The organism is Ilumatobacter coccineus YM16-304, from assembly GCF_000348785.1.
Lineage (GTDB): Bacteria > Actinomycetota > Acidimicrobiia > Acidimicrobiales > Ilumatobacteraceae > Ilumatobacter_A > Ilumatobacter_A coccineus.
This window is the reverse complement of sequence record NC_020520.1, coordinates 3105165-3162835: the sequence shown is the minus strand read 5'-3', so window position 1 is coordinate 3162835 and position 57671 is coordinate 3105165. Positions and strand designations below refer to the sequence as shown.

Below are 57671 nucleotides of genomic sequence, written 5' to 3'. Positions count from 1 at the left end.
TTCGAACCGGCAGCCACCGACGAACCGACCACGCTGCTCAACTTCAAGCAGGGTCAAGTGGTGCCGAACTTCGCCATCGTGGGCGTCGGCTCCGAAGGCAAGCTCACCATCGAACTCGTCGCCCCGGGCGGCGGCAACGCTCACGTCGCGGTCGACGTGTTCGGCTGGGTCGCCACCTCCAACTACGACGGCGACGGCGTCACCACGCCCGACGAGGCCGACGGCGCACGCGTCGTCACCCAGACGCCCGAACGTCTCCTCGACACCCGTGCCGGTCAGCCGCCCGCAGGCGACGCCACCGACTCGGCGCTCGGCGAGCAGGAATCGGTCGAGATCCAGGTCCGCGGCGAAGCCGGCGTTCCCGACACCGATGCCGTCACCGGCGTCATCCTCAACATGGCCGGCATCCGTCCGAGCGCTCGCACGTACCTCGCCGCCAGCCCCGACAAGGTCGCTGACGGCGCCGACGATGCCGACACGGCGAACGGCAACTTCGTCGCCGGTGACATCAAGTCGAACCACGTGATGGTGCCGCTCAACGACGACGGCAGCTTCTGGCTCTACAACCGCTTCGGCGAGATCGACGTCACGCTCGACGTGGTCGGCTACCTCGAGAAGAACGACGACGACACCACGCTCGAGGGTCGCATCGTCCCGCTCGAAGCGCCGTTCCGCTCGTTCGACACCCGTGCCGACGAGTTCAACAACCAGAAGCTCCCGTACTCGTCGTGGGAGGACTGGAGCTTCCAGGACTTCGCTGGTTCGGTCACGCTCGACGGCGCTCCCGTCGGTGCACAGTCGGGTCTGCTCGGCAACCTCGCGGCGTTCGCACTCGAGCGCAACTACCCGACGCAGCCGGTGCAGAGCTTCATGACGCTCAACCCGACCGACCCTCGTGACCGTGAGAACACTCCCGATCACGGGCAGGCCGGCGCACCGGGCAACGCCAACCTCAACGTCGGCGAGAACCAGGTCGTCACCAACATGTCGCTGGTCACCTACGGCAGCAACGGCGACGGCGACGACAACATGGTCTCGGCGTACAACTCCGACGGCAAGATCCACTACACGCTCGACGTGTACGCCGTGATTCTCGCCGACTGATCCCGTCGGGCGTCGGCCCACACGATTCGACTCGAACTCCCGTCGACCCCGGTCGGCGGGAGTTCGTCGTTTTCGACGTCGTCGGTGGGATCGCGAGCAGGCGAGCGACGCTGCCTGGCCATGCCCGAGGCTCACGGTGTGTGGTGTCGTGTGCCGCGGTGTGTGGCATGGTGTCGTGATGAGCGTCTCCGACACGATCGATCTCGCCGAGCGGCTGCTCGAGGCATCGCCCGACGGATTGCTGCTGGTCGACGACGCCGGGGTGATCCGTCTCGCCAACTCGTCGGCGTCCGAGCTCTTCGGACTCGGCGATCTCGTCGGCAACAACGTCGACCAGCTCGTTCCGGTCGAACAGCGCGCCGGCCACGCCGGACTCCGCAACGCCTACACGGCTCAGCCGACCAGCCGGCCGATGGGCACCGGGCTCCAACTCTTCGCGCAGCACGCCGACGGCACGGTGATCCCGGTCGAGATCTCGTTGAACTCCGTCGAGATCGACGGCGAGTCGTACACGATCGCCACCGTGCGCGACGTGACCGAGCGCCAGAACTCAGCAGAGCGGATCACGTTGCTCCGCGAGCGAGAACGCATCGCCCGCGACATCCACGACATGGTGATCCAACGGATCTTCGCCGCGGGCATGACCCTGCAGGCGCTCGACTCGATCATCGAGAACCGCACGGCCAAGGAGCGCATCGCCGGGGTGATCGACGACCTCGACGAGACGATCCGTCAGCTCCGACAGTCGATCTTCGAACTCGGCCAGACCGACGATGTACGGACCCTGTCCAGCCAGATCGCGGCGGTGATCGACCGGCGGGCCGTCCACCTCGGCTTCCGCCCGCACCTCACGGTGAACGGTTCGCTCACCGGCCTGCCCGACTTCCTCGCCGATCAGCTCGTGGCGACGCTCACCGAGAGCCTGTCGAACGTCGCCCGCCACGCTGGAGCGACCGAGGCATCGGTGGTGATCGAACGGCGAGCCGACGAGGTCTGCCTCACCGTGAGAGACAACGGGCGCGGCATCGTCGGGCAACCCAAGACCAACGGCGGGCTGTCGAACATGATGTGGCGCGCCGCCGAGCTCGGCGGCGAGTGTGCCATCGGGGCGGCACAGCCATCGGGGACTCTGCTGACCTGGAACGTCCCGATCATCGCCGGCTGACCGGCCACGGCTCGCTCAGACGTCGCGCAGGCGCTCGTCGAGCCGTGCCGACAACGCCGCCGCTTCGGTCCGGCGCGACATGCCGAGTTTGGCGAGCAGGTTCGAGACGTAGTTCTTGACGGTCTTCTCGGCGAGGTACATCTCGAGCGCGATCTGGCGATTGCTCAACCCGGCGCCGATCAGATCGAAGATCTTGCGTTCCTGCGGCGTGAGCTGATCGAGCTGTCCCTCTTCGCTCTCGCTCAGGCGTCGCTGAGCCATCCGCACCGCAGCGTCGTCGAGGAGCTGGCGACCATCGGCGACCTGGCGGATCGCATCGACCAGCTCGGTGCTGCGAATCTGCTTGAGGACGAAGCCGTTCGCGCCGGCCGCAGCGGCCTCGGAGATCGCCCGGTCGTTCTCGAACGACGTGAGGATCAACGTCTTGACGTCGGGAAGCTCGTCGGTGACGGCGCGACACACGTCGATGCCACTGACCTCCCCGAGTCGCACGTCGATGACCGCCACGTCGGGTGCACACTCGCGTATGGCCGCCAAGGCGGTTTCGCCGTCTCCCGATTCGCCGACCACGGTCATGTCCGATTCGAGGTCGAGGGCCGCTCGTACGCCGTGGCGCACGACCTCGTGATCATCGAGCAGGAAGATCCGGATCATGCGCCGACTGTGGCACTCCGAGCAACGGAATGCAACGTCAGCCGGGGGGATCGTCGGCCGGCACGACCACCATCGGACAGCTGAGATGGTGCAGCAACCACGTCGAGATCGAACCGAGCAGCGCGGCGCCGACGGCTCCGTGCCCGCGCGCTCCCATCACGAAGAGGTCGGCTCGCTCGGCGGCGATCTCGAGGTCGGTGCGCGGGTTGCCCCGGGTGAAGGTCGAACGGATGTCGACGCCGTCGCCGACGATCGCACGCAACTCGGCGACCTGCTGGCCGAACTGTTCTTCGGCCAGATCGATCGCCTCGGGGAAGAAGAACTGGTCGGCGCCGACCGCGATCGGTGCGACGTCCCAGACGTTGACCAACTCGACGACGGCATCGCGAGGAGCGAACTGCAACGCCCACGACGCGGCAGCGAGCGAGTTGTCCGATCCGTCGACCGCGACGACGATCCGACCGATCTCGCCGATCGTCGCGCTGCAGGGGATGACCGCGGTGGGCACGACGGCGTGCGTCGCACACTGCGTGCTGGTCGATCCGAGCAGCAGCCGCTTGAACCCGCCGTTGCCGCGGCTGCCGATGACGAGCAGTTCGGCGTCGTCCGCCTGGCTCGTCAGCACCGACGCTCCCTGGCCTTGCACGGCGGCCGACTCGATGCGCACATCGGTGCGCTGGCCGGCAGCGGTCGCCGAGGCGGCGGCCTGGTCGGTGGCGCTCTGGGCGAACGCATCGAGGTCCCAGTACTTCGCCATCGGCCCGATCGGCGGGAGGGCGGGAGCGTTCGGCACCGTCCACGCGGTGACGAACTTCAGCAGCTCGACTCGACCGGTCGCGTGCTGCGTCGCCCACTCGGCGGCGTGCTCGGCGCACTCCGAGCCGTCGACGCCGACGACCCAGAACGGCGTCGACGCGTCGGAGCCCTGAGCCTCGACGGTGGAGGTCTGCGATGATGTCATGCGCCCATCAAACACCATGCCGATGGGGTACTGCCAGGGAAGAAGGTCCCGGGCGGTGCCGTCGGCGGTCGAGGGAGCGCAGTCGTCGGGTGCACGACCCGCTCCGGGCCCGGCTGTGACCCTCCCTCGGTGCCGCTAGGATCGTCGCCACTGGGCTGTTGCTGACCCGGACCAGTTGGTCCCGGCCTGGTTCGCATTCCGTTTCCACGCGAACCATGGAGGTTCCACATGTCTGATTCCACATTCGCAGCGCGCAAGGACTGGCGCGTCGCCGATCTCTCGATGGCGCCGTTCGGTCGCAAGGAGATGCTGCTCGCCGAGCACGAGATGCCCGGCCTGATGGCACTGCGCGAGGAGTACGGCGACTCCAAGCCGCTCGCCGGCGCTCGCATCTCGGGTTCGCTCCACATGACGATCCAGACGGCGGTACTCATCGAGACCCTCACCGCGCTGGGCGCCGAGGTGCGCTGGGCCAGCTGCAACATCTTCTCGACGCAGGATCACGCGGCGGCCGCCGTCGTGGTGGGCCCCAACGGCACGGTCGACGAGCCGGCCGGTGTGCCGGTCTACGCCTGGAAGGGCGAGACGCTCGAGGAGTACTGGTGGTGCACCGACCAGATGATGACGTGGCCCGACGCTGCCGACGGCACCACGTACGACGGCCCCAACATGATCCTCGACGACGGCGGCGACGCCACGATGCTGCTGCACAAGGGTGTCGAGTTCGAGAAGGCGGGCGAAGTGCCCGACCCGACCGAAGCCTCGAGCGCCGAATTCGCCATCGTGCTCGGCCTGCTCCAGCGCACCCTCAAGTCCGACCCGGGCAAGTGGACGCGCATGGCGTCCCACATCAAGGGCGTCACCGAAGAGACGACCACCGGCGTGCACCGCCTCTACAAGATGATGGAAGAGGGTGAACTGATCTTCCCCGCCATCAACGTCAACGACTCGGTGACCAAGTCGAAGTTCGACAACCTCTACGGCTGCCGTCACTCGCTCGTCGACTCGATCTCGCGTGCCACCGACGTCATGATCGGCGGCAAGACCGCTCTCGTGCTCGGCTACGGCGACGTCGGCAAGGGCTGCGTCCAGTCGCTCCAGGGCCAGGGTGCCCGCGTCATCGTGACCGAGATCGACCCGATCAACGCGCTGCAGGCAGCGATGGAGGGCCTCCAGGTCCTGCCGCTCGAAGACTGCATCGACGAGGTCGACATCTTCGTCACCGCCACCGGCAACTTCAACCTCATCACGATCGATCACATGAAGCAGATGAAGCACAACGCCATCGTCTGCAACATCGGCCACTTCGACAACGAGATCGACATGGCCGGTCTCGCCCGCTCGGGCGCGACTCGTGACGAACTGAAGCCCGGCACCGACGTGTGGAAGTTCGACGACGGCAAGCAGATCATCGTGCTCGCCGAAGGCCGCCTCGTGAACCTCGGTTGCGCCACCGGCCACCCGAGCTTCGTCATGTCGTGCTCGTTCACCAACCAGGTGCTCGCGCAGATCGAGCTGTTCCAGAACACGGCGAGCTACCCGCTCGGTGTGTACGTGCTTCCGAAGCACCTCGACGAGAAGGTCGCCCGGCTCCACCTCGACTCGCTCGGCGTGAAGCTGACGCAGCTCACCGACGAGCAGGCCGCCTACCTCGACATCAACCCGTCGGGTCCGTTCAAGCCGGAGAACTACCGCTACTGATCGAGGCTCGCGGGTGGTCGCCACCCGCCTCGACACGACGATGCCGTCGCCACCCCGTTCTGCGGGGAGCGGCGGCATCGCCCGTTTTCCGCCCCTCCACCCTGAAGTGAGTTTCGCGACGATTTTTGGCCTGGGCAGTTATCACCCTCACGCGACGATGTTTGGCCTGGGCAGATATCGCCCTCACGCGACGATGTTTGGCCTGGGCAGATATCGCCCTCACGCGACGATGTTTGGCCTGGGCAGATATCACCCTCAGGCGACGATTTTTGGCCTGGCTCGATGTCGCCCGCTGGGGTCAGGGGAGGGTGCCGAGAACGATGGCGGCTTGCCCGAGGTGGTAGGTGACGTGGACCGCTGTCCGGTGATCGGCGTCGGGGTCGACGAAGCGGTCGTGGCCGAGAATCGAATCGGACGTGGCGAACGTGAGCGCCCCGGCGAACAGCAACCAGCGCCCGCTCGCCGCGGCGACGAGGACGACAGCGATGCTCACGGCGAAGTAGGCGGCGACCGGCACGAACATCGCCGTCGACGCGACCGCCCGCAGGATCGGCACACCCGCCGCGGCGACCATCGCAGCGAGTCCGACCAGGCCGGCAGCGATGAGCCAGCCCGGGTTCCAGTCGAGCGAGAACGCCACGACGTAGCAGAGGTGGCCGCACAGGAACGCGCCGAGTCCGAACAGGAATCGGTCGACCTCCGGCAGCAGCATGACGTCGCCGATCAACCCACCGACGAGCGCCGCGATGATCCACGGACGCAGCGCCGACGGCTCCATGTCGATCACGACGGCCGCCGCCACGAGCGCCACCATCACCGACGGCTTGGCGATCCGCTCGACGTGGAGTCGCCCCGACGAGACGGCCCACCAATCCGTCAGCATCGCGACCGCGGCGATGGCGAAGAACGTCAGACCCGCGGTGTTCACGCTGCGACGGTACCTGCTGGTCGCGCTCGGATCGAGCGAGCGGGACGAGCTCGACCTGCGCCGGGCCGCCCGGGCCGAATCACGCTTCGACGATGATCGTGAACTCGCCGGACGGATGCACCGAGCATTCTCCGTCGAACACGCCGGGTTCGGTGAAACGCTGACGCAACGTCTCACCCGCACCGACGAACCACGGTCCGAGCAGGTGCGCGCGATCGTCGTTGTTGACGATCTGGATGGTTTCGTTCAGTTGCGCGGTGATCTGGGCGGGGAGGATGTCGAGCGGTTCGCCGTTCTCGATGTCGACGCCGGCGCCGGCCGGGATCACGAACGAGAACGTCGGCTGCTCGGCTCCTCCGGTGTCGTCGCTGCCGCAGGCGCCGAGGAACAGGGTGAGCGATGCGATCGCAGCCATCAGGGCGGCGAGCCGGCGGACGGGTGAGCGGAGCGCACGATGGCTCGATGGCGACATCGGACGGGCGGGCAGCGAGAGGATCATGTCGGAGTCTCCGAGGGCGAGAAGGACGGCAGGGGAGGGGGGGAAGGCGGAAGGGCGAGCGGGTTGACGGGTCGGTCACCGCCGAAGCCGGGCTCGCCATCACGGCGAGCCCGGCGGGGAACGTGGTGCACCGAAGTGACCACGGCGTCGTCAGCGAGTGACCGGGGTGATCACTGTTTGGGGTTGACGATCATGGCGGTGACCATGCCGAACATGCCATCGGCTCGTTCGACGTGGGTGAGGATGTGGCAGTGGTAGACCCAGGTGCCGGCGGTGTCGGCATTGAACAGCACCGAGTACCGCTCGCCGGGGGCGACGTTGATCGTGTCGGCCCAGTACGGGTTGTCGAGCGGGATGCCGTCCTTGGCGAACACCAACTGCGGGAACTGGTGGAGGTGCATCGGGTGCGCCGTCAGCCCCTCGTTGTAGTAGTGGACGACGCCCCACTCGCCTTCGTCGATGACGATCGGCTCGGTCGCCGGGAAGCTCTTGCCGTTGAGCGAGAGGCCGATCGTGCCGGCGTCGTTCAGGACCATCGGCATCTCGAAGGCCGGCTCCAGGTCGTCGGGGATCGTGACCCCGGAGATCGTCTGTCCGTACGGGAGCGGCGTCGGGCCGATCTGGAAGGCGGCGAACATGCCGTTGATGACCGAGGTCTGGCTGTGCAGGTGAGCGTGATACATGCCGATCGCCGGGTCTTCGGCGAGGAACTCGTAGGTGAACGTCTCGCCGGAGGCGACCGGGTCCTGCGTGTACGGCGACACGCCGTCCTGGTCGTTGGGCGTGTGGACGCCGTGCCAGTGGATGTCGGAGCCCATCGGGGTCAGGTTGGTGAACTCGACCATGACGTTGTCGCCGACGTCGACCTTGATCTGCGGTCCGGGAACCTGGCCGTTGTACGCCCAGGCTTCGACGATCTCGCCGGGGGAGACCTCCCACGGGATCACTTCGGCGGTCAGGTAGAACTTCTTCGTGCCGTCGGGCAGGATCTCGGGCTCCAGGATCTGGTTGCCCTTGCCCTCGGTCTCGGCCGGGAAGGCGAGCATCGAGTCGACCATCAGTTGGTCCATCTCCTCGGCGGTGAGGCCGGCGTGTTCACCGCCGAGGTCGGCCGGTTCGAACGAGTCGGCGTCGGTGATGACCAGTTCGGCGGCCATGCCCGATGCCTCGTGTCCGGAGATCGAGCAGTAGAGCTCGTAGGTGCCGGGGGTGAGCTCACCGAGTGCGAGCGAGTCGACGCCTCGCGACATCATGTTGTTGCTCTGGATGCCGAGTTCGCGAACGGCGAGGTTGTGCTCGATGGCTCCGGCGTTGACCACGTTCAGGGTCACGTCACCGGCTGGCGCCGAGAGTTCGCCTTCGATGGCGAACTCGGTGAGGGAGATGTCGAGGTCGGACGAGATCGCCGCCTCGCCGCCCCCGCTGTTGTCTCGCAGCAACGCGACGAAGGCGAGCGCGATCAGCGCGGCGATCATCGCGAACACGCCGAGCACGCCCGCGCTGAAGATCATCGTGCCGAAGGTGTTGCTGCTCGACGACGTGTCGGCTCGCTGCGGCACCATCGGGGGCGGACCCGACGGGGCGTCGGGTGTGTCGATCACGGTCATGTTCATCTCCTGGTTCTCGAACTCGTGTTGGTTCGAGAGCCAGCCTGGGCGACCGGGGCCCGCGGAGGTAGGGGACAAAGTCCCGGAAGCCGGTGCTGACGTGGCGACAGGCGCCACACCGTCACGCCGTGCACGCGGCCACGCCGTGCGCGTCGGCGACCGAGGTCAGCGGCGCAGTGCGGGAGCGGCTCGTGTCGGGCTCGGAGGCGCCATCGTGAGCGGTGGGAGGAAGATCTGCACCAGCGGTCCGATCCCGAAGGTGAATGCAGCGGTGCCGATGCCGACGGCCCCGCCGAGGGCGATGCCGATGAGCAGCACCGAGATCTCGACAAACGTGCGGGCCGCTCCGATCGACACGCGTCGGGAGCCGAACGAACGCTTTGCGAGGCCGGTCATCAGACCGTCGCGCGGGCCTGGCCCCAAGCCTGCTCCGATGTAGAAGCCCGAACCGATCCCGATGAGCACGATGCCGGCGATCATCATGACGGAGCGGGCGACCAGGAGATCGGTGTCGGGGAGGAAGGGTGACGTCAGGTCGACGAACACGCCGATGAGCAGCGCGTTGAGGATGGTGCCGAGGCCGGGTTGCTCGCGCAGCGGAATCCAGAGCAGCAGCAGGGCGACGCCGGTGAGGACGATCACGTTGCCCACGCCGATCCCGGTGAGTTCGCTCACGCCGGTGTGGAACACGTCCCAGGGCGCGGCGCCCAACTCCGCATCGATCAGGAGCGCGATGCCGACACCGAACAGGAACAGGCCGAACACGCACCGGCTGATCCGTTCGACGGCCCGATCGGCGGGAATGAAGCGTTCGAGGGCGGGCACACCTGCACGGTAGAGCCCGGGCGGAACCGCCGTCGTACGAGTTCGTGCGTCGGGCTGGTGCTGTCGATGCCACGCTCGGGTCGGCGATCGGTCGCCACCAAGGCGAACCAGCACGCCGACACCCGAAGTCGGGGTGGCTGGCGAAGCCTTCGACGTCCGGCAACCACCGCACGCTGGGGTGATGCGGGGCGGACAACTCTGAGGTACCCCTTCGTCATCATGGAGGCATGTTCTTCGAAACCCGTTGCGCCGGTTGCGACAAGCCCGGCTCTGCCATCTGCACGACCTGCCGTTTCGCACTGCTCGGGCAAGCCCCGCACGACCACGGCGATGGCATCATCGCCGTCTTGCCGTTCACCGGGCGAGTCCGCTCGATCGTGCTCGGCCTGAAGTATCGCAACCGGCGAGCGGTCACTCGGCACCTCGCCGGACTCGTGGTCAATCGCCTGGTCGAGACTCGAGCGCACGAGGGCGTCGACGTCGTCACCTGGGCACCCACTTCGGCGCAGCGTCGGCGCGAGCGCGGCTTCGATCAGAGCGAACTGATCGCGCGCACCGTGGCTCGCCAACTCGGCGTGCCGTGTCGCCGGCTGCTCGATCGGAGCGAGACCGGGTCGCAGACCGGAAGAAGTCGAGCCGAACGACTGTCGGGCCCCGGATTCGCAGCTCGCCCCGGGCTCGCCGGTCGCAACGTGCTCGTCGTCGACGACGTGGTCACGACCGGAGCCACGCTGCGCTCGGCCCGCTCAGCGTTGGCCGAGCAAGGTGCCGAGGCAACGCTCGTCGCATTCGCCGCAACCCCCGAGCGTCGTCGCGCCGAACTGCGCCCAGTGCGCGAGGTGTCCCCGGTCGCCGCCTGATCGTGTGTGCCAGCGCCCGCTCGGTGCATGGCGTCAGGCCGACGGAAGCAAGAACCCACCGACGTCCATCACCACGTGTGCTCCGACGCTCGTCGAGATGCAGATCGAACCCGTTGGCGAGAGTTTGATGATCGCGTTGTTCGCTCGTGTGGCTCCGGTCGACACGTTGATGCTGCTCGACAACGGAGCGGTGCCACAGGCGAAGATGGTCGCGTAGCCGACGTGATCTGGGTTGATCATCGCCAGGTTCACGATTGCCGCCGTGGCGTCGGCGGGTACCTCGCCTCGTCCGGCGATCTGGAGTTCGATCGTGTCGCCGGCCGCCGCCCGTCCTTTGCCGGCTGCCTCGCCGTCGACCGTCGCTTCGCCTGCTCGGGTGTCGAGGAAGCGTGCCGGGGTGGTCGAGCGGAGCGTCGTCGTGCCGGCCGGCACATAGCCCGACACGTCGAGCGCGAGATGTGTGGTCGCGCTCGTGAACACGCAGATCGAGCCGGTCGCCGACAGCGAGACGACCGCACCGTTCGGCGTGTTCTCGCCGGCTCGGAAGTTGAGGCTGGCAGCGAGCGGCCGTTCCCCGCACGGATACAGGGTTGCGTAGCCGCTGCTGCTGGGAGTGACCACGGCGAGGTTGACGATCACGGCCGCAGCGTCGGTGGGAATCCCGGCGCGGCCGGCGATGGTGATCTCTGAGGCATCGCCAGCCTCGACCATGGTGCCGGGAGTGCCCGCGCCGTCGACGGTCGATTGGCCCGGGCGAGTCTCGTAGAACCGTGACGGAGTGATGCCGACCAGCGGCGAGTCGGCTGGGGCGTACGCCGAGACGTCGAGCGTGTAGTTCGCCGTGGCGCTCGAGTAGAGGCACACGTTGCCGTCGGTGTCGAGGGGGACCACGGTGTTGTTGCCGCTCGGCGCCCCCGGCGTGAACGTGAGGTTCGCCGCCAGCGGGCGGTCGCCGCACGGGTAGAGGGTCGCGTACCCGTTGGTCGGCGCACCGATGGCGGTCAGGTTCGCCACCACGGCGGTCGCCGACGACGGAACCTCCCCGCGGCCCGCGAGCGGAACGGTGATGAACGAGTCACCGGTGACCGGACCGCCTTCGGCGGCGATGCCGTCGATCGTCTCCGCACCCGCCCGGGTGTCGAGCAGGCGCGCCGGGTCGATCGGCACGATCGTGTCCGCAGCGTCGGTCGGATCGGTGGGGTCAGTGGGATCGGTCGGATCGGTGGGGTCAGTGGGATCGGTCGGATCGGTGGCGTCGGGTTCGTAGCGGCTGGTCTCGCCGAGGGTGAACAGCGTGTCGAGCAAGCGCGCTCCCGCCCGGTCGATCTGCGGCGGCAACCATCCGACGCCGAGTTGTCCCGAAGCAGCGCGGCCCCAGCACGATGCCGTTTCGTCGCTGAGCCGGGCACACGTCGAATCGAAACCGGCGGCCATCTGCGTCGGCGTCACCTCGTCGGCGAACGGTGCGGGCGAGATGCCCGTGCTCGAGTCGGTCGATTCTCCGGTCCCGAGTGCCCCGTAGAAGCCGTTGCCCCAACAGGTGACCCACGACGACGCGGACAGGCCGGCGCCGGCGAGTCCACACGCGTGGGAGGAGCCGGCCGCCAGCCCGTCGAGACGCACCAGGTTGCTGTTGACGTACTCCGAGGGATCGAGTTGGTCGTTGTCGAACACGTCGCCGGTGCCGAGGCGACCATCGGCCCCGTCGCCGAAGCAGCCGACTCGACCGTTGCTGAGCCGGGCACACGTGAACGAGGAGCCCGCGGCGAGTTCGGTGACCGTGAACGGGGGAATGGCCGGCGGAAGCACCATCTCGACCGGGTCATCGATGAACGTGGTCAACGGGAAGTTCGATCCGAGTTGCTGCTCGGCGTTGCCTCCCCAGCACTGGGCCGACCCGTCGTCGAGACGCATGCACGCGTGGTCGCGCCCCACCGCCACTTCCTCGACCGAGCGCGCGACCGGGCGAAGCACGGGAGCGAAGTCGCCTTGGGCACCGTTGCCCAGCGAGGCGTCGTCACCCCAGCATCGAGCGTCGCCGTCGTCGAGCACCGCGCAGGCGATGTCGCCGCCGATTTCGATCTGCGTCGCCGCGGCGGTGCCAGGGATCGGGACGAGGGTCGGCGTCGAGACGACGGAGGGTGCGCCCACGTCGACCTGGCCGGCGAGGCCGGACGAGTTGCTGCCCCAGCAGGCGACGTCACCGGTCGACAAGATCGCACACGCCGTTCCTTGCTGCAGTGCGACGGCGATCTCGACCGGCGCGGCACCGCCCGGCATCGCGAGCGGGGCTCCGTCGAGCACCGGCTGACCGACGGCGGTGAGGCCGAAGCAACGGGCCACGCCGTCGGCGATCGCGCACGTCAGCGAACCACCGGTCGCCACCGACGAGATCCCGGTGACCGGAGTGCCCACCGCCGACAGGGGTTCGGGGACGGCGACCGGCGTGTTGGAGGCATGGGTCGATTCGAAGCCGAGCTGTCGGGCGCTGTTGTCGCCCCAGCACAACATCGACCGATCGTCGAGCACGGCACACGTGTGCTCGGAGCCGGTGGCCACGGCAAGGGTCGGTTCGTCGACGACCGGTGCCGCTGCAGCAGCGGCGTTCGACGCGAGGTGGTGATCGCCCCAGCACCACACCGCTCGATTGGTGTCGGTCACACACATCGACGTGGTCGCTGCGTCGATGGGGGCGGTGAGCCGGACCGGTGTGACCCCGGCCGGCAGTTGGATGGGCTTGGGGGCGCTTCCGTCGCCCCAGCACGACACGGTGCTGTCGGCGAGTAGCGCGCATGCGGTCGAGGTGTTCGCGGCGAGTGACACGGTGACCTGCCCAGCGATCATCGTGGGGGTGTCGGGCTCCGGCACCGTCGTTCCCGCGCCGAGCGCCTGGCCGCTGCCGTTGGCGCCCCAGCACGACACGCGTCCGTCGTCGAGCAGCGCACACGCAAAGGAGTTCCCGGTCGCCACCGACACCGCACTCGTTCCCTCTGGCATCGAGATCGGTTCGGCCACCGTTGCCGCGCTCGGAGCTGGCACGACACCGAGTTGGCCGGACCCGCCGGCTCCCCAGCAGTCGACGCGGCCGTCGTCGAGCAGCGCACAGTTGAAGGTGCCACCGGCACTGATCTCGACGGCGCGCCGTCCGACCGGGAGCTCGACCGATGTCGGAGTGCCGACGCCGTTGCCGGCGCCGGGGTCGACCTGTCCGAAGCCGTTGTTGCCCCAGCACCGGATGTCGCCATCGGCGAGCAGGGCGCAGAAGTGGGCGGCGCCACCGACCACCTGCAGCGCCGCTGCGGGGAGCGTGAGCGACTGTGCGTCGGCGAACGCGACCGAACCGGGCGAGAGGCTGCCGCCGCCGAGTCGGCCGTACTCGTTGCTGCCCCAGCACCGGAGCGCTGCGTCGGCGTCGATCGCGCACGTCGTGTCGGCGGCGACGGCGACGCTCCTGGAGAGGTCGGGCAGCGGTAGCGGCTCGCCGATGAACGACGACTCGGCGTGCGACGCGCCCGGAGCAACGCCGAGGCCGGCAGACACGGCGAGGAGGCAGGTGGTGATGGTCGACAGTGCGCGTCGGAGGAGCATGACGTCCATCGTCGACGTGGCGCGCCGACGTCGACAGCCGGGTGCCGACACCTCGACACTCCGGACAGCCTTACCCTCGAAGTGCGGGTCGCCACGCTCCCGCGATTCGGCGCCTTGTGTAGCGTCGGCACGGTGAGCGAGATCCGGATCGTCGTGGCTGAGGACAACCTCCTGGTGCGCGAAGGGCTCATCGCCCTGCTCGACACGGTGCCAGATCTCACGGTGGTGGCGGCGTGCGGTTCGCTGCCCGAGTTGTTCGAATCGGTCGAGCGTCACGACCCCGACGTCGTGCTCACCGACATCCGCATGCCGCCCGAGCATCACGACGAAGGCATCCGGGCGGCCGCCGAACTTCGTCGCACCCGACCCGGGCTGGGTGTCGTGGTGCTGTCACAGTTCGTCGACCCGGCCTATGCCCTGGCTCTGCTCGATGCCGGGACCGGTCGACGGGGCTACGTGTTGAAGGATCGGATCGACGAGATCGATCGCCTGGCCGATGCCGTCCGTTCGGTGCACAGCGGTGGATCGTTCGTCGACGACGCCGTGGTCGATGCGCTCGTTCGCAGCCGCACCCGGATGGTCGATTCGCCGCTCGATCTGTTGTCGGAGCGTGAACGTGATGTGCTGGCCGAGATGGCGACGGGTGCCACCAATGCGATCATCGCCGATCGGCTGCACGTGAGCCAGCACGCCGTCGAGAAACACTCGAACTCGATCTTCTCCAAGCTCGGGCTCGCCGAGGATCGCGAGGTCAATCGGAGAGTGAAGGCGGTGTTGCTCTTCCTCGCCGGTGATGCCGCCGAGGTGCCGGGAGTTCGGTCGAGTCGGTGACCGACGTCAGCGCCGGCCGGCTGCGATGGATCCTCGTCGCCGACGGTCTCCTCGCGATCGTGGCCGGGGCCTTCACGGTGGCGATGTCGCTCACGGTCGCCCGTATCGGGTGGCTGTTTGCCGTCGGGTGTTTCGTCGCTGCGATCGGCGGCGTGATCCTCTGCGGTCTGATCCCGCTGCGTCGCGGTCGGGTCGAGCGAGCGCTCTGGGTGCTGTCGGGTGCGAACTGGACGGTGTCGGTGGCCGCCGCCGCGATCGCCACATTCGCCTGGCCGCTGCTGATGGTGAGTGCCCTGTTCCCGAGCGTCGTGGCGGCGTCGTTCGCTCCCGTCGGGCGGCTGTGGCGATTCGTCGTGCCGTCGTTCGTCGTCGCCGTCACCGTCACCGCCGTCGGCACCCTGCAAGACGTCACCGGCCTCAGCGACGACGTCCCCGAATGGCTGCTCACGGCGATCCTCATCTGCACCGCACCGGGCTTCGGAGGCGTACTGGTGACGGTGGCGTTGCAACATCACAAGAACCTCACGCGAGCGTTGGAGGAAGAACGCCAGATGCGTCGAGCGCTCGACGTGCAGGCCGAGCAGTTGCGCGAGTCGAGGCAGCGTGTGGTGGCCGCGACCGACCGTGCTCGTCGTCGGATCGAACAGGACCTGCACGATGGAGCGCAGTCGCGGCTGGTCGGCATCAACCTGCAGTTGGCTGCGGCGAAGTCGAAGCTGGTCGACGCCCCCGACGACGTGCGCTCGGCACTCGACGACATCAGCCGCGAGGTTCGTCACGCACACACCGAGCTCCGTGACCTGGCGCACGGGCTGTATCCGACCGTGCTCACCCAGCACGGTCTCGTCGCCGCGGTCGAAGCCGCCGCCGACCGAGTCGACGCTCCGGTCAAGCTCGACCTGCACCGAGTCGGCAGAGTCGCTCCCGACGTCGAAGCAGCGGTCTACTTCTGCATTCTCGAAGCGCTGCAGAACGCGTCGCGCCACGCGTCGGCGAGTCGTGTCGACGTGCGCCTCGAACGTGATCACCGTTCGATCACGTTCACGGTGGTCGACGACGGACTCGGCTTCGATCCGTCGGTGGCGGGCGGCCACGGGCTGACCAACCTGCGCGACCGTCTCGGAGCGATGGGCGGCACGGTCGAGATCGAGTCGACGAAGCGGGTCGGCACACGAATCGTGGGCACGATCCCGGCTGCTGCCAGCCACGACGTGCCCTGAGTTGCTCCGCACCCCCCGGTAGCATGTGAAGTCGCATGGGAATTCTGGACCGCATCCTCCGAGCTGGTGAAGGCAAGAAACTCAAGGCGTTGCAGGGCATCGTTCCCGAAGTCAACGCTCTCGAGGCCGACATGAAAGCCTTGTCCGACGTCGAGCTGCAGGGCAAGACGGCCGAGTTCCGCCAACGCCTCGCCAACGGTGCCGACCTCGACGACCTGCTGGTCGAGTCGTTCGCCGTCACTCGTGAGGCCGCCGTGCGCGTCCTCGGGCAGCGTCACTTCGACGTCCAGCTCATGGGTGGCGCCGCGCTCCACTTCGGTTGGGTCGCCGAGATGAAGACGGGTGAGGGCAAGACCCTCACCTCGACCGCCCCCGTGTATCTCAACGCGCTCGCCGAGAAGGGCGTGCACCTGGTCACGGTCAACGACTACCTGGCCCGCTATCAGTCCGAGCTCATGGGTCGCATCTACCGCTTCATGGGGATGGACGTCGGCCTGATCATCGCCGGGCACAAGAGCCGCCCCGACGAGAAGCGCAAGAGCTACATGGCCGACGTCACGTACGGCACCAACAACGAGCTCGGCTTCGACTACCTGCGCGACAACATGGCGCCGTCAAAAGACGCCAAGGTCCAGCAGCGCGGTCAGAACTTCTGCATCGTCGACGAAGTCGACTCGATCCTCATCGACGAAGCGCGTACCCCGCTCATCATCTCTGGTCGTGTGGCCGACGCCGCGAAGCTCTACTACCGCTTCGCCTCGATCGTGCGCAGCCTCAAGCGCGACGTCGACTACGAGTTCGAAGAAGACAAGCGCGTCGTCGTGCCGACCGAAGAGGGCATCGAGAAGGTCGAAGCCGCGCTCGGCGTCGACAACCTCTACGACAACGTGCAGGCCAACCTCGTGCACCAGTTCACCGTGGCGCTCAAGGCCAAGGAGCTCTACAAGCGCGACAAGGACTACATCGTCCAGGGCGGCGAAGTGAAGATCGTCGACGAGTTCACCGGCCGTGTGCTCGAAGGCCGCCGGTGGTCCGAAGGCATCCACCAGGCGGTCGAAGCCAAGGAAGGCGTGAAGATCAAAGAGGAGAACCAGACCCTCGCCACGATCACGCTGCAGAACTACTACCGCCTCTACGACAAGCTCGCCGGCATGACCGGTACGGCTGCCACCGAGGCTGCCGAGCTCATGAGCACCTACGAGCTCGGTGTGGTGCCGATCCCCACCAACAAGCCGGTCATCCGCGTCGACGAACCCGACCTGATCTACAAGACCGAAGAAGCGAAGTTCAACTCGATCATCGACGACATCGAAGAGCGCCACGAGCGTGGCCAGCCGGTGCTCGTCGGTACCGCCAGCGTCGGACGCTCCGAGCTGCTCGGACGACTCCTCGAACAGCGGGGCATCCCGCGCGAGGTGCTCAACGCCAAGCAGCACACCCGTGAAGCCGAGATCGTGTCGCAGGCAGGTCGCCTCGGCGCCATCACCGTGGCCACCAACATGGCGGGTCGTGGTGTCGACATCCTCCTCGGCGGCAACCCCGAAGGGCTCGCCCGCCGTGACGTGCTGAAGGAAGGCTTCGACGAGGGGCTGCTCGTCGACGAGTTCGAGTTGCCGGTGCCGATCGAGCAGATGCCCGAGGAGTTCCAGGAAGACCGCAAGAAGGCCCTCGCTCGCTACAACGAACTGCTCGCCGAACACTCCGAGACCTGCAAGGCCGACGGCGAGAAGGTGCGCGAGCTCGGGGGCCTGTACGTCGTCGGTTCCGAGCGTCACGACAGCCGCCGTATCGACAACCAGCTGCGTGGTCGCGCCGGTCGTCAGGGCGACCCGGGCGAGTCGCGTTTCTTCCTGAGCCTCGAAGACGACCTGATGCGACTGTTCGCCACGGGTGCCCTCAACTACGTCATGGGTCGGGCACTGCCTGACGACGAAGCGATCGAAGCGAAGATGGTCACCAAGGCCATCGAGCGGGCGCAGACCACCGTCGAGACCAAGAACGCCGAGATCCGCAAGAACGTCCTCAAGTACGACGAGGTGATGAACGAGCAGCGCAAGGTCATCTACAAGCGCCGCGATCAGATCCTCGACGGCGAAGACCTTCGTTCGGCCGGCATGGAGTACCTCGCCGACGCGGTCGACGCGTTGATCTCCACGCACTGTGCGTCGGTCGCCGACGACGAATGGGACCTCGACGGGTTGGTCAAGGAGCTGCGTCTCTACTGGCCGAACTCCATCACCGAGGAGCAGCTGCGCGACACCGCCGACACCGACGAGATCTACGACATCGTCATGGCCGACGCCGTTCGTCACTACGAAGCGCGTGAAGCCGAGCTCGGCGAAGACGTGCTGCGCCAGGTCGAGCGCCAGGTGATGCTGCGCATCATCGATCAGCGCTGGCGCGAGCATCTCGAAGAGATGGACTACCTGCAGAGCGGTATCAACCTGCGGGCCATGGGTCAGAAGGATCCGCTCGTCGAGTGGCAGCGCGAGGGCTTCGAGATGTTCGGCGGCATGATGACCGGCATCGCGCAGGACTTCGTGAAGTACGTGATGCACGTGCAGGTGGTCCAGAACGCGGCCGGCCAGCCCACGTCGTCCGACGGGCAGAAGGCCGTCATCGACGATCCGGCCGACACCAACAAAGACGGTGTGATCGACGCGGCCGACGGTCCGGTCGTGTCGAACCTGCAGACCAGCAGCTCCGACGACGTCGAGCGCAACGGGTTCGCGTCGGCGGCCAGCGCATCGGTGGCGAGCGGCGAACTCCCGCCCGAGGCGGCACCGCCGGCGCAGTCGACGAAGCAGGAGACGGTCGTCAAAGACGCCTTCGACAAGACCCCGCGCAACGCGCCGTGCCCGTGTGGCAGCGGCAAGAAGTTCAAGAACTGCCACGGCGAATCCTGACCCACCCTGTTTTGCCCCGCAGATCCGTCATCGGTGACGGTTTCGCGGGGCAAAACCAGGCTCGCCCGGGTGCCGGATCGTTTTGCCCCGGGGATCGGTCATTTGTGACGGTTTCGCGGGGCAAAACCCTGCGGGGTGAGGGGCGCCGGTAACCTCGACACGCCCCTATGCGTGACTTCACAGCAGACATCCGCGACGTGCAACGTCGGCTCGACGAAGCCGAGTCGTACCTGTCGATCGCCGACAACCGCGAACGGTTCGCCGTGCTCGAAGCCGAGATCGCCGACCCTGCGCTCTGGGACGACCAGAACCGAGCCAAGAAGCTCAACGGCGAATACGCCAACCTCAAAGACGACCTCGAGACCTTCGACTCGCTTGCGACGCAGATCCAGGATGTCGAAGTGCTGCACGAACTCGCCCGGGAAGAGGACGACGAGTCGCAAGAACCCGAGATCGAGAACTCGATCAAGGCGGTCAGCGACAAGCTCGACTCGCTCGAGCTGCGCAGTCTCTTCACCGGCGAACACGACGACGCCGACTGCATCGTCCAGATCAACGCCAAAGACGGTGGCGTCGACGCACAGGACTTCTCCGAGATGTTGCTGCGCATGTACGAGAAGTGGTGCGAGCGGCGCGGGTTCACGATCAGCCTCAACGGTGTGAGCGAAGGCCAGGAAGCCGGCATCATGTCGGCCGAGGTCACGATCCAGGGCCGCTACGCCTACGGGCTCATGTCGGCCGAGCGCGGCACGCACCGCCTCGTGCGCATCAGCCCGTTCGACAACCAGGGCCGCCGCCAGACCTCGTTCGCGGCGGTGCAGGTGTGGCCGCTGCTCGAAGACGTCGACGTCGAGATCGACGAATCCGACATCGAGATGCAGGTGTTTCGCGCGTCGGGAGCCGGTGGTCAGCACATCAACAAGACCTCGTCGGCGGTGCGCTACATCCACCATCCGACCGGTCTCGTAGCGAGCTCGCAGGAAGAACGCAGCCAACTCCAGAACCGTGAGCGGGCGATGGGTCGACTCAAGTCGATGATCGCTGCCAAGGCGGAGGAAGACCGTCAGGCCGAACTCGACGCGATCGCCGGGAAGCAGGCGCAGGTCGGTTGGGGCAGTCAGATCCGGTCGTACGTGATGCAGCCGTACCAGATGGTCAAAGACCTGCGCACCGAGATCGAGACCGCCAACGTGAGCGCCGTGTTCGACGGAGACATCGACCAGTTCATCGAAGGGTTCCTGCAGAACAAGCGGGCCCACGCCGACGACGAAGACTGAGTGTCGTCGCCCTCGGCCGGTCACCATGCTCCGGCGCCGGTAACACGCGTCACGTCGGGGTGCCACGTTTGGGTGACCGCTGAGCGGTACTGTTTTCCAGCCTCGGCAATGGGGCGGACTTCACCATGATTCGACTCGAAAACGTCACCAAGAGCTACTCCTCCGATGTCATCGCGTTGAAAGACGCCAGCTTCGATGTCGCCAAGGGAGAGTTCGTGTTCCTCGTCGGCCCCTCGGGTTCCGGCAAGAGCACACTGCTGCGGATGCTCAACCGTCAGGAGCGTCCCGAACGTGGGGCGGTCTGGGTGGCGGGCCGCAACATCGTCGACCTGCCCGGCGGCCGCGTGCCGCTGCTGCGACGAAACATCGGCAACATCTTCCAGGACTACAAGCTCCTGCTCGAGAAGAACGTGTTCGAGAACGTCGCCTTCGCTCAGGAGGTGATCGGTCGGCCGAAGCACGTCATCAAGCAGCAGGTGCCCGCCGTGCTCGACCTCGTCGGCCTCGCAGGCAAGGAAGAGCGACTTCCGAACCAACTCTCGGGTGGTGAGCAGCAGCGTGTGTCGATCGCTCGCGCGTTCGTCAACCGGCCCCTGATCCTCCTCGCCGACGAGCCGACCGGCAACCTCGACCCGGCCACCGGTGAAGGCATCATGCGACTGCTCGACCGGATCAACAAGACCGGCACCACCGTGGTGATGGCCACACACGACCAACGCATCGTCAACACGATGCGCAAGCGCGTCATCCAGCTCGATCGCGGCATCATCGTGCGTGACCAGGCTCGCGGCGTCTACGAGTGATCTGAACCCATGCTTTCTCGCCTCCGATACATCTTCCGTGAAACGTTCGACAGCTTTCGCCGCAATGCGACGCTGACGATCGCGTCGATCATCACCGCCGCGATCTCGCTGCTCGGCGTGGGACTCACGTTCCTCAGCCAGCACGGGTTCGACAACCTGCTGCAGCGGTGGGAGGGCGGCGTCGAGATGATCGTGTTCATGCAGCCGGGGGTCACCGACGACCAGCTCGCGTTCATCGAGACCAACCTCACGGCCAACGCCGAGTTCATCGAGTCGTACGAGTACTGCAATGCCCAGTGTTCGCTCGACGAAGCGCAGCGCGTGCTCGCAGGGGAGCCCGGCATCCTCGACCTGCTGACGCTCGACAACATCCCGACGCAGTTCAAGGCGGTGCCGACCGACGGGACCGAGGTCGAACTGCTGCGCCTCGTGTCGGAGGCGTTCAGCACCGGCCCGGGTGTGCGTGAGGTCGCGTTCGCCGAAGACCAGATCACGCTGATCAGCCAGCTCCAAGGCTTCTTCGGGTTCCGACTGCTGTTGCTCTCGGGGTTCCTGCTGCTCGCTGCAGTCCTGCTGATCTGGAACACGATCCGCACGGCGATCTTCGCGCGCCGTCGCGAGATCGAGGTGATGAAACTCGTCGGCGCGACCGACTGGTTCATCCGGATTCCGTTCATGCTCGAAGGGCTGCTCCACGGGGTGATCGGTGGTGCGCTCGCGAGCGGTGGGCTCTGGATCTGGAACTCGCAGTGGACCAGCGGCGTCGAAGCGTTCCCGGAGAACAGCGGATTCGCCGCCCTCGTCATCACCGACGGCTACGACAAGCAGGTCATGTTGATCATGCTGGCCATCGGTGCGCTCGCCGGTGCGATCGGCTCCGGTATCGCCGCTAGCCGCTTCCTCGACGTCTGAGCCTTGCCACATCGCCCGGCTCGCCGCAGGGTCCCGGTCAATTGGTGTCAGACACCGGATGACGGGCTGTGGTCTCAGCGGCCGTTTCAGGGGCGTTCGCTTTCCTGGGGAGGGGGGTGAGTACGTACGGTGCGGGGATGAAGTATTCCGAGATCTTGTTCGACGTCGCTGATCACATCGCGACCATCACGCTGAACCGACCCGACCGGATGAACGCATTCACCGGCACGATGATGCGCGAGGTGATCGACGCGTTCGATCAGACCGACGCCGACGACGACGTGCGTGCCGTGATCGTCACCGGAGCCGGCCGAGCCTTCTGCGCCGGCGCCGACCTCGGTGCGGGCGGTTCGACGTTCGCGAAGGGTGGCAGCGACGTGCAGACCGACATCGGCGTGCCTCGTGACGGCGGTGGACTCACGAGCCTGCGCATCTACAACTCGAAGAAGCCGGTGATCGGCGCCATCAACGGAGCGTCGGTGGGCGTCGGGGTCACGATGACGCTGCCGATGGACATCCGCCTCGCCAGCGAGCACGCGAAGTTCGGGTTCGTGTTCGGCCGACGCGGCATCGTGCCCGAAGCGTGTTCGTCGTGGTTCCTGCCGCGTGTGGTCGGCATCAGCCAGGCGGTCGAGTGGTGCTACTCCGGGCGCGTGTTCCCGGCGCAGGAGGCGCTCGACGGGGGACTGGTGCGCAGTCTCCACGCTGCCGACGACCTGATCCCGGCCGCTCGGGTGATCGCCGCCGACATCGCCGAGAACTCGGCTCCGGTCTCGGTCGCGTTGACCCGCCAACTGATGTGGCGGATGCTCGGTGCCGACCACCCGATGGAAGCGCACAAGGCCGACTCGCGGGGCATCCTCGAGCGTGGTCGAAGCGCGGATGCGAAGGAAGGCGTCGAGAGCTTCCTCGAGAAGCGCGCCGCCAACTACACCAACCGAGTGAGCGACGAACTGCCCGATCTCTTCCCGGAATGGGTCGACCCAGAATTCTCCTGACTCGCTCTTGACGGGCTCACCGGCCGTGTTACGGTTTGATGACAGCGGTCGGATGTGTTCCCACCAATCAACATTGGCGGGCGGAGAACCGGAGTCCAGTTGTGAGCGAGCATCTGCCTCACTCGACGAGCTATCGCGGCCACGATGTGGTCGATCCGACGCACCGTCTCATCGGGACGATCAGCGACGTCGTGTTCGACGATCATGGTGACCCGCAGTGGGCGGTGGTCGACCTCGGTCTACTGCGGTCGTCGCACTATCTACCCGTGGCCAGCGGGTACATGACCGAGAGTGGCGAGTTCGTCGTGCCCTTCGACAAGAAGGTCGTCAAGAGCGCACCCAAGGTCGAACGCAACCACGTCGTCGACGCCACGGTGAGCCGAGAGCTGGAGCGCCATTACGAACTGACCTGAGCTGCCACCTCCGACGGGGTGGCCGATGCGGGTCGACATTCGTTCGAGGCGTGTCGGTCACGGTCGGCCACCCCGATTCTCGGCTTTCTTGAGAATTCGTCTCAAGGTTCTTGAATCTCGTCCCGATGAAAGGACTACGAGCGCATGCACGGGCAGCGCACATCCGACGAGAGAAGAACACCATGACGACGATGCTGATGGAACAACTCCGGAGCGGCGATGTGATCGAAGTCAAGACCGTGGCGAGCCACGACGACGTCATCACCGTGCTCGTGTTGCTCGCCACCGACGACTTCGTGATCCTCGATCCGTGTGACGACTCGACGCCGTTCGTGGTGCGAGCCGACGAACTGATCGAGTACCGCAAGTTCGACGTCGCCGACGTGCTCGGCATCAGCTGAACCGCCCCGAGGGCAGCAACCGGCATCACGTCGGCCCGCAGCCCGAACGATCTCCTCGACGCGATTTCTCCCCTTTGTCGCTTCGAGGACGAAGCAACGGTTTCACCGGAGCCCCCATCCGGTCGGACCAGTAGCGTGAGCGCCGTGAAATCAGATTCCACGGCGCTTTCGCTGTTTTCGAGGGTCGGTGGGATGAGCTTCTTCGAGCGCCTGGTCGACGCGTTCTACGAGGGCGTGGCCACCGACGAGGTGCTCTTGCCGCTCTACCCCGAGCAACCCGACCTGACGGGCGCTCGACATCGCCTCACGCTGTTTCTCGCGCAGTACTGGGGTGGGCCGACCACCTACATGGACGAGCGGGGCCACCCGAAGCTGCGGATGCGGCACATGCCGTTCCACGTCGGCCCGCTCGAACGCGATCGTTGGCTCGTGCACATGGCCGCCGCCGTCGAGCAGGTGTGCGCCGACGATGCGATCCCCGACGGCGTGGCCGACGAGCTGACCGCCTACTTCGTCCCCGCTGCCGAACACCTGCGCAACGACACCGGCCTGCCCATCTCGTCACGCCGACCCACCTGACCAGCCACCGGACGCTTTGTCTCAGAGACAAACCGTCCGGCGGGGTGTCGCTGAGAGGACGTAGGGGGCTCGCGCTAGCGTCGTCGCCATGTCGGTGATCGAGGTTCGAGACCTCCACAAGCACTACGGATCCAACCGTGCCGTCTACGGCATCTCGTTCGACGTTCGAGCCGGCGAGGTGTACGCCCTGCTCGGCGAGAACGGCGCCGGGAAGTCGACGACGGTCGAGATCCTCGAGGGCTACCGCGAGCGCACGAGCGGCTCCGTCAGCGTGCTCGGGGTCGACCCGGCCGGTGCCGGACGGGCGTGGCGAGATCGCATCGGCATCGTCCTCCAGTCGGCGGGCGTCGAGAGCGAGTTCACGGTGCGTGAGGTCATCGAGCTGTACGGCAGCTGTTACCGCAACCGGCGCACGGTCGACGAGGTCGTCGAACTGGTCGGCTTGGAGGAGAAGGTCGACGAACGAGTCGGGTCGCTGTCGGGCGGGCAGAAGCGCCGCATCGATCTCGCGCTCGGCATCGTCGGCCGCCCCGAACTGCTGTTTCTCGACGAGCCGACCACGGGCTTCGACCCGTCGGCTCGGCGCAAGTCGTGGGATCTCATCGAGGGGTTGGTCGATTCGGGCACCACCGTGCTGTTGACCACCCACTATCTCGACGAGGCCGAGCATCTCGCCGATCGCGTCGGCGTGCTGTCGGGCGGCTCGCTCATCGCAGAGGGCACACCGGCGCAGTTGATCGACGAGATCAGCGGCACGGTCGTCAGCTTCATGCTGCCCGACGACGTCGCCGCGTCCGACGCCGTCACGACGTTCGCTGCGGTGCTCGGTACCGAACCTCGGCTGTCGGGGCGGCTGGTCGAGGTGACCATCGATCACCCGACCCGGGCGGTGCACGCGCTCACCGGCTGGGCGCTCGACGCAGGCGTCGAACTCGAATCGCTGAGCGTGAAGCGAGCATCGCTCGAAGAGGTGTATCTCCAGCTCTCGTCGGAGGCCCCGGCATGAGCAACGACGGCTTTCCGTCCACCATCACGCAGATCGGTCGTCAGACTGCGTACCAACTGCGCTATTTCAAGCGTGTGCCGGTGGCGTTCTTCTTCACCCTCGTGCTGCCGCTGGTGATGCTGGTGCTGTTCAATGCGCTGTTCGGTGGCGCCGACATCGACACCGACGAGGGCACGTGGACCGCCGGTCAGTTCTACACCGGCGGACTCGCAGCGTTCACGGCGGTGTCGGCGACCTACACGAACCTGGCCAACATGGTGCCGATCCGGCGCGACGAGGGCGTGCTGAAGCGATGGCGCGGCACCCCGCTGCCGACGTGGATCCACATCGCCGGCTTCATCTGCTCGGCGGTCGTCATCGCCGCTGTCGGTGTCGTCGTGATGCTGGTGATGGGCGTGTTGTTCTACGACCTCGAGGTCGAGTTGGAGAAGATGCCGGCGGCCGTGGTCACGTTCCTCGTCGGGGTGGCGTCGTTCGCCGCGTTGGGCATGGCGGTCGCGGCCCTGATCAAGACAGCGGCGTCCGCGTCTGCCGTGGCCAACGCCACGATCCTGCCGCTCGCGTTCGTGTCGGACGTGTTCGTCGTGGTCAACGAACCACCCCGCTGGCTCGAGGTGCTGGGCAACATCTTCCCCCTCAAGCCGTTCGCCAACGCCTTCCAGGACTGCTTCACGCCGTTCGTCGAGGGATCGGCGTTCAGCCCGGGTCGTCTGGCGTTCGTGGCGGCATGGGGCGTCGTGGGCCTCGTCATCGCGGTCACTCGCTTCCGCTGGGAACCGAGTGGCGCCGCACCGAGAGGCCGCCGCTCCAAGGCCGACGCCGACGCCTGACCGACCTGGTTGTTTCCATCCCGGATGGAAATCACCAGGTTCGCGGAGCAAGTTGATTACATCGCTCCGGGAGCGACGTAATCAACTTTGGGTGGCGTCAGTTGTAGACGATGGTCTGGTGGCCGTGCACGGCCACTCGGTGCTCGAGGTGAGCGCGGACGGCCCGAGCCAAGACCACCGTCTCGACGTCGCGTCCTCGAGCGGTGAGCTCTGCCACGTTCTCGCGGTGGCTCACGTGGGTCGTGTCCTGCGAGATGATCGGACCCTCGTCGAGGTCGGCCGTGGCGTAGTGCGCCGTCGCCCCGATGAGCTTCACACCACGCTCGTGCGCCTGGCGATACGGGTTGGCCCCGATGAACGCCGGCAGGAACGAGTGGTGGATGTTGATGATCTTCATCGGGTAGTGCGACACGAAGTCGTCGGACAGGATCTGCATGTACCGAGCCATCACGACGAGGTCGACCTCGTACTCGGCGAGCGTGGCCAACACGGCGGCCTCCTGCTGCGGCTTCGTCTCTTTCGTCACCGGGAGGTGGACGAACGGCACGCCCATGTGGCCGGCGATGTCGGCGTGATCCGGGTGGTTGCTGATCACGACGCGCAGGTCCATCGGCATCTCGCCGCTGCGCCACCGGGTGAGGAGGTCGTACAGGCAGTGGCCCTGCTTCGAGCACATGATCGCCGTGGGGATCGGGGTCGACGAGTCGCGGAGATCGACCGTCATGTCGAGCTTGTCGGCCAACGGACGAATCGCGTCGAGGAGCGATTCGTGGGTCACGTCGCTGCGGACGAGATCGAACACGACTCGCTGGAAGAACACGCCGCCGTCGGCGTCGGCCTCGCGCTTGACGTACTGCTCGGCGTGCACGATGTTGCCGCCCTGATCGGCGATGAACTCGGCGGTCGCGGCGACGACACCCTGCTGATCAGGGCAGGAGAGAAGCAGAACGCTCGACATGCGCCCTGTCTATCCGCCTGAGCCGGTCGATCCGATCGATTCGTCAGGCGAAGTGGTCACCGCAGCGCCCAGCAGGTGATCGCCGACGCCGCAGCGGCGTTGAGCGAGTCGACACCTGCCGCCATCGGGATGCGCACCGGTGTGGCGAGCGCGAGCAACTCGTCGGTGAGACCGGCGCGTTCGGAGCCGATCAGGGCGGCGACCCGTTCGCCGGCGACGACGGTGTCGAGGTCGCGGGCCTCGGGGTTCGGGGTCATTCCGTACAGCTCGAACCCGTCGAGCTGAGCGAGTTCGGTGGCGAGGTTCATGGTGCGAGCGTGGGGGAGGGCGAATGCGGTGCCCATTGCGACCCGAAGCGATCGCCGGGCCAACGGGTCGGCGCTCGTGTGGTCGAGGATCAGGCCATCCCAGCCGAGCCCGGCAGCGTTGCGGATGATCGCACCGACGTTGGCCGGGTTGTCGACCGCTTCGAGCACGACGAGTCGTCGGCACCTCGCAGCCAATTCGGCGACCGACGGCCGACCAGGCCGTTCGAACAGGGCGATGATCGCCTGCGGCATGCCGAGCCCGGAGATGACCTTGCGGATCTGTGTGCCACCCGCGTAGACGGGTGCCTCGAACCGGTGCGCGACCTCGGGGACCCGGTCGGCGTCGACGAGCGCGGCCACCGGTACGCAGCCGGCGTCGAGGGCACGCTCCACCACCAGATCGCCTTCGGCGAGGAACATCCCGGCGCCGGCGTCATCCCGCTTCTCGGCTCGGCTCGCGAGTCCCCGCTCGTTGAGCCGGAACTGGGCGAAGCGCGGATCGTCGGGATCGTCGACGACGATGATCACGTCAGAAGTGGTACGGGTAGTCGGACCAGTCGGCATCGCGCTTCTCGAGGAAACTGTCGCGACCCTCGGCAGCCTCGTCGGTGCCGTACGCGAGCCGTGTCGCCTCGCCGGCGAAGATCTGCTGTCCGACGAGTCCGTCGTCGATCAGGTTGAACGAGTACTTGAGCATCCGTTGCGCCGTCGGGCTCTTCGCACAGATCGTGCGACCCCATTCGAGACCGACGCGTTCGAGGTCGGCGTGAGGCACCGAGCGGTTGACCGCGCCCATCTGGAACATCTGGTCGGCCGAGTAGGTCTCGCCCAGGAAGAAGATCTCGCGGGCGAACTTCTGCCCGACCTGTCGAGCGAGATACGCCGAACCGAACCCGCCGTCGAAGCTCGCGACGTCGGCATCGGTCTGCTTGAAACGAGCGTGTTCGGTACTCGCCAACGTGAGGTCGGCGACGACGTGGAGCGAGTGGCCGCCACCCGCGGCCCACCCGTTGACGAGGCAGATGACGACCTTCGGCATGAAGCGGATGAGCCGCTGGACTTCGAGGATGTGCAGACGCCCGGCCTTGCCCGGCTCGATCGATGCGGCTGTTGTGCCAAGCGAGCCGTCGTCGCCGTCGGCCTGCGTGTACTTGTAGCCGTCTTTACCGCGGATGCGCTGGTCGCCGCCGGAGCAGAAGGCCCAGCCGCCATCCTTCGATGACGGGCCGTTGCCGGTGAGGAGGACGCAGCCGACGTCGGTCGACATGCGAGCGTGATCGAGCGCCCGATACAACTCGTCGACCGTGTGGGGGCGAAAGGCGTTGCGTACTTCCGGCCGATCGAAGGCGATCCGCACCACGCCGGAGTCCCGACCTTCGCCGCGTGCTCGGTGATAGGTGATGTCGGTGAAGTCGAACCCGGGAACCTCGTCCCACAGTTCCGGGTCGAAGATCTCGGACACGTCGTTGCTGGCCACGCCGTCGGTACTCATCGACCCAGTCTGCCCGCTCGGCGGTGATCGCCACCATGTCCGCTCCGGGCGAGGAGCCAGACCGGTCGCCCATGTAGCTTTCGGGCATGCCGCATCCAGCCCTCACCGGTGAGTCGACCTCCATCGCAGGTTCGGGAGCAGTCGCGCCAACCGTCAACCAGATGGGAGCGCAACGATGAGTTCGCTCGGCATCTTCGGGGTCACCGGTCTTCCCGAGATCACCGCAGGCATGGACCTGGCCGAGATGATTCATGCCTCGGCGGCCGAGCAGGGCGATCCGCTCGCCGATGGCGACATCGTGATCGTCACGTCGAAGATCGTCTCGAAGGCAGAAGGGTGCACGGTCGAACTCGCCGACATCACGCCGTCCGAGTTCGCCGAACGGTGGTCGGCGAAGTGGGAGAAGGACCCGCGGGTGACCGAAGTGGTACTCCGTGAGTCCAAGCGGGTGATCCGTCAGATCGGGCCGGTGCTCATCACCGAGACACACCACGGCTTCTGCTGCGCGAACTCCGGTGTCGATCAGTCGTCGTCGGGTGCCGCCGGCCGCATCCTCACGCTGCCCGTCGACCCCGACGCGACATGTCGAGCGCACCGCGCTCGTTTCGCCGAACTCGGCGTCGACGTCGCCGTCATCATGTCCGACACGTTCGGTCGGCCGTGGCGTGAAGGGCAGACCGACATCGCCATCGGCATCGCCGGCATGAACCCGTTGTTCAGCTACATCGGTCAGACCGATCCGCACGGCCACGAGTTCCACGTGCAGGAGATCTGCACCGCCGACGAACTCGCCGCAGCCGGCGAGCTGGTCAAGGGCAACACGAGTCGGGTGCCGGTTGCCGTGATCCGCGGGTTCGACTGGGAGCGAGACGACACCGCCTCCATGGCCCCCGTGCTCCGCGACTCCGAACGCGACCTCTTCCGCTGAGGCGAGCCAGCTTCGCCGTCGACTGCGTTGCGTGAGCTCGTCATTGAACACCACTCAACGTCCTCGCCACGCGCCTTGTCGACGACGAACCGTGATCTCGCCTCAGAGGACTGTCGTCGAGGCGAGCCAGCTTCGCCGTCGACTGCGTTGCGTGAGCTCGTCAGCCGACGAGGTCGGAGGCGATGTGGTACCAGAAGTTGGCGGCGAGGCCGAGCGACTCGACGTCGATGCGTTCGTTGTGCCCGTGGAACCGGGATCCGAAGGTGGCGAAGTCGACGTTCTGTGAGAACAGTCCGGCGCCGTAGGCCGTGCGCCCGCGCTCGCGGTAGAACCGAGCATCGGTGCCGCCGACGATGAGCCCCGGGACGAGTTGGGCATCGGGGTAGGCGACCTGCGTGTGCTTCTCCAAGGCATCCCACAGCGGCGTGCCGGTGCCGAAGGGGGAACTCGTCGGATTCGAACTCTGGAGGGTGTCGATCTCGACGTGGTCGAACATGTCGCCGAGGGCCTCGCGCAGGTGACCGATCACGTCTTCCTGCGTGGTGCCGGGCACGGTGCGGATGTCGACGTTGATGTCGACGACGTCGGGAATGATGTTGGTCTTCGTGCCACCGTCGACCATGTTGGGTGAGAACGTCGTGTGCGTGTGGGCATGACACGTGCGGGCGATCGGCGTGGGGAGCGACGCGATCGTGTCCCACACCCGGGCCGGGTCGAGGAGCGCCTCGCGGATCTCGTCGCTGAGCTTCATGCTCGCCACTTGGGCCGCCCACACGTCGTCGAGCAGCGGCGACGGGCGGTACTCGGTGAGGCGGCGCACGACTTCAGCGGCCTTGATGACCGCGTTGTCGGCACCGAACGGCATCGAACCGTGGCCCGGGGTTCCCTTGACGCGGATGCGACGCCAGGCGATCCCCTTCTCGTTCACGTTCACCGTGATGTGGCGCACCCCGTCGGGGGACATGCTCGACCAGCCGCCGAGTTCGGTCAGCACGTAGTCGGCGTCGATGGCGTCCCAGTGGTGTTCGGCCATCCACTCGGCACCCCACACGCCGCCGGCTTCCTCGTCGGCGACTCCGAAGTAGATGAGGTCACCCTTCGGCTTGAACCCTTCGTTGGCGAGCTGTCGGAACGCGACGGCCATCGACGAGGTGAGGTTGAGCATGTCGATCGCTCCACGGCCCCAGACCTCTCCGTCGATGAGTTCGCCACCGAAGGGGTCTTCCTTCCAGCCCGACGGTGTGACCGGGACGACGTCGGTGTGGCCCATGAGGCACAGCGACGGGGCGTCGGGGTCGGAGCCGGCGATGCGGGCGACCATCGAGTCTCGGCCGGGTCGCGGCGTGTAGGTCTCGATGTCGACACCGGGACCTTCGAGGTACTGCACGAGCGTGTCGGAGTTTCGGGTCTCGCCACCGGTGTCGCCGGTGCCGTCGTTGACGCATTCGTTGCGGATGAGTGTCTGCAACAGCTCGGTCGTGGGGCCTTCGAATTCTTCAGCAGTCGCCATGCGCCGAAGCTACCCGACGCACTGTTGACCGAAGTCGACAGGTGACCGACGCGACCGCTCCCCGGTTCGGCGAGCGGACACCGGGTCAGGCGAGCGGATCGGGGCGGCCGATCCCGGTGAGCACTGCCTGCCACACCTGATCGACCTGCGCTGCGCCGAGCGAACCGGGTGGGAGCATCATCAGCCACTGTTCGAGGCGTTGACCTTCGACGGCGACCAGGCCTTCGGTGACGGCGATTCCGGCCGGCCGATCGGGAACGGGGGTCCCCCAGTAGACCTTGGCGAGCAGCTTGCACGGCACGCCGACCGCGCTGGTGACGTCGTCGAGTTCGCCACGGGTGATCGCGGCGTTGGCCATCACCTGGGCGGCGTTGCTCTGCGCTTCGACCGCCTCGAGCGACGGCCGGTCGGCCATGATCGTCTCGATCGCGATCGGCCCGCACGGGCCGATGACGACGTGGTCGATGTTGCCGAGTGACTTCTCGCCGATCTCGAACACCACACGCCACGGAGGATGGGGCATCGAACGCAGTCGCTCGGAGGTGAGGCGGGCGCCGGGAAGCGACCGTTCGGAGTCGCCCGGCTGCATGTCGGCCATCTTCTTCGTGTACCACCAGTAGAACCCGGCCATGACGAACATGACGATGAACAACGGGATCAGGATTCGCACTACCACGCCTCTGTATTTCAGCACCTGCGGGCGTCCGGGGTGTGGATGCCCGCAGTGCGAGCGGGTCGGGGCCGGTCAGCCGAGTCGGCGAATCGGGCCGTCGTCGTCGGGACGATCGACGAGGCGCACGGTGAGATCGGTGACGATCGCCGACCCGGCCGACACGATGACCGGGTTGAGGTCGAGCACGTCGATGTCGGCGTGGTCGGCGCAGAGCTGAGACGACTGCACGATGGTGTCGACGAGCGGTGACGGGTCGAACCCGGCGTCGGCGAGTGCTTGGCCGACCAGGGTCTCGGTGAGCATCGCAGCGGCGCTCGACGGCGAGATCGGTGCCAGTCGATCGGACCGGTCGCCGATCACGTCGGCGTCGACGCCGCCGTAGCCGACGCTCACGATCGCGCCCAGTCGGTCGTCGTGCGTGCACTTGATACGCACCGTGATGCCCGGCGAGGTCATCCGTTGGACGACGAAGCGATCGGCGGCGTTGCCGAGCGACTCGTTCATCACCGCGATGGCATCGGTGACGTCATCGGCGTTGTTGAGGTCGAGCGCGATGCCCGAGCGTGCCGATCGACCGGGTTGGCGGTGGACTGCCTTGACCGCGACGGGGTAGCCGAGCCGTTCGGCCACGTCGGTCGCGCGTGCCGCCGGCGTCTCCTCGGCTCCGGCGACGGCGATGCCGTAGGTGGAGAGCAACTGGATCGCCGGACCGACGCCGAGTTCGATCTCGTTGCCCTCGGCGGCGTCGAGCGCCTGGCTGATGAGCGCCTTGGCGCGAGCCGGGTCGACCGGACGGTGAGTGATCGTGGTGTCGGCCTCGGTGGCGAGCCAGCCGCCGTAGGCGAACGACGCGCCGAGCGCAGCAGCGGCGGCCTCGGGGAACGCGAACCCCGGAACCTCGGAGTCGGGTGCGATGGGTCCGTCGGTCGAGCCGATCATGACGGCGACGACCGGCTTCGAGGCGCCTCGCGCAGCGTCGGTGATGGTCTTCGACATCAACGACTCGTGCGCGGGGATCGACGGCGCATAGATCACGAACACGGCGTCGATCTCGGGATCGTCGAGCGCGCTCGACATCGCGTCGCCGTACTCGTCGGTGCTCGACTGCCAGTCGAGACCGGCGGTCGACTCGACCGGCGACATGCCGGCCGCTCTGAGCGCGGCCATAGCGAGCGTGCCCGGGCTCACCGAGTTGGTGAGCACTGCGACCGACGGCCCCCGCATCGTGGGCTGGTAGGCGAGCACACGGGCAGCGTCGAGCAGCGCGTGCACCGACGGCACTTCGATCAGTCCGGCCTGCTGGTAGAGCGCGCTGCCCATCGGCCCGTCGGCGGCGGCGCCGGTACGGACGGCGACGATCGGACGCTTGCGGCCGGCGCGTCGGGCGATCCGCGCGAACTTGCGCGGGTTGCCGAAGGTCTCGGTGTACAGACCGATCACCTTCGTGTTGTCGTCGTCCTCCCAGAACTGGAGCAGGTCGTTGGCCGAGACGTCGGACTTGTCGCCGAGCGACACGAACCACGACAGGCCCAGATCGAGATCGCGAGCGCGTCGCAGCAGCGACGCGCCGAGGGTGCCCGACTGCATGGAGATGGCGACTCGTCCCGGCGGGAGCGACACGTCGACGAGCGAGGCCTGGAGCGCCGACCCGGCGTGGAGCGACGCGACGCCCATGCTGTTCGGGCCGATGATGCGCAGACCGTTGCGGCGGGCGCGGGCGACGATGGACGCGATGTCGATCTGCGGCCCCTTCGGGCCGTTGATGATGGTGACGATGACGGCGCCACGCATGCGCTTGGCGATGCACGCGTCGATCGTCGACTCGAGCGACTTGGGTGGCACGGCGATGATCGCGAGCGAGACGTCGTCGGGCAGGTCGTCGACCGAGCCGTAGCACCGGCGGCCGTCGAGGTCTTCGAGCCGCGGGTTGACCGGGTACACCGGTACCGCAGCGCTGTCGCGGAGGTGGGTCCACAGTTGGTGGCCGATGGTGTCGACCCGGTCGGATGCGCCGACCATGGCGATGGCCCGGGGGAGGAGCACCCGCGCGACCGCTCGGGAGTCGGCGCGCTGCTCGCGCCGTTCGACGCTGTCGAGGAACTCGTCGGTGGTGGCCAGCTCCCAGTCGAGGTCGACGACGCCCGAATCGAATCGGCGTTCGAGCGGCCAACCGGCTTTGGCGAACACGGCGAGCATGCCGCGGTTGTCGGCGAGCACTTCGGCCGTGAACCGGGTGATGCCGTTGGTTCGGGCGATCGCCGCGAGATGTTCGAGCAGCAGCGTGGCGATGCCGCGCCCGTGGTGTGCATCGTCGACCATGAACGCGGCCTCGGCCTCGTTTCGACCGGTCCAGCGTTCGTAGCTCGCCCAGGCGACCAGCTCGTCGTGCAGCTCGACGGCCAGCGCAACGCGGTCGACCATGTCGACGGTGGTGAAGTGCTCGAGCTCGGCGCGGGTGAGTGACGGTTTGGGGGAAAAGAAGCGGCGGTAGAGGCTCTCGGGCGATTGACGTTCGTGGAAGGCGAGCAGCGCGTCCTGATCCTCGGGCACGAGGGGGCGGATGTAGGCGGACTCGCCGTCGCCGAGGACGACGGACGTCGCCCAGCGAGACGTGGTTGCTTCGGAACTCATGCTGGCGGCCTCACCGTGCCAGCATGGCACTGTCGAGCGTGGAAAGTATGGTGCACCTGTGGATCAACCGATCGCCGTCTTCAGCGCCGCCGAGCTCGACGAACACGTCGAGCCCGATGGTCACCCCGAGCGGCGAGGCCGCCTCGACGCCTCGCTCGCTGGGATCCCGGCCGCGGGGCTCGGCGACGCCGTTCGACAGGTGGAGCCGCGTCTCGCGACGCACGCCGAACTCGAACGCGTGCACGCCCCCGCCCACGTTCGTCGGGTCGAAGCGATCTGCGCTGCTGGCGGCGGGCACCTCGACGCCGACACCTACGCGGCAGCCGGCTCGTTCACCACGGCGCGCCGGGCGGCCGGGGCCGTGCTCGATGCGGTCGATGCGCTGGCGAACGACGAGTGCGACATCGCCTTCGCCGCCAGTCGGCCCCCCGGTCATCACGCGGTCGCCGACAGCGCGATGGGGTTCTGTCTGTTCAACAACGTGGCGGTCGCGGCGGCGTCGCTGGTCGACCGTGGTGAGCGGGTGGCGATCGTCGACTGGGACGTGCACCACGGCAACGGCACGCAAGACATCTTCTACGACGATCCGAACGTGTTGTACGTGTCGACGCACGAGTCGCCGCTGTACCCGGGCACGGGGCGCGCCGACGAGACCGGCGGCCCCAACGCGCCGTTCTCCAACCTCAACCTGCCCGTACCGAGGGGCACCCGCGGCGACGTGTTCCGCGAGATGTTCGACGAGGTGATCGTGCCGGTGATCGAGCGGTTCGCTCCGACGTGGCTGATCATCTCGGCCGGCTTCGACGCACACCGCAACGATCCGCTGGCCGGCCTCGAGCTCTCGTCGGCCGACTACGGCGACCTCGCGCTGCGGCTCCAACGGCTGGTGCCGGCACGCCGAACGCTGGTCGCGCTCGAGGGTGGCTACGACTTCGAAGCGCTGTCGTTGTCGACCGGCGTGGTGTTGAGCTCGCTCGTCGGGGAGTCGTACCGCCCCGAAGCGGCGTCGACCGGCGACATCGGCCGTCCGACGATCGTGGCGGCCAAGCAACGCTGGGAGATCTGACCGCCTGATCGGTGGCGGCTCCGGGTCACGACGACCGGTTGGGGCGACCGGCGGCGATGCCGAGGTCGGTGGCGATCGCCGGGATCACGAGGTCGCACACGGCACCGCCTGTCGAGCGGGCGTCACCGGCGATCGTGGCCGAGATCACGGTGTCGCCGCCATCGAGCCACCACGTGCACGCCTTGGCGCCGTCGACGGTGCCGGTGTGGCCGAAGCCGTACTGGTCGACGAACACACCGCGCCGGACGATCTCGACGTCGGCGTCGGTGAGTCGGCCGACCGCGAGGGCGAGATCATCGGTCGACACCACGAGCGTGCCCGCTCCACCGAGCCGCGAGAGGCGCTGGACGCCTGCGCCGTGCGGGTGGGGCATGTCGCCCGGGAGGAGCCCGTCGAGCGTGAGGTGGACGCCGTCGGCGCCCACCGGGTCGAAGACCAACTGTTGCACGGCCTCGTCGAGCGGCAGCCCGGTGCGGGCTTCGATCACCATGCCGAGCAGGCAGTAGTTCCCGTTCGAGTAGGTCCAGGTTCCGCGGTGTCCGCGTGGGGGAGAGCTCACGAGTGGGACGATGTGTTCTTCGCAGCGCGCCCCGCCGGTGAACCAGGTCGACCTGGCGACGGGCACGCCCGCCGAGTGGTTCATCAACTCCCACAGCGTCACGTCGGTCCAGCCGTTGCCGGGCCAGATGCCGATCTCGCCCCACGGGACCGGTTCGGCGACGTCGATCAGTCCCTGTTGATGGAGCCGGGCGAGCGCCACTCCGAGCACCAGTTTGCTGACGCTGGCCACGACGAACGGCGTGTCGCCGGTGGCCGGGCTGCCGTCGACGGTGAGGCCGGTCGCTCGCGACACGACGAGTTCGCCACCGCGCACGACCGAGAGGGAGGCGCCGACGTTGTTGGCGGCGAGACGATCGAATGCTGCGTTGGTCGCCCCGAAGCTCGGGTCGACGGGTGCACGATCCGGGGCCTCGGCTGCGGGGATCGGCTCGACGGGGACGAGCGGTGGCAACGTGGTCGTGGTGGGCGCCGGGACGGTCGTGGGCGCCGTCGTGGTCGATGCCGGTGCCACGAGCACGGTGGTGACGGGCGCGGTGGTGGCCGGCACGGTGGTCGTGTCTGTCGTGTCGGCCGTGGTGGTGGTCGTCGACGCGTCATCGGGGCTCGCAGTGGTCGACGGCGTGTCGGTCGCGGCGAGGGTCGGCTCGGTCGGTGGAACCGGGTCGTCGCGACCGAACGAGGCGTCGACCGACGCGTTGCTCGAACCACAGGCGCTCGTGAGCAGGGCGACGGCGAGCAGGATCACACCCCCTCGACGCAGGCCCCGACCACTCACGCAGCGAAGGGTACTGGCGCGGCACCGGCTACTGTCCGCGCCATGCGAAGCCGACGGCGAGCGATTGCGGTGACGCTCGCGGCAGCGTTCGTGGCCGCCGGTTGCTCGGGCAGCGGCGACACGGCATCCGACGCCCGCTCGCTGACGCGAGGCCCGGAGCGCATCGACTACGGCGATCACCCCGACACGTACGGCGAGCTGTGGTTGCCCATCGACGACGACGGTCCCGACCCGGAAGGCGTGCCGGTCGTGGTGCTGATCCACGGCGGGTTCTGGCGTGACGGGTTCGCGCTCGATCTCATGGACCCGCTGGTGCCGTCGCTGCTCGACGAAGGGTTCGCCGTGTGGAACATCGAGTACCGGCGGGTCGGTGCGGGAGGCGGATATCCCCAGACGTTCGTCGACGCTGCCGCGGCCATCGACGTGTTGGCCGATCTGCCCGAGCGGTTCGATGGTGTGCTCGACCTCGGCGACGTGGCCACGGTGGGCCACTCGGCAGGCGGGCATCTCGCCGTGTGGCTCGCGAGCAGGCGGCTGCTCCCGGTCGGGGTCCCCGGTGTCGATCCCGAAGTGATTCCGGAGACGGCCGTGTCACAGGCCGGCGTGCTCGACCTCATCGGATGCGTCGACGAGGGAATCGGCGGGACCGCGTGCACAGATCTCGTCGGTGCGTTGCCCGGGGACGACCCGGTGCGGTATGCGCAGACGTCGCCGGCGGAGCTGCAGCCGATCGAGGCAGAGGTGATCGCCGTGCACGGTGCCGACGATCGGATCGTGCCCGTCTCGCAGTCGGAGACCTACGTCGAACGGGCCACAGCGGCGGGGTCGACCGCTCGCCTCGTGGTGGTCGACGGCGCCGACCACTTCTCGAACCTCGACCCGACACATCCGGCGTGGCGAGCCGTGATCGATGCGCTCACGAGGTGAGCGCATCGACCATCGGATCGAGCGGTGTCGGCGTGATCAGCGCGACAGGATGGTGACGCCGGAGATGCCCGGCGCGCCGTACACGTGTGTGTACGCCGTCTTCGGGTCGTTCGGGACCTGACGGGCCCCGGCCTCGCCGCGCAACTGCAGCACGTTCTCGTACACCTGGCGGAGGCCGGACGCACCGACCGGTTCACCGTTGGCGAGGCAGCCGCCGTCGGTGTTGATCGGCAGGCGACCGTCGATCTCGGTCTCGCCCATGGCCAGCATGCGCTCCTGCTCGCCGTGCTCGCAGAAGCCGTTCTCGGCCATGTGCATGATCTCGGCACCCGATTCGGTGTCTTGCAGCTGGGCGATGTCGATGTCGTCGGGCCCCATGCCCGCCATCTCGAACGCAGCCTTCGACGCGTCGACGGTCGGTCCGGCGTTGTGCTCGAGCGCGATGTGCGGTGCCATCACTTCGAACGAACCGAACTTGCGGGAGCGGACGACCGCCGACTTCAAGAAGACCGGCTTGTCGGTGTACTTGTGCGCCTTGTCGGCCGGAGCGAGGATCATCGCCACGCCACCTTCGCCGGGCGAACAGAACATGTACTGCGTGAGCGGGTACGAGAGCATCGCGGCTTCGAGCACCTGCGCTTCGCTGAGTTCCTTGCGGCGCCAGGCCATCGGGTTCTTCGCCCCGTTGCGGAACGCCTTGGCCGAGACACGAGCGAGCGACTCGTGGCTGATGCCGTACTCCTCCATGTAGCGGTTGATCTTCATGCCGAAGAACTGCGTGGTGAGCGCCATGCCCGACGCGCCGTACCAGTCCGACAGTCCGGCGCCCTTCGTGTTGACGCGGAAGGCGCCACGCTCGTGCTTGTCGAAGCCGATGGCGATGCCGAGTTCGGCGACACCGGCCTTGATCGTGTTGACCGCCGAGAACAGGGCCGAGCCACCGGTCGCGCAACCGTTGGCGACGTTGATGAACTGCACCCCGGTGAGGCCGAGTTGGCTGACCATCGTGTCGGGTGCGCCGGCGGCCGCTGAGCCACCGAACGCGAACTCGATGTCGCTCCAGTCGACGCCGGCGTCCTTGCAGGCTTCGCGCACGGCGACGGCACCTTGCTCCATGCCCGACACGCCTTCGGTGCGTCCGAACTTGTGCATTCCGATGCCGACGATTGCAACGTCGTTGCTCATGACTGTTCTCCGTTTTCAGAAATGGGTGCGAAGGCGAAGGTGACGACTTCGTCGCCGTCGTCGTTCGTGTAGAGGGGGACGAGGGTGAGCTCCATCGGCATGCCGATCTTCAGCTTCTCCGGGTCGGCCTCGGTGAGGCGCGCCTCGACCTTGACCTGTCCGGGCAGTTCGACGTATCCGACGCCGAAGGGCTGGAACGTCTTCGGGTCGGCGTCGCCGAGGTAGGGAGGTGCCTTGGGCGGGTATCCCTGGACCGTCCAGGTCCAGAGTTCACCTCGTGTTTCGAGTTCGACGTCTGAGGTCGACGTGCCCGCACACTTGGGGCAGCTGCCCTGTGTGGGGAACATGTGGTTGCCACAGTTGTCGCATTTGCTTCCGATGAGTCGTGGATCGTCGACGGACGTGAAGACGCCGTCTGCCACTGGTACGCGTGCCATTGAACGCACGTTAGGAAAGTCGACCCGCGCGAAGCGAACCGAGTGACACACCTCGCATCCGCTGGGCCGGGTGCATGCCGAACGACACACGGTGATTCGCGACTTGCGACGGGTGCGGATCGTCCCTCCGGTGACACTTCCAAGAATGTGAGGCCCACCGTGATCCAACGCCACTCGACGAACGAACCAACGACGTGAACGACGAACAGACAACTCGACACCGGGCGACGCGAGTGCGCTCGGGCCGCGGGCGTCCGGCGGGCTACTACGAGCAGTGTGCCGAAGCCCCCGAAGGTGGGCGTTCGATGGACCTCGCCGCGTTGCTCGGCTCGCTCGTCGGTATCGACGTCTCCGGGCTGGTCGATCGACCGGGCCGCATCGGCTTCGCCGAGCTGCGATCGCTCGCCGCGGGTCCACGGCTCTCCGACATCGCCAAGCGGGACATCCCGGTCGTCGATCTGTTCACCCACGTTCGGGTGTCGATCGATGCGGAGGTCGTGATGATCTCGACCATCGACGGCGAGACGGTCGGTTTCCGTGTGGAAGCGATGCTGCGCGATCACTCGATGCACTTCGAGATCGGCCACGTGCTCGCCGACGGGTCGGTCGACTGGCGGGCGCCGCTCCGGCTCCTCGGTCGAGAAGTTCCGGGTGGGTCGCTCGCGATTCATGCCCTCGACTTCCTCACGTTCGAGGACTTCATCGGTCAGGGATCATGAGCGTCGTCGCGACACATGGAACTGTCGCGACGACGCTGCTTTCTTTTGTCGCTCCGGCTCGGCAGAATGGGGTCGTTGTGACTGCCCCGCTGACCCGAACCGTGGACGACGCTTTCGTTCGGGTCCAACAAGGCGATCAGGCCGCCTTCGCGGTGTTCTACGACCTGCTCTCGGCCCGGGTGCTCGGAGCGATCTCGCGAGTGCTCCGCGATCCCGCCATGTCCGAGGAGGTGGCCCAGGAGGTGTTCGTCGAACTGTGGCGGACGGCCGCCCGCTTCGACGCTCAACGGGGCAACGTCACCGCGTGGGCGATCACCATCGCGCGGCGCCGCGCCGTCGACCGGGTCCGCCGCGAGCAGTCGCAGCGCAACCGGATCGACGAACTCGGCGAACAGCGGGTGACGCCCGACGACGGACCAGCCGACGAGGTCGTGTCGTCGATGGAGGTCACGCGCGTGCGGGCCGCCGTGGCGACGCTTCCCGACGATCAACGCGAGGTGATCGAACTGTCGTTCATCGACGGCATCGCACACACCGACATCGCCGATCGGCTCGGTTTGCCGCTCGGCACGGTCAAGGGACGGGTCCGGGGTGGGCTCAGGAAACTACGTGGGCAACTCGGGAGTGAAACATGAACGAGCGGGCTGAAGATCTGATCGTGCTCGCTGCACTGGGCGAACTGACGGCCGAGGAGCGACTCGAACTCGACGGGCTCGCTGCCGCCGATCCGGCGGTCGCGGCCGAACTCGCCGCCGAGTTGGACACCGCTGCGCAGCTCATGTCAGCGACGCCGATCGACGCTCCCGCATCGCTGCGGGCCTCCGTGCTCGAAGCCATCGGCGACGTCGCGCAGGTCGCGCCCGCCGAGGCGCCGGCTGCGGTCGTGTCGATCGAGGAGCGTCGAGAGCGTCGAAGCCGCCGTCTGCTCCCGATCCTGTCGGCTGCTGCTGCCGTCGTCCTGGTGGTGGGAGGTGCGGTGGTGCTCACCGGCGGCGACGATTCGTCCGGCGACGAGTTCGCACTGGTGGCCGACGCCCCCGATGCGGTGGAGCGTGACTTCGTCGGGATGGCCGACGCCGAACTCCGGTTGGTCTACTCGCCGTCCGAGGATGCGATCGTGCTCGACGGCAACGGCGTTCCGTCGCTCGACGACGCACAGACGTACGTCCTGTGGCTGATCCGTGACGGTGAAGCGACACCGGCTGCGGAGTTCCGCCCCGACACGTCGGGTGGGGTGAGCGCCAGGTTCGACGGCATCGACCCGTCCGACGCCGTGCTCGGCATCACCGCCGAGCCCATCGGTGCGGTCACCACACCCACCGAACCCATCCTCGCCACCGCGTAGTGCCTGCCGCCCGCCCGGTCGCGCCCCGCAACCTGGTTACATCGCTCCGGGAGCCGCGTAACCTTCTTTTCGTGGGACAGAGCGGTTGGACGGTCGTACGGTGCGTCGATCTCGAGGCGAACCTCCGATGGTTCGTCGACGACGCCGGGTTTCGCGTCGATCTGGTCAACCCTGCCGACGATCCCCGTCGCTTCGTCGTCTCCCGCCACGGCGTCACGATCTCGCTCGAACGCAGTGACGTCGACGCGCCGGCCCATGTCGTGATCGAACAGCAGGCGGATGATCTGACGCCGGGCGTGATCGGCGAGGCTCCGGGCGGGTCGACGGTGACCGTGCAGCCGCCCAGCGACGAGATGATCATGCCCGACTCGGTGCCGTCGCTCACCGTGACCGGCGGGTCGTCGGGTGGGTTCGGCATCGGACGCGCCGGGATGGAGTACCGCGACCTTCTGCCCGATCGCTGGGGTGGGCGGTTCATCGCCAGTCACATCCGCATCGACGAGGGTGGCGACGTGGCCGACTGGGTCCACTTCCACCGCATCCGTTTCCAGATGATCTTCGTGGCGGCCGGTTGGGTCGATGTGGTCTACGAGGACCAAGGCGACCCGTTTCGGATGCAGGCCGGTGACTGCGTGTTGCAGCCGCCCGAGATCCGCCACCGAGTGTTGCGGAGCTCGCCTGGTCTCGAAGTGATCGAGATCGGTTGTCCGGCCGAACACGACACGCTCGCCGATCACGAACTCGAGCTGCCGACATCGATCATCGCTCCCGATCGAGACTTCGGCGGCCAACGCTTCGTTCGTCACGTGGCAGCGGATGCGCCGGTCAGCCCGTGGCTGGTCGGTGGGCTGCGGTGGCGCGACACCGGCATCGACGCGGCGACCGACGGCGAAGCGTCGGCGATCGTGGTGTCGCCCGACGGTGACGGCCAGTTGGCCGACGCAGCGCTGACGAACGCCGGCGAGTTCGCACTGATGGTGGGGGTGCGTGGCACCGGCACGCTGGCCGTCGACGGCCACGGACCGGTCGAGGTGGCCGAGCGTGCCTCGGTCGCGTTGCCGCCGGGATCGGTCTGGCAGCACACCGCGGCGTCGCCCGATCACGAACTCCTCGTGGTCACCCTGCCGGCCGACGCCATTCGCCCCGCCTGAGCCACGACGCCACCCGACGCCAACTTGGTGACGCGGCTCCCGGAGCGATGTAATCAACTTCACCGCCGACCTGGTGACGCGGCTCCCGGAGCGATGTCGTCAACTTTGCGGATCGTCCCTGGTGACGCAGCTCTCGGAGCGGTGCGGACTCACGCTCGGCAGAGTCTCCAGGTCTCCAACCTGGTGACGCGGCTCCGGGAGCGATGTAATCAACTTGGTCGGCGACTTGGTGACGCGGCTCCGGGAGCGACGTAATCAACTTCATCGGTTTCGTCGGGGCCTGGCGGTGGCCGCGAGACTGCTCTGATGCAGGAACTCGACGGCAAGACCGCGGTCATCACCGGAGCAGCGAGCGGAATCGGACTCGCGCTCGCCGAACGCTTCGGCTCGGCGGGAATGAAGCTCGTGCTCGCCGACGTCGACGCAGGCCCGCTCGACACGGTCACCGCCGACTTCGCCAGTCGGGGTCACGAGGTGACGTCGTTCGTGGTCGACGTTCGTGACCTCGACCAGATCCGGGCACTGAACGAGCACGCCAAGGCGACCTTCGGCAAGGTGCACCTTCTCTGCAACAACGCAGGTGTCGGCAGCGGCGGCCTCGTGGCGGCCGAAGACGACCTCGACCTCTGGAAGTGGACGATCGACGTCAACCTCTGGGGGGTGATCTACGGGTGCAAGGTGTTCCTCCCCGACATGATCGCCCACGGCGAGTCGGCACACATCGTGAACACGGCGTCGATGGCGGGGCTGGCGTCGGCGCCGCTGATGGGTCCGTACAACATCTCGAAGTACGGCGTCGTCGCCCTGTCGGAGACGATGCTGCAGGAGATGTTCATGATGAAGACGTCGGTCGGCGTGTCGGTGCTGTGCCCGGCCTTCGTGCAGACCGGCATCGCCGACAGCCGTCGCAACCTGCCTGCCGACGTGCGGCCCGGCGACCACGCCATCCGCGAACCCGAGCCGCTCGCCAGCCCGATCAAACAACTGGTGGCGAACGGCCTGCCGACCGACGTGGTTGCCGAGGCGGTGCACGACGCGGTGGTCGACGAGCAGTTCTGGATCCTCACACACCCCGAGACCAAGCCGAGCGTGTTGGAACGGGCCGAGCGCATCGTCTCCCAGACGAACCCGCCGGCCTACGACGGTTTCGGCTGATCGCTCGGGCCGCTGTCGGGGAGCAGAGCGGTCGCTTCGATCTCGATCCTCATGCGCGGGTCCGCCAGCCCGGTGACGAGCATGGTGGCGGCGGGACGCGACTCGTGGAAGTACTCCCGGAGCGATGGCCAGCACGGTTCGAAGTCGTCAGGATCCGGCAGGTGGTAGTTGACGCGGACCACGTCGGCCGCCGTTCCGCCGGCGTCGATGAGGGCTGCATCGAGATTGGCGAGTGTCTGCGTGACCTGTTCGACGATGCCGGGAGCGATCGTCATCGTCCTGTAGTCGAAACCGGTTGTGCCGCTGATGAAGACCCAGCGGTCGGCGACGATCGCTCGCGAGTAGCCGATGTCGCGCTCGAAGGTGCTGCCCTGGCTGATCTGTCGGCGTGTTCGCTGCACGGTGACTCCCGTCGTCTCAGACCGAGCGAGGGCCGAGGTGGCCGCGCCAGGTGGGATGCTCGAGACTCCAGCCGAGCTGCGCCTTGGCCCGCTCGTTCGACGATCCGCTGATGTCGGTCATGAGCCGCAGCCCGTGGCTGCCGATCATCCGTTTCGCGATCCAGCCGGGTGCCTTTCGCGGCGGCTTGGCACCGATGGTGGCGGCGTAGTCGGGCAGCCACTCGCGTACGGCGGCCGGTTCGTCATCGACGACGTTGTAGACGCCCGGCGGTCCGGTCATGGCCAGCACGGTCGCCTCGACGGCGTCGTCGACGTGCACGAACGACCAGACCCCTCGGCCGCCCGCCACGATGCGGAACTGTCGCTCGATGACAGCGCGGTGGTTGTCGCCGCCCGAATCGAACGACGTCCGTGGCCCGTACAGGTTGCCGTACCTCACGACGACGCCGTCGAGGCTCGGTGTGCCGGTCACGACGCGTTCGAGATGCTCGATCGCAGCGAGGCTCTCGGACGCGGCAGGGTCGGGATCGCGATCGAAGGGTTCGTCTTCGGTCCGGGCCCGAGCGGCTCCTCGCTGGTTGGTCCAGCCGGTGAAGCTCTGGGCGATGACGCGACGTGCGCCGGCAGCGCGCGCCGCGGCGACGAGGTTGTCGGTGCCGGTCGTCCGAAGCGCGTTGGTGGCAGCGAAGCATTCGTCGAGGCGCTTCGGATCGATCGAGTCGATCGCGGTCGACTGATGCATCACGACGTCGGGACCGAACTCGACGACCGCTCGGCGCACCGCATCGGCGTCGAGCGCGTCGAGGACGACGCCGTTCGCTCCCTGCTCGGTGATCGTGCGAGCGCCGCCCCGGCTGCGACTCGATGCGGCCACGTCGTGACCACCGGCCACCAGACGCTCGACGAGGGGTGAACCGATCACGCCGGTTCCTCCGGCGACGAAGACTCTCATTGCATTCCTGCTTTCTCACTGGGTACGACCGCGGGCTGCGTGGCCGTTCGGTCGGGGCGCTGCGCCCGCTGTCACCAACTGAGACGAATCGGGGCGCCGAGGTGTGACAACGTGCTGTCACGTCCGAGCAAGCTCAATCGTCTGAGGAGCCATGAGCAGAACTCCGAGTGCCCGACCCGACCACGCTGTCGAGGAAGAAACCGAAGAGTCGCTTCGGCCGTTGCTCTTCTCGATCGCCTACCGAATGACCGGATCCGCGGGTGACTCCGAAGATCTTGCGCAGGAAGCGCTGCTGCGACTGCACACCTCGGAGGCGGCGGGCGACGACATCCGATCTCGCAAGGCGTTCTCGACGACCATCGTCACGAGGCTCGCACTCGACTACCTGCGGTCGGCGCGGGTGCGGCGCGAGCGGTACGTGGGCCAGTGGCTTCCCGAGCCGCTCGTGGCCGACCGCGGCGACGGGCCGGAGGAGCGCGCCGAACTCGCCGACTCGTTGTCGATGGCGTTTCTCGTGCTGCTCGAATCGCTGTCGCCGCCCGAACGAGCGGTGTTCCTGCTGCACGACGTCCTCGGGTACAGCTATCACGACGCCGCTGAAGTGATCGGACGATCGGAGGTCAACGCGCGGCAGATCGCGAGTCGGGCCCGCCGGGCGATCCACGCTCGCCGTCCGCGCTTCGAGACGACCACCGAAGCGAAATGGGAGCTGGCCGGTCGATTCTTCGCCGTCGTCGAGTCGGGCGACGTCGACGCACTCGTGAGCATGCTCAGCGACGACGCGATGATGTACGGCGACGGTGGGGGAGTCGTGCCGACGCGGGCCGAGCCCATCTCGTCGCCGCGAGCGATCGCCGCGATGCTCGTCGGGCTCGCGGCGCGGCTCGCACGCGACGGCCTCCGAATCGTCGAGGTCGAGGTCAACGGCGAGCCGGGTGTGGCCATCTCTGACGGGTCGGCGACGCCGCACGCCGTCGTCGCGTTGGACATCGTCGGCGACAAGGTGCGCACGGTGAGCTCGGTGCTCAACCCGGCGAAGCTGCCGCACCTCGAGTGGATCTCGGAGCGCTGAGCGGGCGAGCGGGTAATCGGATGACCGGGTGACCAAGTGGATCGGCGGAACCGATCAGCGCATCGGCCGCGCGAGCACCGGGTTCAGCGGAGCGATTCGGCGCTGATGGCTTCGTGGACGGCCAGGTTCGGTTCGTCGAGCAGACCGAGGCGCTTGCGGAGCGCGATCAGTTCGTCGAGGTCGTCGCCTTCGATCGAGAGGGTGTGCAGCACGTCGCCGGAGTTGCGGAGTTGGATGTCGGTCGCCTCTGCTCGCAGCGAGCCGATGCGATAGCGGTGCCGGTACTTGGTGACGAACACGGCTCGTACCCCGGGCACGTCGTCGAGCGCCTTGACGGCCTTGCGGAGGTCGAACGACTTGCCGCGCTGTGGACGGTCGAGGCGGAGGTGTTCGAAGATCTCGTCGAACGGCGACGGGGTCGACTTCGCGTCGACGTGCCGCTCGCGTGACCAACGTTGGAAGCCGGCGTCGTCCTCGACGAGCTGCTTGATCTTGAGCGTGTTGTCGCGGACCTTGGCGTTCCACGATGCGTCGTCGACGAGGAGGTAGCAGTCTTTGACGCGCTCCTTCGACGACTCGTCGGCCATGCGAGCGAGCTTCTTGCGTGCTGATCGTTGCCGTCCCCACACTCGGTACTCATAGCGAGCGCGGCGAACGTCGGGTTCTACTGCCTTTTTCTTCGCCATGTTGGATCGCCCTCGATTCGAGGCTTTGAGGCTACTGGCTGACAGTACCCGGCGGGCGGACCGGCGAACCGTCGAGTGCGTGAACGGCGCGTCGGAGCGACGCCAGAACGGCGCCAGAACGTCGCCAGAACGTCAGCCGCGCCAACGCTGTTCGAGGCCGGACCGGCGTTGCACCTCGGCGGCGACCTCGGCCTCGACGAGCGCGTCGTTCCACCCCATCCACGGGGCCGCGAGACGTGCGACGGCGGTGAGTTCGTCGGGCGTCACCGGTCCGACCGTGCCGATGACGAGTCGTCGGTCGACGATGTCGGCGAGCGTGAGCGCCCCCTCGACGGTCACGGCGTGAACGACCTGTGCTGCGATGTCGTTCGTTCGCTCGGAGATCGGCGCCGCGAGTGACGGGTCGGCGCGGACGAGGTCGAGCAGCGTGTCGAGTTCCGTTCCGTACAGTCGGGCGAGGTGGAGACGGACCTCGGGAGCGAGCGAGACGTCGGGCGACGTGGTCAACGCGGCGTCGAAGAACGCGGACGGGTCGGCGCCCCATCCGGGCGAGGCGAAGGTGGGTCTGGTCGTCGAATCGAACTCGGGGGACTGCGGAGCATCGCGTACGTGTGCCAACAACGGTGACGCGACGAGTTCGTCGAGCGTCGCCGACGCGGTCGCCCGGCCGGTGGTCCACTTGCCGCCGCCGATGCTCCAGATACCTCGAAATCCCGCAGGCTCGTGGTCGTACAACTGGTGTCGACGGCTCGCCGTGTAGGAGTCGGCGCCACCGTCGACGAGTGGTCGGATACCCACGGTCGTCGCCTCGACGTCGTCGATCGTCAGCACTGGTTCGCTGTCGGCGAGCGTCGAATTGACCGATGCCAGGATCGAGTCGACGTCGTCTCGATCGACGTGGACGGCGTCGGGGTCGGCGTCGATCGGAGTGTCGGTCGGTCCGATGAACGAGTGGCCCTGCCACGGCGACACGATCACGTGGTTGCCCGTCTTCGAGCGGCAGTAGACCGTCGCCTCGCCGCCGAGCGGACGGGTCAGCGTGTGCACGCCCTTCGACCGTTGGACCCCGACACCGAGCGGGCGCGTCGAGCGTTGCACATCATCGTTTTCGAGCGGACGCAGCACGACGTCCATCCACGGACCCGCCGCGTTGACGACCGTGTGGGCGCTGATCGTGACGGTTGCATCGGCCGATGCCGCACCGCCACCAACATCGCCACCAACACCGTCACGACCAACAGCGTCGGCGACTCGGACGCCGACCACCCGGCCGTCGTCGACGTCGAAGCCACGCACCGCACAGTGGGTACGCACCGTTGCCCCGAGGTCGACGGCATCGCGGACGTAGGAGAGCAAGAGTCGCTCGGGATGGACGTTGAGCGTGTCGTCGTACGCCCACGCGCCGCGCAGGCCGACCGGGTCGAGCCAGGGGACCTCGTCGAGTAGTCGGCGTTTGCGCACCCAACGAGGAAACGAACTCCGAAGCGAGCGTGGGAGCCCGCGATTTCGGTCGAACCCCATGGCGGTGTACAGCGCCACACCGAGGCCGATGATCGCCGTCGACGGCTTCGACCACGACCAGCCGGGCATGAGGAATCGCCGCTGCTCGACGAGGTGCGTCGCTCCGAGGGTCAGGATCCGGCGTTCGCGCAGGCTGTCGCGAACGACTCCGAATTGCCGCTGTTCGAGGTACCGAATGCCGCCGTGCAGGTACTTCGTGGTCGCCGAACTCGTGCCGCCGCCCACGTCGCCCTTGTCGACGAGCGCGACGCGCAACCCGCGACCAGCGGCTTCGCGCGCCACGTGGACGCCGGTGATGCCGGCGCCGATCACGACCATGTCGTAGACGCCGTCGAACGCGTCCGCGAGCGCAGGCCGGTGGAAGGCCGCCGTGGTCACCGTGTGTTCGCGGCCCGATCGACGAGCGTTGGAGCGTCGCCCGACAGGTCGATCTCGTCGAAGGAGAAGATCGCCAGGTGATCGCCGACGCCCTGGTCGAAGTACTGGTCGCCCTGGCGCCGTACGCCGACGGTGTGCCAGCCGGCGTCGCGGGCGGCGTCGAGTTCCGCGACGAGATCGCTGAAGAACACGATCTCGTCGGCGGGAGCTCCGAGCCTCGACGCGATCAGGTCGTAGCTCTCGGTGACGCGCTTCGGACCGATGTTCTCGGTGTCGAAGTGATGGCTGAAGAGGTCGAGCAGCGAGCCGTCGGGCGTGTTGCCGAACCAGGCGAGTTGCGCTGAGACCGAGCCCGAGGAGAAGATCGACAGCGTGCGTCCCTCGGCGTGGTGCCGCCGGATCGCCGGGATCGAGTCGGCGAAGAAGTGCGACGTGAGGTCACCTGCGGCGAAGCCATCCGTCCAGATCCAACCCTGGAACGCCTTGAGCGGAGTGACCTTCTGGTCGTCGTCGAGCCAGTGGTTCAGCCACCACACGATTCGTTCGACGTCGGCATCGGGCTCGCCGGCCAGCTCGCGGACGGCGTCGAGTTGAGCGATGACCTGTGGGTCGTGGCCGTGTTCGTCGATGTAGGCCGCGAACCGCTCGCGGGAGTACGGGTACAGCGTGTCGTGGACGAACCCGGTCGACGAGGTCGTCCCTTCGATGTCGTAGACGACGTGTGTCAGCACGGGGCGATGTCTTTCATGAAGAGGTTGGGGGGAGCCGGCTCAGCCGGCAGCGGCGACGAGTTCGTCGAACGTCGGAAAGCGTTCGGCGATCGCGTCGCCGGTGAACTCGCCGACCCAGCCGTCTTCGATCTGGAAGAAGCGAATCGCCGCGAAGCTCGGGGCGGTTCCCATGTCGAACCAGTGCAGCGTGTCTTTCGGGACCGAGATGAAGTCGCCTTGCTCGCAGAGCGCGACGTGCACGGCCTCGATGCCGTCGGGTCGGGTGAGTCGGAGGTAGAACGCGCCGCTGCCCTCGACGAAGAAGCGGACCTCGTCGTCGGCGTGCGCGTGCTCGGAGAGGAACTTGGCGCGTGCTGCGGCGGCGTTCGACATGAACTCGGCGTCGTTCGGATCACCGTGGAGACGCACCACGTCGACCGTGCCGAAGCCCATGTCGCGGATGCGGGCGACGTCGTCGGCATAGGCACTCATCACCGCGTCTTGGCCGGCGTCATGAGCGAGCGTCGCGTCGGCCGTCCACTGTTCGAACGTCACGCCGACGGCGCCGAGATCGGCGGCGATGGCCGCGGGATCGGACGTCGAGAGCAGGGTGGCCGACGGGTCGTCGACCGGCATCACGATCAGCTTGGACATGGTGGGACTGTCTCCTTCGTTGCTCGCCGCGCTCGGCGAGTCAGTTCTGTTGGCGCAATGGTGCGAGCCGTTCGAAGACCGAACGCAGGGGGCCGTCGAAGATCTCGTTGCGTGCTGTACGGATGCCAGCGTAGGCCGAGACCATCGTGGGGTCCGGATCGAATGATCGCCCCCCGCTGACCCAGTTGCGGACGGTCGAGGCGAGGTCGTCGACGGCTCCGACGCCGTAGGCGGCGAGCGCCGCGTTGGCGAGAATGGCGCCGTCTTGCCGTGCCGGAAGACGCCACGGCATGCCGTTGACGTCGGCCTTGATCTGGTTCCAGATCGGCGCCGACGCGCCGCCGCCAACGGCGAGCACTTCCGACACCGACACGCCGTTGGCCGCGAAGGCCCCGAGGAAGTCGGCGTACTCGAACGCGATCGACTCGAGCATCGAGCGCCAGAGCGTGGCGACGTCGGTCGCTTCGGTCATGCCGAGCCACGTGCCGGCCGCGGCCGGGTTGTCGGGGCCGCCGCCCGACAGGTACGGGGCGAACAGCACGCCGTCGGAACCTGCCGCGACCGATGCGGCCAGTTCGTCGAGTTCGCGGTATGTGTCGTCGTCACCGGGGCGGCGCAGCACCTGGTCGCGCATCCAGCGCAGCGACAGCCCACCGGCCTTGACGTAGCCCCAGTACAACGCTTGCCCGGGCAGCGTGCCGAGCGAGTAGAGCATGCCGGGGACGGCGGTGATGGCAGGAAGGGGGCCGTCGACGCCGACGGTCAGGATCGATGCGGTGCCGGCGACGTCGGTTGCCATGCCGGAGTCGGTGAGGCCGGCCGACAGGTTCGACTGCATCACGTCGCCCGCTCCAGCGACGATCGGTGTGCCCGCCGGAAGGCCGGTGCGGCGTGCGACGTCGGCGTCGAGCGTCGCCACGATGTCCCACGGTTCGACGACTCGGGGGCAGTGCGACATCGGGATGCGCAGCGCGTCCATCTGCGCCTCGCTGACCGTGCCGGTGGCAGCGTCCCACCCGATGATCCAACCCGACAGGTGCGACGCGTCCATGAACGCGTCGACGGCACGCAAGCGGCCGAGGCGTCCGGCGATGTACGGAGCGAGCGACATGATCTTGGCGATGCGCGCGTGCACGTCGGGTTCGTTGCGCCGGATCCACTCGTAGGTGGTGGCCATGGCGTAGGTGTCGAGGCTCGCGTTGGCCGACTCCGTGATCCAGAGTGGTTCGACGTCGTTGCGCAGCCAGTCGAGCTCGTCCTGGGCTCGAACGTCGAGGAACGGGATGATGGGCCGGACCGGGTTCCAGTCGTCGTCGACGAACACGGGGCCGCAGAGGATCCCCGAGAGCGCAATCGACGCGACGCCGGGCAGCGACGCCCCCGCAGCGCTGGCCTGAGCGGTCGCCTGTGCGACGGCATCGAGCGCGGCACCGAGCACCTGGTCGGGATCCATCTCCACCCAGCCGGGACGGAGATGATCGAAGGCGTGCTCGGCGTACCCCTCGCCCAGGCGCGTGCCGTCGGCCGCGTAGACCCCCGCTTTCGAGCCTTGCGTTCCCACGTCGATCCCCACGAACATTCGGTCGAACTTAGCGAGCGCCGCCGTGGCGGTCACAGGTCGGCCGGAACGTCGGCGGCGCGATCGGAACGGAGTGCCGATTCGAACATGGTCGCAGCGAGGGGTGTGCGCCACACTGTCGAGAATGGAGACCGAGGACGAGCCGCTGCGCCTGAAGCTGCGGGGCCTGACGAAGACGTACGGCGGTGTCGCCGTGCTCGACGACGTCGGGCTCGAGTTGCACGCGGGTCGCGTGCACGCCCTGTTGGGAGAGAACGGCGCGGGCAAGTCGACGCTGATCAAGATCGTGTCGGGCGTGGTCGCGCCCGACCGTGGCGAGATCTCCGTCGACGGCCGAACGGTCGACATCTCGACGCCGCACGACGCCACCGACGCCGGCATCGCAACGTTGCACCAGGAACTCGCGATGGTGCCGGGCCTCAGCGTGGCGGAGAACATCTTCCTCGGGCGCCCGGTTCCGTCCACGGCCGGTGTCGTGCGCTGGGGAGAGCTCAACCGGAGGGCCGCAGCCATCATCGAGCAGCTCGGCCAGCGCATCGACGTCACGCGTGATGCCGGACGCCTCTCGCCGGTCGAGCAGACCATGACGGCGATCGCGAGAGCACTGTCGCTCGACGCTCGCATCCTGGTGCTCGACGAACCGACGGCCTCGCTCACCGACCAGGAGACCGAGCAACTCTTCGCCACCATCCGGCGCCTGACCGATCACGGCGTCGCTGTGCTGTACGTCTCGCACCGCCTCGACGAGGTGCTCTCGATGTGCGACACGTACAGCGTGTTGCGCAACGGTGTCGAAGTCGATCGCGGCGACATCGCCGACGTCTCGGCCGACAAGCTGATCGCGGCGATGGTCGGTCGTTCGATCGACGCCGTGTTTCCCGAGCGTTCCGACGAACGACCTCCGACCACGACACCGGCGCTGCGCGTGAGCGGTCTCGCCGGCCCGCGTACCCACGACGTGTCGTTCGAGGTGCAACCGGGCGAGATCTTCGGCATCGCCGGGCTCGCCGGCTCGGGTCGCAGCGAGATCGTCAGGCTGCTCGCCGGAGCGCAGCGTCGCCGGGCGGGCACGGTCGAGGTCGACGGCGCCGCCATCGATCCGAGCAACGTCAAGCAGGGGCAGCAGGCCGGCGTCGCCCTGCTGCCGCAGGAACGTCGGGCCGAGGGCATCTTGCCCGACTCGATCGAGCGCAATGCCAACGTCACGACCATCGACCGGCACACGCGAGCAAAGGTGGTCGTCGATGGCGCCGCGGCGACGCGGCACGCCGAAGGGTTGTCCGACATGCTCGCCGTGCGACGGCGCACGATGCAGCAGCCGATCCTCACCCTGTCGGGTGGCAATCAACAGAAGGTCGTCTTGGCGAAGTACCTCGCCTTGTCGCCTCGTGTGTTGCTGCTCGACGAGCCGACTCGCGGGGTCGACGTCGGAACGAAGTCGGAGATCTATCACCTGATCCGCAAGCAAGCGGCGAACGACACGGCGGTCGTCGTCGTCTCGTCCGAACTCCCCGAACTGCTCGGCTGGTGCGACCGCATCACCGTCATGTCGGAGGGTCGCCAGATCAGCACCGTCGACGCCGAATCATCAACCGAACACGAACTGTTGCAGGCCTGCTACGGGAGAGTCCTATGAGTGACACCACCACCGATCCAGCGGGCGGCGCGCCTGCCGAACCAGCCCCAGCGGGCGGCGACTCGCCTGCCACGCAAGAGCGCGCCGGGCGGGCGCTGAGCTTCGACACGATCCGCCCCTTCCTCGGCCCGTTGGTGATGCTCGCCCTGTTGATCGTGTTCGGTGCCCTGTATCCCGACACGTTCCTCACGAAGACCAACCTCGTGAACAACGTGCTCGGCCAGATCACGTTCCTCGCCATCGTCGCCAGCGGACAGACCGTGGTGATGGTGGTCGGCGAGTTCGACCTCTCGGTCAGCGGCCTCGCGGCGTTGTCGACGGTGATGACCGCCGGGTTGATCGCCACCCGCACCGTGTCGGGAGACGAAGCCAGTCCGGGCCCGGTGCTCTGGGCCGTGCTGCTCGGCCTGGGCGTCGGTGTGCTGGGCGGTCTCCTCAACGGTTACCTCGTGAGCTACGTGGGGGTGCTCGCGTTCATCGCGACGCTGGGCATGTCGGTGGTGTTCGAGAACCTGGCGCTCCGGCGCGTCGACGGCAAGCCGGTGTACGGCCTCGTCGAGAACAACTTCGTCGACCTGGTGCAAGGGGAGTGGGCCGGCATCCCGAAGACGATCTTCTACGCCGTTGCGGTCGCCGCCATCGTCTGGTTCCTGCTCGACCGGACGACGCTCGGTCGACGGATGTACGCGGTCGGCGGCAACATCGAAGCGGCCCGGTACTCCGGAATCGACGTGCGGCGCGTGAAGCTCGCCGCGTTCGTCATCGCCGGTCTGGGCGCAGCGATCGCAGGCATCATGCAGTCGGCGTACAACGAGACGGCCAACACCTCGGCTCCCGGCAACTGGCTGTTGATGTCGATCGCGGCGGTGTTCCTCGGCATGGCGATGTTCCGCGATGGACGGCCCAACCTGCCGGGAACGATCCTCGGCGTCATCCTCCTGCGACTGATCGAGAACGGCCTCAACTACACCTCGATCAACAACTACGTCCAGGAGGTCATCCTGGGCGTGGCGATCGTGGTCGCCGTCGTCCCACCGGCGCTGTCGCGGCTCCGACGGGCTCGCTGAGTCGTCTCGTGTCGACCGACCGGGTTCCATCCGAGCGAGTGTTGGCGATCGACCTCGGGTCGTCGGCGGTGAAGGCGGCGATCGTCGACCGAAGCGGTGTGATCGGCGACGTCGCTGCTGCACCGATCGCCACATCGCATCCCGGCCCTGGTCGTGTCGAGCAGCACGCAGCGGACTGGTGGACGTCGACGCTCACCGCGGTCGGGTCGCTCTCGGCCGACGAGCGCGCCGCCGTCTCGACGGTCGCCGTCACCGGTCAGATGCAGGATCTGCTCTGCTTGGACGCCGACGGCGAACCGCTCCGCCCGGTGGTGCTCTACAGCGACACACGAGCCGCCGCCGAACACGATGCTCTGGTCGCCGACTTCGGCGACGAGTGGGCTGCGGCTGTCGGGGCACCGCCCGATGCGACGAGCGTGCTGTCGAAGTGGGCCTGGCTCGAGGCACACGAACCCGACCTGGTGGCACGCACCGATCGCGTGGTCGTCGGCGGCGGAGCCGAAGCGGTGCGACGACTCACCGGGGTCGTCGCGTCCGATCACGCAACCGCTGCCACGACCGGGCTGTACGAACTGCGGGAGCGCCGTTGGTGGCACCCGGCCATCGCTCGTCTCGGATCGCGCCTTCCCGAACTCGACGCGCACGAGCCGCGCCCGATCCGACCCGAGGCGGCCGACGAGCTCGGTCTCTCGGCCGACGCGGTGGTGGTGTTGGCACCGGGTGACGCGGTGGCAGCGACGGTGGGAGTGATCGGCGCCGAGGTCGGGCGGAGTTATGCGTCGCTCGGTACGTCCGGTTGGGTCGCCGCATCGACATCGGCCCCGGCGACCGAGACCGGGCTGATCGTGCTGCCCGGGCTGCACGCCGATCACTGGATCGCCGTCGGGCCGGTGTTGGCGTTGGGGAGCGTGATCGACTGGGCGCGCACCGAACTGCTCGGTGGCGTCGGCGTCGCCGAGTTCGAAGCGCTTGCGGCGACCGGCAACGGCGCCGCCGCGGGGATCGTGGCGGTGCCCCATCTCAGTGGAACGCGCGACGACCCGACGGCGCGCGCTGCGATCGTCGGCCTCGGCGCGTCGACCGCTCGAGCCGACATCGCGAGTGCGCTGCTCGAAGGCACGGCGCAGACGCTGCGACAGATCTCCGAACGGCTCGTCGCGACCGGCCACGATCATGGCGGTCCGGTCGCGTTGTGCGGCGGGGGCGCACTGTCGGATGCATGGTGTCAGACCATCGCCGACGTGCTCGGTCGCGAGATCGAGCGGACGAACGACGAACACGCGTCACTGCTCGGCGCGGCGATCGTCGCCGGTCTCGACCTCACGCTCGGCGGTGGAGGAGCCGTGATCCGACCCAGACCGGAGCGGAGCGAGGCCCATCGTGCACTCGCCGACGTGTTCAACCGGGTCGATTCCGCGCTGCGCCCTGTGTCACGATCGCTTCTCGAACTGGTCGCGACACACTCGCCGTGATCCGTGAACAACGACGAGATTTGCGACCAATCGACAGATCCGTGAACAACCACAAGGGGAGAACCACATGAAGACCTTCAGCTCATCACGACGACGCGTCGTCACCACCGTTGCGATCACCGCCGTGTTCGGCTTGGTCGCCGGGGCGTGCGGGAGCGACTCCGACGACCCGGAGACGACCGAAGCGGCGAGCGTCGCCGACACCGCCGGCGAGGAGACCGCCGCCGAGAGCGAAGGTGGCACGATCGCCATCGTCTCGCCCTACTACTCGGCGCAGCCGGCGACGAAGGAAGTCGTCGACGCCTTCACCGCTCGCGCAGAAGCCGATGGCTTCGAGGTCAGCCTCGTCGACACCAACAACGACCTCGGTGCCGTCAACGGTGAGATCGAGACGGCCGTGTCGCAGAACGCCGACTTCGTCGTCCTCGGCATGGGCGACCCCCAGGAGTTCGGTCCGGGCCTCGACGCCGCTGTCGAAGCCGGCGTGCCCGTGTTCGGTCTCGACGCCGGTGCCGTCGAGGGCGTGACCGCCAACATCACGTCCGACAACGAGTTCCTCGGCCGCGAGAGCGCTCAGGCCATGATCGACGCGATCGGTGAGGGCGGCAAGGTCGCCATCATCCACTTCGACCCGTTCGAGCCGGTTCGTCTCCGGGGCGCAGCGGCTCGCGAGCTGTTCGAAGCCGCCGGCATCGAAGTGATCGAAGACGTCCAGGGTGACCCGGCCGACTCGACCGGCTTCGCCAAGACCACGTCGCTCGACTGGTTGAACAAGTACGGCGAAGGTGAGATCGACGGCATCTGGGCCGGTTGGGATGCCTCGGCGCTCGGCGCATTCCAGGCCACGCAGGAAGCCGGCCGCACCGAAGTCGTCGTCACCGGCGTCGACGGTCAGGACTTCGCTCGCGAAGAAGTGGCGAAGGGCGAGAACTGGATCGTCACGGTCCGCCAGGACTGGGAGGCGATCGCCAACAAGGCCGTCGACACGATCCAGGAACTCCAGGCCGGCACCGAGCCGTCGTCACAGACGATCGTCGTCGAAGGCGAAGTGCTCACCGCCGACAACGCCTGACCCGACGCGATCGTCTCGAGCCGCCCGAGGCGGCGGCTCGAGACTCTCACCCGGGCATCCGGGCCTCAGTGCGAGGTCCGGATGCCCAGGGTCGGCGCGGTGACTCGACGAGCGAGTCGCCGCACGCCACGCTTCACCGATCGGTCAGCTCCGCCACCGCGGCGTCGAGCGCCCGATCGAACGGCGATCCGACATCGGTCGGTACGCCGACCGCCTCGAAGTTCTCGCCGTCGAGGTCGGTGTAGACCTCCATCGACATCGTGAACTCGGTGCCGTCGGGGAGCATCCAGTCGATGGCATCGGAGAACTCACCGAACGACCGGTTGCCGACGATCGACGCGTCGGCCACCTCGCGAAGCGACAGCACCAGCGCCTCGGCCGCGCTCGCGGTCGCTGGCGACGTGAGCACCGCGACCGTTCCATCGAAGTGACTCGCCTGTGGCGTCACCTCGATCGTCTGCGCGACCGGGTCGGGTTGCGCATACGCCCACTTGCGGTACGCGTCGGTCGGTGTATCGACGAAGTAGCCGGCGGCGGCCACGGCGAGGTCTTCGTAGCCGCCGGGGTTGAAGCGGAGGTCGA

The 57671-nt window shown here is 67.5% G+C and carries 53 protein-coding genes (2 of these 53 cut by a window edge); 29 read left to right on the top strand and 24 right to left on the bottom strand.

The window, feature by feature from the left end; genetic code table 11:
* Positions 1 to 1104: the 3' portion of a hypothetical protein gene (locus tag YM304_RS14285; protein WP_154723465.1), read on the top strand. It extends 249 nt beyond the left edge of the window; only the last 1104 of its 1353 coding nucleotides appear in the window; its start codon lies beyond the left edge, outside the window; its stop codon occupies positions 1102 to 1104.
* Between the two features lie 178 nt (positions 1105 to 1282).
* Positions 1283 to 2269 carry a PAS domain-containing sensor histidine kinase gene (locus YM304_RS22680; protein WP_051071440.1) on the top strand — a complete coding sequence of 329 codons (987 nt, stop codon included), beginning with the start codon at positions 1283 to 1285 and terminating at the stop codon, positions 2267 to 2269.
* A 15-nt stretch (positions 2270 to 2284) separates the two neighbouring features.
* Here the strand turns inward: YM304_RS22680 and YM304_RS14275 are convergent, their stop codons facing one another.
* Both YM304_RS14275 and YM304_RS14270 read right to left on the bottom strand, forming a co-directional pair.
* Positions 2285 to 2923 carry a response regulator gene (locus YM304_RS14275; protein ID WP_015442406.1) on the bottom strand — a complete coding sequence of 213 codons (639 nt, stop codon included), beginning with the start codon at positions 2921 to 2923 and terminating at the stop codon, positions 2285 to 2287.
* Positions 2924 to 2960: 37 nt separating this feature from the next.
* Positions 2961 to 3884: a universal stress protein gene (locus YM304_RS14270; protein ID WP_015442405.1), complete on the bottom strand. Its 924-nt coding sequence runs from the start codon at positions 3882 to 3884 to the stop codon at positions 2961 to 2963.
* A gap of 228 nt (positions 3885 to 4112) precedes the next feature.
* Between YM304_RS14270 and ahcY the strand changes: the two genes are divergently transcribed.
* A complete protein-coding gene (gene ahcY, locus YM304_RS14265; RefSeq protein ID WP_015442404.1) occupies positions 4113 to 5585 on the top strand; it encodes an adenosylhomocysteinase in 1473 nt (490 codons plus the stop codon).
* Between the two features lie 298 nt (positions 5586 to 5883).
* On the opposite strand, the gene YM304_RS14260 is transcribed toward ahcY, so the two are convergent.
* The 4 genes from YM304_RS14260 to yczE form a co-directional block, all read right to left on the bottom strand.
* Positions 5884 to 6513, bottom strand: a complete 630-nt coding sequence (locus YM304_RS14260; protein WP_015442403.1) for a lysoplasmalogenase — start codon at positions 6511 to 6513, stop codon at positions 5884 to 5886.
* 79 nt (positions 6514 to 6592) lie between these two features.
* A complete protein-coding gene (locus YM304_RS14255) occupies positions 6593 to 7012 on the bottom strand; it encodes a cupredoxin domain-containing protein (RefSeq protein ID WP_041298322.1) in 420 nt (139 codons plus the stop codon).
* A 170-nt stretch (positions 7013 to 7182) separates the two neighbouring features.
* Complete coding sequence (locus YM304_RS22675; RefSeq protein ID WP_162142075.1) at positions 7183 to 8619, bottom strand: multicopper oxidase domain-containing protein; 1437 nt, start codon at positions 8617 to 8619, stop codon at positions 7183 to 7185.
* A 165-nt stretch (positions 8620 to 8784) separates the two neighbouring features.
* Positions 8785 to 9444 (bottom strand): membrane protein YczE, encoded by a 660-nt coding sequence (yczE, locus tag YM304_RS14245; RefSeq protein ID WP_015442400.1) that lies wholly within the window; start codon positions 9442 to 9444, stop codon positions 8785 to 8787.
* Positions 9445 to 9671: 227 nt separating this feature from the next.
* On the opposite strand from yczE, the gene YM304_RS14240 reads away from it, so the two are divergent.
* On the top strand, positions 9672 to 10304 hold the full coding sequence (locus YM304_RS14240; protein WP_015442399.1) for a ComF family protein: 633 nt from the start codon (positions 9672 to 9674) through the stop codon (positions 10302 to 10304).
* A gap of 33 nt (positions 10305 to 10337) precedes the next feature.
* Here the strand turns inward: YM304_RS14240 and YM304_RS14235 are convergent, their stop codons facing one another.
* A complete protein-coding gene (locus tag YM304_RS14235; RefSeq protein ID WP_162142074.1) occupies positions 10338 to 13892 on the bottom strand; it encodes an RCC1 domain-containing protein in 3555 nt (1184 codons plus the stop codon).
* Between the two features lie 132 nt (positions 13893 to 14024).
* On the opposite strand from YM304_RS14235, the gene YM304_RS14230 reads away from it, so the two are divergent.
* From YM304_RS14230 to YM304_RS14175, 12 genes are all read left to right on the top strand, one after another.
* The gene (locus YM304_RS14230) at positions 14025 to 14723 is read left to right on the top strand and encodes a response regulator transcription factor (RefSeq protein ID WP_015442397.1); all 699 of its coding nucleotides are present in this window, start codon (positions 14025 to 14027) and stop codon (positions 14721 to 14723) included.
* On the top strand, positions 14720 to 15943 hold the full coding sequence (locus YM304_RS22670) for a sensor histidine kinase (protein ID WP_015442396.1): 1224 nt from the start codon (positions 14720 to 14722) through the stop codon (positions 15941 to 15943). The genes YM304_RS14230 and YM304_RS22670 overlap by 4 nt, the downstream gene beginning before the upstream one ends.
* 35 nt (positions 15944 to 15978) lie before the next feature.
* On the top strand, positions 15979 to 18849 hold the full coding sequence (secA, locus tag YM304_RS14220) for a preprotein translocase subunit SecA (RefSeq protein ID WP_015442395.1): 2871 nt from the start codon (positions 15979 to 15981) through the stop codon (positions 18847 to 18849).
* A 167-nt stretch (positions 18850 to 19016) separates the two neighbouring features.
* Positions 19017 to 20126 (top strand): peptide chain release factor 2, encoded by a 1110-nt coding sequence (gene prfB, locus YM304_RS14215; RefSeq protein ID WP_015442394.1) that lies wholly within the window; start codon positions 19017 to 19019, stop codon positions 20124 to 20126.
* Positions 20127 to 20251: 125 nt separating this feature from the next.
* Positions 20252 to 20929: a cell division ATP-binding protein FtsE gene (gene ftsE / locus YM304_RS14210; protein WP_015442393.1), complete on the top strand. Its 678-nt coding sequence runs from the start codon at positions 20252 to 20254 to the stop codon at positions 20927 to 20929.
* Between the two features lie 9 nt (positions 20930 to 20938).
* Positions 20939 to 21841, top strand: coding sequence for a cell division protein FtsX (locus YM304_RS14205; protein WP_015442392.1), 903 nt, complete (start codon positions 20939 to 20941; stop codon positions 21839 to 21841).
* Between the two features lie 137 nt (positions 21842 to 21978).
* The gene (locus YM304_RS14200) at positions 21979 to 22839 is read left to right on the top strand and encodes a crotonase/enoyl-CoA hydratase family protein (RefSeq protein WP_015442391.1); all 861 of its coding nucleotides are present in this window, start codon (positions 21979 to 21981) and stop codon (positions 22837 to 22839) included.
* Positions 22840 to 22940: 101 nt separating this feature from the next.
* A complete protein-coding gene (locus tag YM304_RS14195) occupies positions 22941 to 23252 on the top strand; it encodes a PRC-barrel domain-containing protein (protein WP_015442390.1) in 312 nt (103 codons plus the stop codon).
* Positions 23253 to 23434: 182 nt separating this feature from the next.
* Positions 23435 to 23653: a hypothetical protein gene (locus YM304_RS14190; protein ID WP_041298321.1), complete on the top strand. Its 219-nt coding sequence runs from the start codon at positions 23435 to 23437 to the stop codon at positions 23651 to 23653.
* A gap of 192 nt (positions 23654 to 23845) precedes the next feature.
* Positions 23846 to 24232, top strand: coding sequence for a globin (locus tag YM304_RS14185; protein ID WP_051071439.1), 387 nt, complete (start codon positions 23846 to 23848; stop codon positions 24230 to 24232).
* Positions 24233 to 24320: 88 nt separating this feature from the next.
* Positions 24321 to 25238: an ABC transporter ATP-binding protein gene (locus YM304_RS14180; protein ID WP_015442387.1), complete on the top strand. Its 918-nt coding sequence runs from the start codon at positions 24321 to 24323 to the stop codon at positions 25236 to 25238.
* Complete coding sequence (locus YM304_RS14175) at positions 25235 to 26068, top strand: ABC transporter permease (protein ID WP_015442386.1); 834 nt, start codon at positions 25235 to 25237, stop codon at positions 26066 to 26068. Before YM304_RS14180 ends, YM304_RS14175 begins: the two co-directional genes overlap by 4 nt.
* Positions 26069 to 26165: 97 nt before the next feature.
* Here the strand turns inward: YM304_RS14175 and purU are convergent, their stop codons facing one another.
* The 3 genes from purU to YM304_RS14160 are packed head-to-tail and all read right to left on the bottom strand — an operon-like array spanning position 26166 to position 28826.
* Complete coding sequence (purU, locus tag YM304_RS14170; protein WP_015442385.1) at positions 26166 to 27026, bottom strand: formyltetrahydrofolate deformylase; 861 nt, start codon at positions 27024 to 27026, stop codon at positions 26166 to 26168.
* 56 nt (positions 27027 to 27082) lie between these two features.
* Positions 27083 to 27862, bottom strand: a complete 780-nt coding sequence (locus tag YM304_RS14165) for a TrmH family RNA methyltransferase (protein WP_015442384.1) — start codon at positions 27860 to 27862, stop codon at positions 27083 to 27085.
* A gap of 1 nt (position 27863) precedes the next feature.
* Complete coding sequence (locus YM304_RS14160) at positions 27864 to 28826, bottom strand: 1,4-dihydroxy-2-naphthoyl-CoA synthase (protein ID WP_041298320.1); 963 nt, start codon at positions 28824 to 28826, stop codon at positions 27864 to 27866.
* A gap of 175 nt (positions 28827 to 29001) precedes the next feature.
* On the opposite strand from YM304_RS14160, the gene cofE reads away from it, so the two are divergent.
* The gene (cofE, locus tag YM304_RS14155; RefSeq protein WP_015442382.1) at positions 29002 to 29754 is read left to right on the top strand and encodes a coenzyme F420-0:L-glutamate ligase; all 753 of its coding nucleotides are present in this window, start codon (positions 29002 to 29004) and stop codon (positions 29752 to 29754) included.
* Positions 29755 to 29914: 160 nt separating this feature from the next.
* On the opposite strand, the gene YM304_RS14150 is transcribed toward cofE, so the two are convergent.
* From YM304_RS14150 to YM304_RS14140, 3 genes are all read right to left on the bottom strand, one after another.
* Entirely contained in the window at positions 29915 to 31264 is a 1350-nt protein-coding gene (locus tag YM304_RS14150; protein WP_015442381.1) for a M20/M25/M40 family metallo-hydrolase, read from the bottom strand.
* Positions 31265 to 31349: 85 nt separating this feature from the next.
* Positions 31350 to 31934 (bottom strand): NERD domain-containing protein, encoded by a 585-nt coding sequence (locus YM304_RS14145; protein ID WP_041298319.1) that lies wholly within the window; start codon positions 31932 to 31934, stop codon positions 31350 to 31352.
* 75 nt (positions 31935 to 32009) lie between these two features.
* Positions 32010 to 34568, bottom strand: coding sequence for a bifunctional acetate--CoA ligase family protein/GNAT family N-acetyltransferase (locus YM304_RS14140; RefSeq protein ID WP_015442379.1), 2559 nt, complete (start codon positions 34566 to 34568; stop codon positions 32010 to 32012).
* A 58-nt stretch (positions 34569 to 34626) separates the two neighbouring features.
* On the opposite strand from YM304_RS14140, the gene YM304_RS14135 reads away from it, so the two are divergent.
* Complete coding sequence (locus YM304_RS14135) at positions 34627 to 35634, top strand: histone deacetylase family protein (RefSeq protein ID WP_015442378.1); 1008 nt, start codon at positions 34627 to 34629, stop codon at positions 35632 to 35634.
* A 25-nt stretch (positions 35635 to 35659) separates the two neighbouring features.
* Here YM304_RS14135 and YM304_RS14130 read toward each other — a convergent pair whose 3' ends face one another.
* Positions 35660 to 36970, bottom strand: coding sequence for a serine hydrolase domain-containing protein (locus YM304_RS14130; RefSeq protein ID WP_154723464.1), 1311 nt, complete (start codon positions 36968 to 36970; stop codon positions 35660 to 35662).
* 42 nt (positions 36971 to 37012) lie between these two features.
* On the opposite strand from YM304_RS14130, the gene YM304_RS14125 reads away from it, so the two are divergent.
* Complete coding sequence (locus YM304_RS14125) at positions 37013 to 37897, top strand: alpha/beta hydrolase family protein (RefSeq protein WP_015442376.1); 885 nt, start codon at positions 37013 to 37015, stop codon at positions 37895 to 37897.
* Between the two features lie 36 nt (positions 37898 to 37933).
* Here YM304_RS14125 and YM304_RS14120 read toward each other — a convergent pair whose 3' ends face one another.
* Entirely contained in the window at positions 37934 to 39082 is a 1149-nt protein-coding gene (locus YM304_RS14120) for a thiolase family protein (protein WP_015442375.1), read from the bottom strand.
* On the bottom strand, positions 39079 to 39519 hold the full coding sequence (locus tag YM304_RS14115) for a Zn-ribbon domain-containing OB-fold protein (RefSeq protein WP_015442374.1): 441 nt from the start codon (positions 39517 to 39519) through the stop codon (positions 39079 to 39081). The genes YM304_RS14120 and YM304_RS14115 overlap by 4 nt, the downstream gene beginning before the upstream one ends.
* Positions 39520 to 39713: 194 nt before the next feature.
* Here YM304_RS14115 and YM304_RS14110 point away from each other — a divergent pair, with 194 nt between their 5' ends.
* The 5 genes from YM304_RS14110 to YM304_RS14090 all read left to right on the top strand — a co-directional run bounded on the left by YM304_RS14110 (position 39714) and on the right by YM304_RS14090 (position 43889).
* Positions 39714 to 40238 carry a molybdopterin-binding protein gene (locus YM304_RS14110; protein WP_015442373.1) on the top strand — a complete coding sequence of 175 codons (525 nt, stop codon included), beginning with the start codon at positions 39714 to 39716 and terminating at the stop codon, positions 40236 to 40238.
* Positions 40235 to 40873 (top strand): sigma-70 family RNA polymerase sigma factor, encoded by a 639-nt coding sequence (locus YM304_RS14105; RefSeq protein WP_154723463.1) that lies wholly within the window; start codon positions 40235 to 40237, stop codon positions 40871 to 40873. Before YM304_RS14110 ends, YM304_RS14105 begins: the two co-directional genes overlap by 4 nt.
* Positions 40870 to 41583, top strand: a complete 714-nt coding sequence (locus YM304_RS14100) for an anti-sigma factor (RefSeq protein WP_015442371.1) — start codon at positions 40870 to 40872, stop codon at positions 41581 to 41583. The genes YM304_RS14105 and YM304_RS14100 overlap by 4 nt, the downstream gene beginning before the upstream one ends.
* 71 nt (positions 41584 to 41654) lie before the next feature.
* Positions 41655 to 42734, top strand: coding sequence for a cupin domain-containing protein (locus YM304_RS14095; RefSeq protein WP_015442370.1), 1080 nt, complete (start codon positions 41655 to 41657; stop codon positions 42732 to 42734).
* A 306-nt stretch (positions 42735 to 43040) separates the two neighbouring features.
* Positions 43041 to 43889 carry an SDR family NAD(P)-dependent oxidoreductase gene (locus YM304_RS14090; RefSeq protein ID WP_015442369.1) on the top strand — a complete coding sequence of 283 codons (849 nt, stop codon included), beginning with the start codon at positions 43041 to 43043 and terminating at the stop codon, positions 43887 to 43889.
* On the opposite strand, the gene YM304_RS14085 is transcribed toward YM304_RS14090, so the two are convergent.
* Positions 43871 to 44290 (bottom strand): RidA family protein, encoded by a 420-nt coding sequence (locus YM304_RS14085; RefSeq protein WP_015442368.1) that lies wholly within the window; start codon positions 44288 to 44290, stop codon positions 43871 to 43873. The two genes, YM304_RS14090 and YM304_RS14085, sit on opposite strands and share 19 nt — an antisense overlap.
* 16 nt (positions 44291 to 44306) lie before the next feature.
* Positions 44307 to 45242 (bottom strand): NAD-dependent epimerase/dehydratase family protein, encoded by a 936-nt coding sequence (locus tag YM304_RS14080; RefSeq protein WP_015442367.1) that lies wholly within the window; start codon positions 45240 to 45242, stop codon positions 44307 to 44309.
* A gap of 151 nt (positions 45243 to 45393) precedes the next feature.
* Between YM304_RS14080 and sigJ the strand changes: the two genes are divergently transcribed.
* Positions 45394 to 46314 carry an RNA polymerase sigma factor SigJ gene (sigJ, locus tag YM304_RS14075; protein WP_015442366.1) on the top strand — a complete coding sequence of 307 codons (921 nt, stop codon included), beginning with the start codon at positions 45394 to 45396 and terminating at the stop codon, positions 46312 to 46314.
* Positions 46315 to 46397: 83 nt separating this feature from the next.
* Here the strand turns inward: sigJ and YM304_RS14070 are convergent, their stop codons facing one another.
* The 5 genes from YM304_RS14070 to YM304_RS14050 all read right to left on the bottom strand — a co-directional run bounded on the left by YM304_RS14070 (position 46398) and on the right by YM304_RS14050 (position 51842).
* The gene (locus tag YM304_RS14070; RefSeq protein ID WP_015442365.1) at positions 46398 to 47000 is read right to left on the bottom strand and encodes a hypothetical protein; all 603 of its coding nucleotides are present in this window, start codon (positions 46998 to 47000) and stop codon (positions 46398 to 46400) included.
* A 132-nt stretch (positions 47001 to 47132) separates the two neighbouring features.
* The gene (locus YM304_RS14065; RefSeq protein ID WP_015442364.1) at positions 47133 to 48899 is read right to left on the bottom strand and encodes a glycerol-3-phosphate dehydrogenase/oxidase; all 1767 of its coding nucleotides are present in this window, start codon (positions 48897 to 48899) and stop codon (positions 47133 to 47135) included.
* Positions 48896 to 49630, bottom strand: a complete 735-nt coding sequence (gene mtnC, locus YM304_RS14060) for an acireductone synthase (protein WP_015442363.1) — start codon at positions 49628 to 49630, stop codon at positions 48896 to 48898. Before mtnC ends, YM304_RS14065 begins: the two co-directional genes overlap by 4 nt.
* A gap of 39 nt (positions 49631 to 49669) precedes the next feature.
* Positions 49670 to 50263: a 1,2-dihydroxy-3-keto-5-methylthiopentene dioxygenase gene (locus YM304_RS14055; RefSeq protein WP_015442362.1), complete on the bottom strand. Its 594-nt coding sequence runs from the start codon at positions 50261 to 50263 to the stop codon at positions 49670 to 49672.
* Between the two features lie 40 nt (positions 50264 to 50303).
* Positions 50304 to 51842 (bottom strand): xylulokinase, encoded by a 1539-nt coding sequence (locus tag YM304_RS14050; protein ID WP_015442361.1) that lies wholly within the window; start codon positions 51840 to 51842, stop codon positions 50304 to 50306.
* 124 nt (positions 51843 to 51966) lie between these two features.
* On the opposite strand from YM304_RS14050, the gene YM304_RS14045 reads away from it, so the two are divergent.
* The 4 genes from YM304_RS14045 (at position 51967) to YM304_RS14030 (ending at position 57089) form a co-directional block, all read left to right on the top strand.
* A complete protein-coding gene (locus tag YM304_RS14045) occupies positions 51967 to 53478 on the top strand; it encodes a sugar ABC transporter ATP-binding protein (RefSeq protein ID WP_015442360.1) in 1512 nt (503 codons plus the stop codon).
* Positions 53475 to 54545, top strand: a complete 1071-nt coding sequence (locus YM304_RS14040) for an ABC transporter permease (RefSeq protein WP_015442359.1) — start codon at positions 53475 to 53477, stop codon at positions 54543 to 54545. Before YM304_RS14045 ends, YM304_RS14040 begins: the two co-directional genes overlap by 4 nt.
* Positions 54546 to 54553: 8 nt before the next feature.
* Positions 54554 to 56017, top strand: coding sequence for an FGGY family carbohydrate kinase (locus YM304_RS14035; protein WP_015442358.1), 1464 nt, complete (start codon positions 54554 to 54556; stop codon positions 56015 to 56017).
* 67 nt (positions 56018 to 56084) lie between these two features.
* Entirely contained in the window at positions 56085 to 57089 is a 1005-nt protein-coding gene (locus YM304_RS14030; protein WP_015442357.1) for a sugar ABC transporter substrate-binding protein, read from the top strand.
* Between the two features lie 133 nt (positions 57090 to 57222).
* On the opposite strand, the gene YM304_RS14025 is transcribed toward YM304_RS14030, so the two are convergent.
* A protein-coding gene (locus YM304_RS14025) for a S41 family peptidase (protein ID WP_015442356.1) crosses the window boundary here: on the bottom strand, positions 57223 to 57671 show its 3' end. The gene runs 943 nt beyond the window's last position; the window shows 449 of its 1392 coding nt (coding positions 944–1392); its start codon lies off the right edge, out of view — the gene reads right to left on this strand; it ends in the stop codon at positions 57223 to 57225.

Bases quoted from the DNA above. Each gene is read 5' to 3' on its own strand.
- YM304_RS14050 (WP_015442361.1), bottom strand. From the start codon at position 51,842: ATGTTCGTGGGGATCGACGTGGGAACGCAAGGCTCGAAAGCGGGGGTC.
- YM304_RS14070 (WP_015442365.1), bottom strand. From the start codon at position 47,000: ATGGCGAAGAAAAAGGCAGTAGAACCCGACGTTCGCCGCGCTCGCTAT.
- YM304_RS14185 (WP_051071439.1), top strand. From the start codon at position 23,846: ATGAGCTTCTTCGAGCGCCTGGTCGACGCGTTCTACGAGGGCGTGGCC.
- YM304_RS14090 (WP_015442369.1), top strand. From the start codon at position 43,041: ATGCAGGAACTCGACGGCAAGACCGCGGTCATCACCGGAGCAGCGAGC.
- YM304_RS22680 (WP_051071440.1), top strand. From the start codon at position 1,283: ATGAGCGTCTCCGACACGATCGATCTCGCCGAGCGGCTGCTCGAGGCA.
- YM304_RS14080 (WP_015442367.1), bottom strand. From the start codon at position 45,242: ATGAGAGTCTTCGTCGCCGGAGGAACCGGCGTGATCGGTTCACCCCTC.
- YM304_RS14105 (WP_154723463.1), top strand. From the start codon at position 40,235: ATGAGCGTCGTCGCGACACATGGAACTGTCGCGACGACGCTGCTTTCT.
- YM304_RS14235 (WP_162142074.1), bottom strand. From the start codon at position 13,892: ATGCTCCTCCGACGCGCACTGTCGACCATCACCACCTGCCTCCTCGCC.
- YM304_RS22675 (WP_162142075.1), bottom strand. From the start codon at position 8,619: ATGACCGTGATCGACACACCCGACGCCCCGTCGGGTCCGCCCCCGATG.
- YM304_RS14125 (WP_015442376.1), top strand. From the start codon at position 37,013: ATGCGAAGCCGACGGCGAGCGATTGCGGTGACGCTCGCGGCAGCGTTC.
- YM304_RS14190 (WP_041298321.1), top strand. From the start codon at position 23,435: ATGACGACGATGCTGATGGAACAACTCCGGAGCGGCGATGTGATCGAA.
- prfB (WP_015442394.1), top strand. From the start codon at position 19,017: ATGCGTGACTTCACAGCAGACATCCGCGACGTGCAACGTCGGCTCGAC.
- YM304_RS14030 (WP_015442357.1), top strand. From the start codon at position 56,085: ATGAAGACCTTCAGCTCATCACGACGACGCGTCGTCACCACCGTTGCG.
- YM304_RS14275 (WP_015442406.1), bottom strand. From the start codon at position 2,923: ATGATCCGGATCTTCCTGCTCGATGATCACGAGGTCGTGCGCCACGGC.
- YM304_RS14180 (WP_015442387.1), top strand. From the start codon at position 24,321: ATGTCGGTGATCGAGGTTCGAGACCTCCACAAGCACTACGGATCCAAC.
- YM304_RS14040 (WP_015442359.1), top strand. From the start codon at position 53,475: ATGAGTGACACCACCACCGATCCAGCGGGCGGCGCGCCTGCCGAACCA.
- ftsE (WP_015442393.1), top strand. From the start codon at position 20,252: ATGATTCGACTCGAAAACGTCACCAAGAGCTACTCCTCCGATGTCATC.
- YM304_RS14100 (WP_015442371.1), top strand. From the start codon at position 40,870: ATGAACGAGCGGGCTGAAGATCTGATCGTGCTCGCTGCACTGGGCGAA.
- YM304_RS14140 (WP_015442379.1), bottom strand. From the start codon at position 34,568: ATGAGTTCCGAAGCAACCACGTCTCGCTGGGCGACGTCCGTCGTCCTC.
- ahcY (WP_015442404.1), top strand. From the start codon at position 4,113: ATGTCTGATTCCACATTCGCAGCGCGCAAGGACTGGCGCGTCGCCGAT.
- YM304_RS14255 (WP_041298322.1), bottom strand. From the start codon at position 7,012: ATGATCCTCTCGCTGCCCGCCCGTCCGATGTCGCCATCGAGCCATCGT.
- YM304_RS14055 (WP_015442362.1), bottom strand. From the start codon at position 50,263: ATGTCCAAGCTGATCGTGATGCCGGTCGACGACCCGTCGGCCACCCTG.
- sigJ (WP_015442366.1), top strand. From the start codon at position 45,394: ATGAGCAGAACTCCGAGTGCCCGACCCGACCACGCTGTCGAGGAAGAA.
- YM304_RS14045 (WP_015442360.1), top strand. From the start codon at position 51,967: ATGGAGACCGAGGACGAGCCGCTGCGCCTGAAGCTGCGGGGCCTGACG.
- YM304_RS14175 (WP_015442386.1), top strand. From the start codon at position 25,235: ATGAGCAACGACGGCTTTCCGTCCACCATCACGCAGATCGGTCGTCAG.
- YM304_RS14205 (WP_015442392.1), top strand. From the start codon at position 20,939: ATGCTTTCTCGCCTCCGATACATCTTCCGTGAAACGTTCGACAGCTTT.
- YM304_RS14150 (WP_015442381.1), bottom strand. From the start codon at position 31,264: ATGGCGACTGCTGAAGAATTCGAAGGCCCCACGACCGAGCTGTTGCAG.
- YM304_RS14115 (WP_015442374.1), bottom strand. From the start codon at position 39,519: ATGGCACGCGTACCAGTGGCAGACGGCGTCTTCACGTCCGTCGACGAT.
- secA (WP_015442395.1), top strand. From the start codon at position 15,979: ATGGGAATTCTGGACCGCATCCTCCGAGCTGGTGAAGGCAAGAAACTC.
- YM304_RS14160 (WP_041298320.1), bottom strand. From the start codon at position 28,826: ATGAGTACCGACGGCGTGGCCAGCAACGACGTGTCCGAGATCTTCGAC.
- YM304_RS14240 (WP_015442399.1), top strand. From the start codon at position 9,672: ATGTTCTTCGAAACCCGTTGCGCCGGTTGCGACAAGCCCGGCTCTGCC.
- YM304_RS14200 (WP_015442391.1), top strand. From the start codon at position 21,979: ATGAAGTATTCCGAGATCTTGTTCGACGTCGCTGATCACATCGCGACC.
- purU (WP_015442385.1), bottom strand. From the start codon at position 27,026: ATGTCGAGCGTTCTGCTTCTCTCCTGCCCTGATCAGCAGGGTGTCGTC.
- cofE (WP_015442382.1), top strand. From the start codon at position 29,002: ATGAGTTCGCTCGGCATCTTCGGGGTCACCGGTCTTCCCGAGATCACC.
- YM304_RS14120 (WP_015442375.1), bottom strand. From the start codon at position 39,082: ATGAGCAACGACGTTGCAATCGTCGGCATCGGAATGCACAAGTTCGGA.
- YM304_RS14270 (WP_015442405.1), bottom strand. From the start codon at position 3,884: ATGACATCATCGCAGACCTCCACCGTCGAGGCTCAGGGCTCCGACGCG.